Source organism: Caballeronia sordidicola (assembly GCF_002220365.1).
GTDB lineage: Bacteria > Pseudomonadota > Gammaproteobacteria > Burkholderiales > Burkholderiaceae > Caballeronia > Caballeronia sordidicola_C.
The window spans coordinates 1-56,564 of sequence record NZ_MTHB01000036.1 but is presented as its reverse complement, the minus strand read 5'-3'; the positions used below and the strand labels follow the sequence as shown (position 1 = coordinate 56,564).

Genomic DNA, 56,564 nt, shown 5'->3' with positions numbered 1-56,564 from the left:
GCGCTCACTGTTCTGCATCGCAGGCGCAGCGCAAAAATTCATTGCGGCGAACGCGTTCTGTGTAGTCAATGCCGTTGCTGCAAGGGCCGCGATCATCGCCGGAATACGCCACGTTTTACTCACCACTCGCACCTGTCGCGCCATGCAAAACTCCCTGATTGGCTTGGTTCGGGTGAGATGGTATCTGGTGTTGCGTGACTCCGGCAAAACTGTCCGGCTCTCGGGAAAGCCGGACAGTTGAAACGCGTGCTTATTCGCCCCTTATTCGCCCCTCATTCGCCGTACTCCGACAACGGAATGCACGAGCAGAACAGGTTGCGGTCGCCGTAAGCGTTGTCGGCGCGGCCGACCGGCGGCCAGTACTTGCGCGCGATCAACGAAGTCAGCGGATACGCCGCCGTTTCACGCGAGTAGGCGTGGCTCCAGTCATCGGCTACAACGACCGCTGCCGTATGCGGCGCGTTCTTCAGCGGGTTGTCCTCGCGATCCGATTTGCCTTCTTCCACCGCGCGAATTTCGTCGCGAATGGCGATCATTGCATCGATGAACCGATCCAGTTCCTCTTTCGATTCCGACTCCGTCGGCTCGACCATCAGCGTGCCCGGCACCGGGAAGCTCATGGTCGGCGCGTGAAAACCGTAATCGATCAGGCGTTTCGCGACGTCATCAACCGAAATGCCGCTGGTTTCTTTCAACGGCCGCAGATCGAGAATGCATTCGTGCGCGACCAGGCCGCCCGCGCCGCTGTACAGCACGGGGTAATGCGGCGCGAGCCGCTTCGCCACATAGTTCGCCGCGAGGATCGCGCTTTCGGTCGCATTCGTGAGGCCTTGCGCGCCCATCATCGCGATGTACATCCACGAGATCGGCAGGATGGCGGCCGAGCCATAAGGTGCGGACGATACCGCCCCAATCCCGGCTGCATCGCGCTGGTAGCCTGTCGAATGCTGGTTCGGCAGGAACTTGGCGAGGTGCGCGCCGACTGCAACCGGACCCACGCCCGGGCCGCCGCCGCCGTGCGGAATACAGAAAGTCTTATGCAGGTTCAAGTGCGAGACATCGCCGCCGAACTGGCCCGGCGCGGTGAGGCCGACCATCGCGTTCATGTTCGCGCCATCGACGTACACCTGAGCGCCATGCGCGTGCACGATCTCGCAGATCTCGCGCACGTTCACTTCGAACACGCCGTGCGTGGACGGATACGTGATCATGATCGCCGCGAGTTTGTCAGCGTGCTTTTCGGCCTTCGCCTTCAAGTCGGCGATATCGACGTTGCCCTGTTCATCGCAAGCAACCACCACGACCTGCATGCCGGCCATTTGCGCCGACGCCGGGTTCGTGCCATGTGCGGACGATGGAATCAGGCAGATGTTCCGATGCCCTTCGCCACGCGATTCGTGATACGCGTGGATGATCAGCAAGCCGGCGTATTCGCCTTGCGAGCCGGCATTCGGTTGCAGCGATACAGCCGCGTAACCGGTACACGCAACCAGCATTTGCTCGAGCTGGTCGATCATCGCGCGATAACCCACCGTTTGCTCAGCCGGCGCGAACGGATGAATCTGCGCGAATTCGGGCCACGTCACCGGCAACATTTCAGACGTAGCGTTCAGCTTCATCGTGCATGAACCGAGCGGGATCATCGTGCGGTCGAGCGCGAGATCCTTATCCGCCAGACTGCGCAGGTAGCGCAGCATTTCATGCTCGGAGTGATGACGGTTGAACACCGGATGCGTGAGGTATGCGCTCGTGCGTTCCAGTGCTTTCGGCAGGGAGACTTTTGCGTCAGCATCCAACGCGTCAATATCGAATGTCTCCGTCTTGCCAACCACTTCGGCGAACAACGCGAAGAGCTTGAGCAAATCGTCGCGCGTGGTGGTTTCATCGACGGAAACGCCTACGTGCGTTGCATCGATGTGGCGCAGGTTCACGTGCACGGCGGACGCCGCCTGATGCAGCGCCGTCGTATTCGCGCCGCTGACGATGGTGACGGTATCGAAGAAGGTCTCGTTTGCGAGCGTGTAGCCGAGTTTTTGCACGCCGGCGGCGAAGATCGACGCCACGCGATTCACACGCAACGCGATGGTCTTCAGGCCCTGCGGGCCGTGATACACGGCGTACATGCTGGCCATGATGGCGAGCAACGCCTGCGCCGTGCATACATTCGATGTCGCCTTTTCGCGGCGGATATGTTGTTCACGCGTTTGCAGCGCCAGACGCAATGCGTGCTTGCCTTGCGCATCGACAGTCACGCCGACCAGACGGCCCGGCATTTGCCGCTTGAAGTCATCGCGCACGGCCATGTACGCCGCGTGCGGACCGCCGAAACCGACCGGCACGCCAAAGCGCTGTGTATTACCGATAGCCACGTCCGCGCCCCACTCGCCCGGTGGCGTGAGCAGCGTGAGCGCGAGCAAGTCGGCTGCCGCGATCACAAAACCACCCGCCGCATGGACCGCTTCAGTCAACGCGCGATAGTCATGCACGTCGCCATTCGCGCCCGGGTATTGCAGCAGCACGCCGAAAGCATTGGCCGTGGCGGCATCGGCGGCAGGACCGACTTTCACTTCAATACCCGCTGGTTTTGCACGCGTGCGCACGACTTCGATGGTCTGCGGCAGCACGTCGTCGGCGATATAGAACAGGTTCGATTTCGGTTTGCCCGCGCGTTGCAGCAGCGTCATGGCTTCGGCGGCAGCGGTGGCTTCATCGAGCAATGATGCGTTCGAAATCGCGAGACCCGTCAGGTCGATGATCATCTGCTGGAAATTGAGCAATGCTTCCAGGCGGCCTTGCGAAATCTCCGGCTGATACGGCGTGTAAGCCGTGTACCACGCCGGGTTTTCAAGCACGTTACGCAGGATCACGGCGGGCGTGTGCGTGCCGTAATAACCCTGGCCAATATAGTTCCTGAACACCAGGTTCTGATCCGCGAGTTTCCTGAGCGACGCCAACGCTTCCGCTTCGCTTTTCGGTTGCGTAAACGCGCCGAGCGGCAGCGTTTCGTGGCGGCGGATGGCCTCGGGAATCACCGCGTCGATGAACGCCGCACGCGACGCGAAACCGAGCGCTTCGAGCATGGCGTGCTGGTCGGCCGCATCCGGGCCAATGTGCCGTTGGGCGAACGCATCGTGGCATTCGAGCGCGGCGAGGGACAAGGATGAGCGGTTCATCAGACGGTCCGGGTGTTCGAGCTTCATGATAATTCCTGCAGGTGCGGCGGCTTTTTATGGAAAGCGCGCCGCACGGTCGTTGATAGATTTACTCGCCTGCTTACTCGCCGATCGAGGTGCCGTATGCACCGGCATCGATCAACCGATCCGTGTTTGCGTCGGCGGCTGGCTTGATCTTGAAGAGCCAGCTTTCGTACGGCGTGCCGTTGATTTGATCCGGCGTGCCTGTCAGCGCATCGTTCGCGCCGACGATTTCACCGGACACGGGCGCGTAGATATCGGATGCTGCCTTCACCGATTCGATCACCGCGATGGCGTCGCCAGCGGCAACCGTCTTACCCACAGGAGGCAGTTCGATGAACACGACATCGCCCAGTGCTTCCTGCGCGTGATCCGTAATACCGATGGTCAGGGTGCCGTCGGATTCAGTGCGCACCCATTCGTGCGATTCGGTGTATTTGAGGTCGGCCGGGATGCTCATGCGGATGCTCCAGTTGTCTTGAAGGGTGGGACGTGCGAAGTTAGTCAGCAAAGAATTGAGCGCTGTTTAAAGCGCCGCCAACACCTTGCCGTTGCGCACGAAAGGCAGTTTTACCACGCTTGCCGGGAGTTTTTTGTCGCGGATCACGACATGCACTTTGTCGCCCGGTTTCACGCTCGCCGGCACCCGGGCGAACGCAATGGATTCCTGCATCGACGGCGAGAAAGTGCCGCTCGTGATTTCGCCCTCGCCGTCGGCTGTGACGACTTTTTGGTGAGCACGAAGCACGCCACCCGCGCGGCCGTTTTCCTTCTGCAGAATCAAGCCGACAAAGCGCGCCTTCGATCCATTCGCTTCCAGCGCGGAACGGCCGACGAATGCGCGATCCGGATTGGTGAGATCGACGGTCCAGGCGAGGCCGGCGTCGAGCGGCGAGACCGTGTCGTCCATGTCCTGGCCGTAGAGGTTCATGCCGGCTTCGAGACGCAGCGTGTCGCGTGCGCCGAGGCCGGCAGGCTTCACGCCTTGCGCGATCAGCGCGTTCCAGAACGCTGCCACTTGTGTAGCCGGCACCACGATTTCGAAACCGTCTTCGCCCGTGTAGCCGGTGCGCGCGAGCATGACTTCGCCGAACGAGCTGACCGGGAATTGCACGGCGTTGAAGGGTTTGAGTTCTGCGGTGGCGTCGCGCGTTTCCGGCAGCACTTGCCAGACTTTTTCGCGTGCGTTCGGTCCTTGCACGGCGACGATCGCGAAATCGCGGCGCGGTGTGATGGTCAGTCCAAAACCGCCTTCCGCGTTCAGATGACCGAACCACGCGATGTCTTTTTCAGCCGTGCCGGCGTTCACGACGACGCGATAGTTGTCATCGGCGAAGTAATAGACGATCAGGTCATCGATCACGCCACCTTCCGGGTTCAGCAGGCACGAATACAGCGCCTTGCCGGGAACGGTGAGTTTGTCGACGTTGTTGGCGATCGCATACTTGAAGAACTCGCGCGCCTTGTCGCCGGTGAAATCGACGACGCGCATGTGCGACACGTCGAACATGCCCGCGTCGGTGCGCACCGCGTGGTGTTCATCGATCTGCGAACCGTAGTTGACGGGCATGTCCCAGCCGCCGAAATCGACCATGCGTGCGTTGAGCGCAAGGTGAGTGGCGTGCAAGGGCGTGTGTTGAAGATCAGACATGGAGCGGGCCTCTGGCGTGCGCGAGAACAAAAAAAAGGCCATGCGTCGAACCCGCTCGGGGTTTCGGCTTTTTGAGCTGCGCCAGACGCGTGAAACCATCCGGTTGCAACATGCAAAGCCCAAACCGCGTAGCGATTCGGTACATGACCCCTCTGTCCTCGGTACCTGAGAGATTGCACGCTGTTCGCCGATGATCCGACGTTCAACGCGCGCCCCTTCGGTGGGCATCTGGCTGGTGCTTCCTGATCAGCCGATGCCGCTCTCCAGAGTTCGACTTTCCGTCCACCGGCGCCCGTTTAAAGGCGCACTGCATGAACGGAACTTCGACGCGGCCGGTCCTTTTGCCTGAGAGTTTGTGGGTGTGCCCCTTCGGCGGCGCTTGCTTTGTTTTGAGCCGTTCTCGATGCGAACGACCAAAGCCAGCGCGCTCTCCCGACGCGTGCGGCGAATTTACGCGACCGAATTCAGCTTGTCAAACGGCGGGGGCTGGCGTGACGACCCTTAATCCTTCCGGAGCCCGGGATCCACGCGCCTGCCGATGTCACGCAAGCGCGCCAATTGATCGACCATCGAAGGCGCTTCGTCGAGGCTGCTGACAAAGGTCCAGAGATACGTCATCACGGCATAGACATGCCCGGCCTTGACCGCCGGCGCCAACGCCAACTGGCTGATGGCGATGACAAACAGCACCGCCGCCACGGACCCGACGAAGAGAAACGCCGCGGCTTCACGGTTCGAGAGGTGAATCCGGAGCTTGGAAAGGACGCGATAGTGCCGTTTCAGGGTGACCGTGCCCACCTTCGCAACCAGGCCGATTTCCTTCTCCAGCCGGTCATTCAGACGCTGATGCAAGCCCTGGTTGCGCCGTGCAAAGCGCGGCAACAAGGCCATGCACAGCAGCAACCCGCCCAGGCTGGCGACGCCGATCCACGGCTCGATCGCCAGCAGCATCGCCACGGCTCCAACGATGGATACCAGCGCCGTGACCATGGTCGGCACGTGTTTCTCGAAGAAATCGACAAACTCCCGGGCCAACACCACGCGCGCCGCAGCCGTCGACGTACTTTGGTTCTGCAGCCGCTGATTGAGGATCACCGGCACCGCCAGATCAGCGTATATCCGCGTGAAGGTGCGTGTATCCACGGCCCGGCGCGCGGCGCCGACTGCCCAGAACGCCAATACGATCACGGCGTAGAACAACGCGCTGCGGGCGTCGCCCCGGATGATCGAGTCGACGGCGAATCCGGCGAATAGCGGATACGCGAGCAACAGCGCGTTCTCCAGCGCGACGAGCGACAGCGTAAAGAACAGCTTGCCCGGATAGGCCCGGGCAATGGCTTTCAGCGTGGATGCGGCAGACTGCTGAGCGAGCTTTTCGCTTCCAACCATCCGGATTTCTGGTGTGACGAATGACATGACCGTACCTTGGGTAAGAACATCGCTATAATTTGAGCGACTGCTCAAATTATAATTGAGCAGTCGCTCAAAATGCAAGCCCAACTCATCCGTTCACGCTTGAAAAGGAATCGAACATGTCGCGCTCGTCCCCCGAACGCAAAGGTCAGATCATTGCGGCCGCCCTTGAGTTGTTCCGTCAGAAAGGTTTCGCCGACGTGTCCACGCGCGATCTCGCCGAGCATGCGGGGTTGTCGCGCAGTCACATTTATCACTACTTCGGCGACTGGAACGAGTTGCGCCGCGAGGCGTTCGTGCAGTTTGCCGACGAGCAACTCGAAGAGGCCGGCGCGCATTTGGCCGATAAACCGCCGGTCGAAGCGTTGCTCGGTTTTATCCGCGACTGCTTGCCCGCCAGCAAGGATGATGGCTGGGGACTGTGGCTGGATGCCTGGGACGAAGCCATGCACGACGCAGAACTCGCGCAGGCTTATTTAAGCGAAATCAGCCGCTGGCAAGGTTTGCTTCGCGGAATTATCGAACAGGGGGTGGAGGCGAAGGTGTTCCGCTGTGCATCGCCGCAACGTGCTGCCCGGCAGATCTTCGCGCTGGCCATGGGTTACGCCGATGATCTGCTGCTGCAGCCCTCGGTCGAGGCTGGCGAAGCTGCGCTGGAGGAGGTCGTGGAAGTGGCGGAGATGGCGTTGGGGTTTCGGCTCAACGCGGGGCATCAATGAGAATGAGCAATTTTGAACCGAACGACAGCCGCAGAGCAGGCCAGCCGTTCGGCGCATAAAAGCTTACTGAATTGCGCGCTGCAAACCGTCCAGCTCGCCGTTCAGCGTGCGCTGTTCGTCACCCGACAAACCGCCGCCATGCTGGGAAGCCATGTCACGCGATTCCTGACGCACTACATCCAGCCGATGATGGAACGCATCGCCTTGTGGCGGCGGGTAGAAGCCCTGGCTCACGCGCTGATCGACGTGGTGCCACAGCGAGTTGATCCGCCCGTTGACCTGATCCATCCGATGCACCGCTTCCATATGCGGATCGGGACGAGCAGGCGCTTCCTGGACCACATTGACTTGCCGCGGCGGCTCGACGACACAGGCCGCCAGCGAACCCGCGAGCGCCACGCCAATCAACGCGCGGGTAAAACCTGCTTTAAGCGTCAGCATTGAAGTTCTCCTCGTTTGGTTTGTAAGGTTTTTAAGATAAGACGACTGGGGAAGAACGGCTCAAGCACCACCCCGGCTGACGCCGGAGCGGTGTTGAAATGTAACGCTGTGTGTTTGAAAGTCGTGCGTGGGCCGTTTGTTATCACAACGGCGTGAAATCCAGCCGGCGTCCTTCGGCATTGCTGCGAATGGCGATGTCGATGATGGTCATGACATCGACGGCATCTTGTGACGTGACGGGGAACGGCTTGCCCTCAAGCACCGACGCCGCCAGCGCTCGATAAAACTCCGCATACGCGCCATCGCGGGTGGCGAATTCCTGGCGCAAGTCGTGGTCGCCATCGACTTCGCGAAGCAGGCCGGGCGGATTGTGGCCGAAGCCGGGGCTCCCCGGGCGCAAACCGGCTTTGAGCTGGTCTTCCTGCACATCCAGCCCCGTTTTCACATAGCTGCCACGCGTGCCGTGAATGGCGAAGCGCGGCGGTTCCAGCGCGGCCAGCGCGGTGGCGTGCAGCACGATCTCCTTGTCTTCGTAGCCCAGCAGCAGATGAACGTAATCCGGCGCGCTCGCGTGATCGCGGTGCGCCTTGACGCTGGCGAAAATGGTTTGCGGCCGGCCAAACAGCGTCAGCGCCTGATCGATGAGATGCGGCCCGAGATCGAACAACAAGCCGCCGCCACGCGACGCTTCCTCGCGCCAGCGTTGCGGCACTTTCGGCCGAAAACGATCGAAATGCGATTCGTAGTGCGTCACGCGCCCAAGCCGGCCGCTTTCGATCAACGCGCGCACCGTCATGAAATCGCCATCCCAGCGACGGTTGTGGAACGGGGCGAACAGCAGTCCGCGCGTTTTGGCCAGTTCGGCGAGGACTTTTGCGTCAGCGCCGGACAAGGTGACCGGCTTGTCGACCACGACGTTCCGGCCCGCTTCCAGGGCTTTCCTGGCGAGATCGAAATGGGTGTCGTTGGGCGTGGCTATGACGATGCAATCGAGTTCATCGAGGGCGAGCAGCGCATCGAAATCTTCGACGATCGTCGCATCCGGATAATCAGCCTGCGCCCGCTCGGGTTTACCGGTGGCAATGGCGGATACCGTCGCGCGGCCGCAATGTTCTATTACTGGCGCATGAAAGGTTTCGCCGGCGAAGCCATAGCCCATCAGGCCTACTTTTAGAAGTGCTGTCATGCGGGCATCCTGTTGGTTGGCGATGCCAGTATTGTGGCATGGGCCGAGGGGGCGGTTTGAGGTTGAACCGTCGCGCGGGGTTTTGATCTGCACTCGCGAAAGGGCCAGAACCATCGCTTTCGAGTGACGGTTTCTTCCGTGTTAACATCGCGCTCTCGAAATTGCGCCTCCTTCGGGGTGGCGCAATTTCGCTCACCATCTTGCTCAATCACCACCGCGTACTTCCGGCAGCCGAAACGTCCGCCCGATTTACGCATCTCAAAGTGTCCGAACGATGTCCGCAGCAGGTATGAACGCCGCGCAATCCGAAGCGGTGCGCTATCTCGATGGCCCGTGTCTTGTGCTTGCCGGCGCCGGCAGCGGCAAGACACGCGTGATCACCCAGAAGATTGCCCATCTGATCGAAGGCAAAGGCTTCGAGCCGAAGCACATTGCCGCGCTGACCTTCACGAACAAGGCCGCGCTCGAAATGCGCGAGCGCACGGCAAAGCTGCTCGAGGGGAAGACGCTCACCACGCCCGGCAAGGAAGGCCGCCGGGTGCCGGTGAACCAGTTGACCATCTCCACGTTTCACTCGCTCGGCGTGCAGATCATGCGGCAGGAGGCCGAGCACGTCGGCCTGAAACCGCAGTTCTCGATCATGGATTCCAGCGATTGTTTCGGCCTCGTGCAGGAGCAGCTCGGAACCACCGACAAAGGCCTGATCCGCAAGGTCCAGTCCATTATCTCGCTGTGGAAAAACGGCATGATGTCGCCGGACCAGGCGTCGGCGAGCGCGTCGAACGAAGACGAGATGCAGGCGGCCATTGTGTTTCGCAGCTACGTGGCAACGCTGCACGCTTATCAGGCGCTCGATTTCGACGATCTGATCCTGAAGCCCGCGCAGCTTTTCGCGGAGAACGAACAGGTTCGCGAGAAGTGGCAGAACCGGCTGCGTTATCTGCTGATCGACGAATATCAGGACACGAACACCTGCCAGTACGAACTGCTGAAACTGCTGGCCGGTCCGCGCGCGGCGTTCACGGCGGTGGGCGATGACGACCAGGCCATCTACGGCTGGCGCGGCGCGACGCTGGAGAACCTTGCGCAGTTGGGCAAGGACTTTCCGAAGCTGCATGTGGTGAAGCTCGAGCAGAACTACCGGTCGACGGTGCGCATCCTGACGGCTGCCAATAACGTGATTGCGAACAACCCGAAGCTGTTCGAGAAGAAGCTGTGGTCGGAACACGGCATGGGCGACTCCATTACCGTGACCGCTTGCAACGACGAAGAGCACGAAGCGGAATCGGTGGTGTTCCGGTTGTCGGCGCATAAGTTCGAGCGACGCGCGGCGTTTCGCGACTACGCCATTTTGTATCGTGGAAATTTTCAGGCGCGGATCTTCGAACAGGTTTTGCGGCGGGAGCGGATTCCGTACGTGCTGTCGGGCGGTCAGTCATTCTTCGACAAAGCCGAGATCAAGGACATCGTCGCGTACTTGCGGCTGATCGCGAACCCCGACGACGACCCTGCGTTTATCCGTGCGATCACTACGCCGCGGCGGGGCGTTGGCAATACCACGCTCGAGGCGCTGGGGTCGTTCGCGGGGCAGGCGAAGGTGTCGCTGTTCGAAGCCGTGTTCATGGGCGGCATTGAAGCGCGGTTGTCTGCGCGGCAGGTCGAGCCGTTGCGCGCGTTTTGCGAATGGATGCAGCGCCTGGCCGATCGGGCGGGGCGCGATCCGGCCACCCAGGTGCTCGACGACATGATGGAGGCGATCCATTACGAGGCGTATCTCTACGATGCCCACGACGAACGTCAGGCGCAATCGAAGTGGCAGAACGTGCTTGAATTCTGCGAGTGGCTGAAGAAAAAGGGCACGAAGCCCGAGGCAGAGCCGTCCGAGGATTCGGAGGCCACGGGTTATGACAACGCCGATGGTTTCGGCGATGAAGGCAAGAACCTGCTTGGCCTGATCCAGACCGTCGCGCTGATGTCCATGCTGGAAGGCAAGGACGAGAACCCGGATGCCGTGCGGCTGACGACGGTGCATGCGTCGAAGGGGCTTGAGTATCCGCACGTGTTTTTGGTCGGCGTGGAGGAGGGGATCATGCCGCACCGGGGCAATCCCGATGCGGACGCGGACGCGCCGGTCGACACCGGCCGGATTGAGGAAGAGCGGCGGCTGATGTACGTCGCGATCACGCGGGCGCAGCGCAGCCTTCATGTGAACTGGTGCAAGAAGCGCAAGCGGGCGCGCGAGACGGTGGTGTGCGAGGCGTCGCGGTTTATCCCGGAAATGCTTCTCGACGACGCACCTCCGCCAACGGAGGAAGAAGCGCCCATGTCGCCGAAGGACCGGATGGCGCGGCTCAAAGAGTTGCTGCAGAAGCCGACTTGATTGTTTTGGTCGGCCTTGGCTGAATTAAAAAACCCTGCGTTTGCGCAGGGTTTTTTATTTGCGTCGCGTGATGGAGAGCGGCTATTTGACGGCTGCGACCATGTAATCGACGGCGGCTTTCACGTCGGCATCGGATGCAGTCGATCCGCCCTTCGCTGGCATCTGGCCCTTGCCGTGCAGTGCGTAGTTGTAGACGGTGTCCATCGGTTCTTTGAGGCGCGGGGCCCATGCTTCCTTGTCGCCATATTTCGGCGCATTGAGCACGCCGGCCGCGTGACAGGCCTGGCAGACCTGCGTGTAGAGCGTCTTGCCCGCCTGCGATGCGTCCGCGCTCTGTGTGCCGGCCGCTGCGCCTGAACTTGCTTGCGGCACGTTCGCCAGCGCAGCGACTGCGGCGGCGGCCTGGGCGTTGTCGGTCGAGGCCGCGCCTGCTGCTGCTCCGCTCGCCGGTGCTGCCGCCGATGCGCCCGCTGCCGCGCCTGGAGCCGGTTGCGCGGGTTCGGCGAATTTTGCGCCGGCGTCGTTAGCCATGTAGACGACTGCCCGGGAAATTTCGAAGTCGCTATAGTCGTCGGGGCTGGTGCCGCCGCGAGCGGGCATGCCGCCTTTGCCGTTGAGCGCGTTGTGGAGCAGGGTGTCGTAGCCTTCCGCGATCCGGGGCGCCCAGTCGCCGGCATTGCCGAACTTGGGTGCGCCCGCTACGCCGGCCGTGTGACAGGTTGTGCAGACCGCCTTGAAGACTTCTTCGCCGGTTTTGTACACGCGGGGGGCGTTGGCGTCGCGTATGTCAACCTGCGCAACCGGGGCGATGCGCGCGGCCACGGCTGTGTCGGAGAGGGAATCGGTGCCGGCGCCGGTGCGTGTCGTGTTATTGACGTAGACGGCCAGCAGGACGATCACGACGATAGGAACGGCGAACCCGGCGACTATTGCCGCAATGAGTTGGCCAGGCGTTTTGATCGGGACTCCGTGGGGTGCTTCACTCATGCTCGTCTCGTCTCCCTTTTATTTGTGAGTCGGTTCAGCAACAGCGTGACAGCAACAACGACTTTCTGGGGCGTTCGTGATCGTTTTCACCAGCACGGTCGATTATAGACGGAACGTTTACGTGGCGGCGCGCCCGCAAAGGCCTGTCGCAGCGCGTGTTAACCCGGATTTCGGTGCTGCGGGCGAAGGTGTTCGAGGGTTCGGTCATCGGTTGGCCTGGTCCTTGCGGTGGACGGATCGGCGGAAAACAGGTATTGTTTCGGACTCGCAGCGGCCCTGCCTCCATTATTTTGTATATGGAACGCGGTGCCCTCGGTCATACGCGCCCGTAGCTCAATGGATAGAGTACTGCCCTCCGAAGGCAGGGGTTGCTGGTTCGATCCCAGCCGGGCGCACCAAGAATTAGCAAGGGTTCTGGGGTTTTAGCCGGTTCCCGTACTTTCTCCGATTGCATCTAATTAGTTGCCGATTTTGGCTTCGACTGCCTTTCGTCGAGTTGTTCGAGTGCATGCTCGATTTGTGGCCCCCAATTCCGAAACGGTCATTTTGGCGATATCCGTGCGCAATAGGCGTATGGGCGCGTCGAGTTTCACAGGCAGGTTTGTCCGCCACCGGTAGCGGCGCTAGTCTCAGCCAAGCGCGCGAAAACTCCCAATCGCCAGATATCCTTTACGCCGGGATCACATTCAACTCCAAGCGCATGCCGAGCGCGGCCAGCGCCAATGCGATCGTGTCGATCTTCGTTGCATGCCCGAGGTCAATTACACGGTTCACTTCCTGTGGGCGCGTGCGCATCCGTCGGGCCAACTCGGCGGGTGTCACTTGCTGCGCAAGCATCGCATTAAGCAACAACACCTTCGCCGCAACGCTGGCGCGTAGCTCGATCAACGTCTCGCCGCGTTTTGCGTCGGACGGCAGCGGGACCGGGCGTTTATCTTCGAAACAAAAATCCATCGCGGTAGCCAGCGCATCGCTGCCCACCTCGATAGCTTCCTCGCGAGTCTCACCAGCAGTGATGGCTTCGGGAATATCGCGGAACGTAACCGTGAAGCCGACTTCGTCGGCCTTGAGTCGGGCAGGGTAGCGGAACATTGTGTTTTCCTGTTTTGTCGCAAGCTGCAAAGCCCTTGCGGGCTTGCGATCATTTGATGCCCAGCTGCCTAAGAATCGCCTTCCTGATCGGTTCCGATATTTCTTTCAGTATGCTGATCCGAGCCGTTGACGCAACGGAAATGTAGACTTGCAGGTGCTATGCACCAGATCGCTCGCGGTAGACGCGGCCGGACAGAAGATTCGGCGGCCGCTCGCGCTGTGGGCACCACCGTAAAAGCTCAGTTTCCGGTGGAAATTATTAGGCTGAGCAATGGGCGCGGATTCATCGGTGTTGATTCTCGTGCCCACGCCCACATGTGGTGATGTTGACAAATAAACGTAGGCAGGCCAATAAGCATGACCAACCCTGAACTAACCGAGCACGACAGTGCGCGTGCCGACTTGCTATGTTTTCTCGTCGCGATTGCGGCGGCGTCGTACGCGCTGAGTGAAGAGTGGCGCGTGGACCATATCGTTGAATGTTGCCGTCGATGGCTGAAGAAGAACCAGTTGAAGATGCACTGGCTCGAGCGGGTCCGAATGGGCCAGCTTGCGCTGAAGATCGCTAGTAAAGACTTGCTGGAGGCGGGAGTCGCGGTTCGGCTTTCAAGCGTGCAGGCACTCTTCACCGATGAAATGGAACTCAATGGTTCGAGCACAATGGTCCAGAGGATGAGAGTGCTTTGTAACGATGCGCTCTAACTACGTCGCTCCGTAGATTGCAGGACGTAATCACGGGCGATCGCCATTAGCAACATCAGCAGGCCAACGACACGCCCACGGTCCCGCCACCCGCTCACCGCATCTGAACGGTATCGAAAACGGCGCCCAGTCCACTGCGAGTTGCAGTTAGCCAGCAGCGCCGTCATCTCCGAACGCGGGCGAAGTCACGACCGAACAATAACCGCACTTCGCCCGGTCTTTCCCTCAAGCCGCCGTATTGACGAACATCCCGGTGGCGCCGGACACACCTTGTTGCTGCAAGTTGCTCGCAAGACTCTGCAGGAACGTCTGCAACTGGGTATTCGTGCTGCTCGATGAGGAGCCGGACGTTGAGCCGAGCGACGAAAGCAGATTCTGAAAATCCGATGTCAAACCACTGACGCTGCTCGAATCGGACGATGAACTTGTCGTGCCGGCGGTCGACGTGGAGCTGCTCGAACTGGAGGTCAACGAATCAGCCAGCTCGGCGATTTGGGATGCAAGATCGCCACCTCCGCCACCTCCGCCACCCCCATGCCGATGATGCCCGTGATGAGCCGGCGCTGTGCCAGAAGGCGTAGTGGGAGCGGTTGTCGCAGCCGTGCTGGTCGCCGCGGTTGCGGCGGAACCGGCAGTGGTTGCGGCGGTTGCCGAAATCGCACTGGTGGCAGTGTCACTGTCGCCGGTGCTCGTTGATGTCGGGCTTGTACTCCCCTGCCCACCAGCCGCCTGGAACAGCGCGCCGAGAAATTGCTGCAGGGCTGCGGCTACCGAGGTCGCCGACGGCGCTGAAGCGCTGGAGGTCGAATCGGTCGCGGCTGGCGAACTTGTGCTCGAACTGGTCGAAGACGTGTCGCTCGATGACGTCAGCCCAAGCTGCGACAACGCTGCGGAAATAGCTTGCAGCAGCGGGTTTGTGCCGCCGCTAGCGCTTGTCGATGTGGCCGACGAGGAATCCGCGCTAGCCGCGCTCTGTTGGTTTGCGCGCGTGCGGTTAACCGCCCACGGCTCGGCGCTAGCAGCCGATCCTGTCAGTGCTGAAATGGACATGCATTGCTCCGAGTGGTTAGCGTGAATTCTTGCTGGAACGACCAATGAGTGTAGTAGCCGCTACCGTCGTTAACGGCCTTGTATTAGAGATCTTTTGCGAATCTGCTCGGGCGCTTATTACGCGATATTTCTGACGCTTAGTAAGGCGAAATGGTGTCCATTCGCAAGCATCGACAAGCTGCACCTCGGCGATGTTATTCGTCACCAGCCTGACCGATACGTCAGTTGCTAAGCGTTCTACAAACTGAAATATTGGGCAGATTTTCGTGTTCACCTGTCTGGTAGAAAGAGTAGTGCAGCGGGCAGTGGGTTTGTACGACCGAGCGGGCTTGTCGCCAATCCACGCGTAACGACAGCACGAGCCCGATCGACAAAAAATGCCACAAAGCTTCGCCAAGTCGACGTCGCGCCTACCGGTAGAATGTGCGCATGGAACTCAATGGCATTGGCCTATACACCCTTCAGGAAGCAGAACGGCTCACCGGCGCTCAAGCGCGCGAAGTGAGCCGCTGGCTGTTCGGCTATACGTTCAAGGGGGGGTGTCGGCGCTCCGCTGTGGAAATCTCAACTTGCTGATCTCGATGAAAAGGTGATCGGATTTCGCGACCTGATGGAGCTGCGTATCGTCAAGGCTTTCCGCAATCACGACGTTCCGCTGCAGGTGATTCGTGCTGCGATCGAAGGCGCGAAAGCAATGTTTGGAATTGAATATCCTTTCACTGCACATCGGTTTTTGACCGATGGCAAATCGATTTTTTCCGAAGCGTTGCAAGAACACGGCGATGCCGAAATCACCGATCTTGCCAAGCGTCAATTGGTGTTTGAACACGTCTTTCGCCCGGCGCTTTACGCCGGGATTGAATTTGCAGGCGACGGCCAGGCAACACGTTGGTTTCCAGTGCAGCGCAGCAAGGCTATCGTGCTCGATCCGCAAATCGCATTTGGGAAACCTGTGCTTACCGACTATGGCGTGAGAACGGAAATCGTCGCCGAGGGCTTCAAGGCTGAGAAAAACAAGAAGACGGTCGCTTCACTGTTCGACATCCCGGTTGCCGCAGTCGAATCTGCCCTCCGCTACGAGCGGATGGCAGCATGAAGTATTTCTTCGACAGCAATCTTTCCCCGCATCTGGCCCACGCCATCCAGGAACTGTGCCGGGTCGAAGAGACAGTTGCGCGCGTCATACATCTGCGTGACAGGTTTGCGCCGAACGCGAAAGACCACGATTGGATAAAAGAGCTAGGCGAGGAAGGTCGTTGGGTTGTTCTATCGCAGGATGCTTTTCGTAAAAACGACATCGAGCGCAAAGCCCTGCGTGATTCCGGCCTGATAACGTTCGTGTTTCATCGGCAGTGGACAGAACGCCAGCACTGGGATAAGGCACAAAACCTGGTCAAATGGTGGCCAGCAATACTCGATCAAAGCCGGAGAATAAAAGGTGGTGCGGCGTTTCGAGTGCCATGGCGATACAGCGGTGGAAAATTCGAACAGATTTCGCTGTAGCCATGTGCAAAGCGGGACGATGTTTAGCTCCCACCCGACTCCGTCCCATACCCCCATCCCCGTTCCCTCAAATATCTCCGATACCCCACCGACAACCGATCACAAACCTGATGCAACTCAGCTTGCGGATCGAGCGGTAGCCGCTTCGGCCATTGCGATTCCACAATCGGCGTGTCCTGCATCAGTATCTGCATATTGAAGTCATACAACGCCTGATCCGAGTGCGTGAGTTCATCCTCGAACACCGACACCAGCCACGCCCGCGTCTCCGTTTCACTCACCGGCGACGCCACGAGCAACAGGTGCAGCGCGCCCGCACCGTGCTGCGCGACTTTCGATAAACTCGCCACCAACGGCCGTTTCACGCGATAAACATATTCAATATCCACGCCCTCCTGTCCAGGCAATCCCGCTGGTTGCCAGAACCGACACCGCCGCGCCTCAAGCCCGCCCTCCGTTTCAATCACTTCGTAATCCTGCACTTCCGCGTGCGATGCATCGCCGAGAATGCCGGCATGCACGAACGGAAAGTGCGCCATATCGAGGAAATTCTCGACTACGCGCGGCGCCGATGAACGCACCGTCTGCGCGGCGAGATTGATCCGGCCCACACCGGGCGCGTCGTACTCCACGTACTCCGGAAAGAAATCGAGCGGACGTGAAGGCTCGCCAAGACACGTCCACACCACACCATATTTCTCCTCCGTGCGATAAGTCCGCGCGCAAGCGCGCTTCGCGGGGCGTATGGAAGGATTGGCGGGAATGTGGATGCATTGGCCATCGGCGTCGTAGCGCCAGCCGTGATAAGGGCACGCAAGCACGCCGTTTGTCACCGAGCCCAACGACAACTGCGCCCCGCGATGCGGACAGAGATCGCGCCAGACGTGGACGTCGGTGGAAACATCGGGCTGCGCGGCCGAATCTCCGTCCTCCGACGCGTTGCGCCAGACCACCAGTCGTTCGCCCGCCACGACAAACCCACGCGATTCCCCGGCGGGGACATCGGCGCTATTGCATACCGGCAACCATTCGCCCAGCAACGCGGCATTGGGCGCGACGCGGGCGTCATCGGCAGCATTCGTGACGTTAGTGGAAGAAGCAGATTCGAAGGGTTGCATCGGGCGTCGAAAAACCTACGTAGTAGATAACAAATCAAACAACGATTCAAATTGAGCCTCACACAACGATTCGAAAGCAAGCCTGGTGGAAACGCAAGTCGCCAAAACACCCTGGCGCGCTGAATGCGTACTACCCCGTTCGAAATCGATCGCGCCAAGTCAGCACTAATCCGCCACAAATCTAGCCGGATCGCGCAATTTTCAGGCACTTTTCAACGACGCAGTACGATTGCAACTCTGCACTACCCAGTCTTTGCAGAAAACGCGGCATCGATCCGCACTTCAGGAATCGTCATCAGGAGACTCAGAATGGGGCAGGCGAATGACCCCTGGCATCGGCACCGCGGTTACGTGTGGTCGCCCCATCACGATCCGGAAAAAGAGCAGGCGACGCTGCGCGTCATACTGGGCGGCCTTGCAACGGCTGTGTACGGCGCGCTGGCGTGGTGCGCTCCAACGCCCGCCGCTATCGCCAGCTTCCATGCGCTCGCGCTCTATCTGACCTACGGCGTGGCGACACGGGTAATCATCGGCAGAATGCAACGGCAGTCGAATCTGCGACTTATCTCCACGACCGTCGCTGACCAGGCGCTGCTCGCCGTGGTTCTTGGCGTCGGCGGAGCGCTCACCTTACCCATGCTGTGGGCCGTCTTCTTGTTTCTGATCGGCGCGGGCGGGCGTTACGGCAAGCGCGCGCTGGCGTTGTCGTGTGCAACGGCGCTGTTCGGAATCGTCGCGTTGTCCGTCTTGCAGCCCTGGTGGATCATCAATCGGTCCGCTGCACTCGGCATTGGCTTAAGCGTGCTCGGGGCATCGGTCTATCTCGCGGTGCTGGTCGGCCGTCTCGGCAGCGCGAATCGCGACCTCGCGCTCAAGGCCGGCACCGACCCGCTCACGGGCCTGAGCAACCGATACATGCTGGAGCAGACGATCGGCCGGGCGGTGACGGCAATATCGACGGGACAGGAAGGCGCGACTGCGCTGCTGCTGATCGATCTCGACGGCTTCAAGGAAGTCAACGATACCTACGGCCACGAAGTCGGCGACGTCGTGCTGCAAACTTTCGCGGCGCTGCTGGCAAGAAGGGTACGAATCACCGACACAGTCGCACGGCTCGGCGGCGATGAATTCGTCGTACTGGCGCGGCACGTGACCGGCGATCACGCTGTGCAGACGGTGGCAAACGGCGTGCACGCGGTGCTGGCCGAAATGAAGTCGGTGCAGGACCGGGTGGTGAATGTATCGGCGAGTATTGGCGCTTGCCTGATTTCGCCGGATCTGAGCCCCGGTTACAGGGATATTGCTGTGCTGATGCGTGCAGCCGATCGCGCGATGTATCGCGCCAAGGGACTAGGCAAAGGCCAGACGGAGTTCGCGCAGGGAGCGGATTTCGAAACCTGATCTGCGTTCAAGAACCCTCGACCGCCAGAGCTCAAGCCTCCACGCCCGACCACGCCTGTTCCCGCAATTTCGCCCGCAAACGCGCGACGGCCTGGCTATGCAACTGGCACACGCGCGATTCGCTGACTTCCATCACGGCACCAATCTCACGCAGATTCAGCCCCTTCTCGTAATACAGGCTCATCAGCAGCTTTTCGCGCTCAGGCAATTTATCGATTGCATCAACCAGCGCCGAGCGCAAGCTGCCGTCGAGCAACGCGGAGAGCGGGTCGGCTTTATCGACGCAATAACGGTCGAGAAACGGCTCGTCATCGGAAGACCGGTCGAAGTCTTCGTAATAGATCAACTGGCTGCCATGCAGATCCTGCAGCATGGCCTGATATTCCTCGAGCGGCATGTTCAGGTGCTCAGCCACTTCCTGTTCGCTCGCCGACCGGCCGAGATGCTGCTCGACCTTGTGCACCGCCGACTCCACTTCGCGTGAAGTCTTGCGCATGCTGCGCGGCAGCCAGTCGTTGGCGCGCAGCTCATCGAGCATTGCGCCGCGAATCCGCTGGCTGGCGTAGGTCTCGAACTGAGCGCCCTGATCTTCCTTGTAGCGGCCGGCGGCATCGAGCAAGCCGATCATGCCGGCCTGAATCAGGTCGTCCAGATCGACACTGGCGGGCATTTTCGCCACGAGCTGCAGGCCGAGCCGGCGCACCAACGGTGCGTAGCGGGTCAGGACCTCGGCCTGTGACAGTTTTCCTTGGGCGTTATACATCGCATTCACCTTGTTCCTTCTCTTGCGGCATCACACGGACGCGGGGCTGCTCATCGCAAGCTGCATCAATGGCGTTTCGGTGCGGCGAGCCGCGCCGGAGTTGATCGAGCGCTCCAACCCATGCTGCGTTTCCGCTCGCGAGGGTTGCACGGGCCATTCAAACTGCGACGCCTTCGGCATCGGCCAGTACTGCAATTCAGCGGCAATCTGCCGATAATCCCGGGCGGCGGCCGTCGCCGGAAAAGCTTCCACCGCGCAACGCGACAACTCGTGCGCCCTCGCCACGCGCGGATCTTCAGCCACGCATCCCGCCGGCATGAGCTGCACCGAGAGGTAGCGGCTGGCGACGCCCGCGAGGTTGTCGAAGGCGACTTGTGCATCGGCGCCGTTCTTCACGTGATTCACGACAACCCGGAACCGCCCGATAGCGTGCGCGTAGTGCAGACGCTTGATGCAGGCGTACGCCTCGGTGATCGCGGCAGGCGCCACGCGCGTTACGATCACGAAGTCGTGCGCTTGCACGGCCAGGTTCGACAGCGCGCCGCTACGATCGAGCTGGGTATCGATCAGGACGATATCGGCGGGTCCGTCGAGTAGCACGCGGCAATGCGCGGCGTCCTGGCTGATGCGTTCATCGCGAGGCGCAGCTATCACCGAAAAGCCGAACGGCGTGCGCGTGACGGCGTCCTGCAAGAAACGCTTGCCGGACAAGACCGCGCCCAGTGCACCGTTGTCCGGCACCTTCGCCAGCCGGCTCACCGACAGCCCGTTCTGGCGCTCGTCGATCACCAGCACATCCTTGCCTTGCGCAGCGAGAGCGCAGGCGAGGTTGACGACCGTCGAGGTATTGCCGGCCCCCCCTGATCCACCTGCCGGGGCGCCGCACACCGCCACGACCCGGGAGCCGTTGCGCGTCAGCAGACGGCGCAAGCCTTCAGCCTGATCGGACACGAACTTATCCAAAGTGAACCTCATGCAGTTCAGTGGAAGCGCGCGCTGAGAGCGCGGACAGGAGCGGCGGCACGTCGTCGTCTTGCGGCACGAACGGCGAGCCGTCGCGCGGGATGCAGAAGGCGCTTTTAATCAGGAAGCGCTTGGTCGCGACATACAGGTTTTCCGGCACCTTCTGACCCGTCGATACGTAATGCACGGGCAGCTTGTAGCGGATCACGGTGTCGAGTACGCCACCCAGGTTCGTGGCTTCGTCGAGCTTGGTCAGGATGCAGCCCGCGAGCGGCGGCTGGTCCGGCGTGCTCTGGTAGGCCTGCACGACTTCGTTCAACGTATCGCCGTGGCTGGTTGCGTTCAGCAGCAGCAGGCGCTGCACCGGATGGCCGGCGCCGCACAACATGGCAATGTGATCGGCGACCGTCCGGTCGCGCTGGCTCATGCCGATCGTGTCGATCAGCACGATGTGCTTGTTACGCAGTTCGGAGAGCGCGAGTTGCAGGTCGTCGGCGTCTTTCACCGCATGCACCGATACCCCGAGGATCTTGCCGAAAATACGCAGCTGTTCGTGTGCGCCGATCCGGTAGCTGTCGGTGGTGAGCAGCGCGACCTTGCTGGCGCCGAAGCGCATTACGCAGCGCGCGGCGAGCTTCGCGGTAGTCGTGGTCTTGCCGACGCCCGTCGGGCCCATCAGCGCGAAAACGCCGCCGCGGTTCATCATTGATTCTTCGCTGTCCATGACGGGCAGGTTGTTTTCGAGCACTTGCTGAACCCATTGCATCGACGCTTCGGCTTGTTCGATCTCCGGCATGTTGTCGATCACCAGGCGCACGAGTTGAGCCGAGAAACCGGCGGCGAACAGGCGCTTGGTCAGCTCGGCGTGATTCGGGCTGCGACGTTGGCGATCGCCCCACAGCAAGCCGGCGAAGTGCTCTTCCATCATGCCGCGCATTGACGAAAGTTCATGCATGACGGTGTCGTTCATGACTTGCTCCACGCGGGTGCGGATGGCTTCGGTCACGGCAGCCGCCGCCGATGCCGGCAGGCCCGCGAAGGCGCCTTCCTGCATCGAACTGGCGCTTTGGGCCGCGGACGGTTGGGCTTGCGGATTGATCTGGGCGTTCAGTTGCGCTGTTTTCTGTTCAGCGCGGCGAGCGGCGAGTTGCGCCGCTTCGCGTGTCCATCCGGGGGCTTGGGCGGATTCCTGCGGCGTGACGGTCACAGGACTGCCCAATCCCTTCGCGATGGCTGCTGATGCGCTCAGCATGCGTTGCGGCGCACTTTCAGCCGTCGAATGCGCCAACTGCGCCGTTTGCGCGACCCGGCGCGCATGCTCGATCAGCCAGGGATTCGATTCGGCCATCGTGCGCGACGTGTCATCCGGCTGCGCTTCAGGCTCCATGTCGTCCAGCGGTTCCGGATTGGCACCGAACACTGACGAAAAGACATCGCCGCTTGCGTAGGGGTTCGAACCCGCATTTGCATTCGGGTGTGACTGCGAATGTGACTGCGTGTGTGAATGGTTTCCGGTCGACGCCTTCAGCTTCATCTCGCGATGTTCGGCGGCGGCTTTCGGAGAGATCTTCGCCAGATCGCCATCCGCAACCGCGACGATCTCGATGCTGCCGTCTTCGGTTACCCGGTTCGACAACACGACCGCATCGGGACCCAGTGCTTCACGGACGAGCCGAAACGCTTCGCGACTCGTGGCACCGATGAATTTGCGGATGTTCATTTACCCCCCGATGAGCTCGCGCTCACGCTGATTTGTTGCGGTTGACCGGTAGCGCCACGTTTTGGGCGACGTACCGTTTTCCAGTGAATGAATTATTGCAAGGGTGGCTGGCGGTTCATCGGCTGATAAGAGCCGGGAAAGCGGGGTAATTCGGGAGATCGATGGTGGGGGCGGCACACAGGTCGCATCCGGGAAACGCGTGCCGGATCAAACATCAGACAATTATCTTGATGTTTGTGGCGACGCAGGCGAAAGGCGTCATAAATCGCTTCACTACCCGTCGTGTTATTTCGCCGCAGGGCCGCGATGATTATTTCTCTTCCGCTTTTATTATTGCGCAACACAGTGCCGCGCAGTTCGTGATAATGATTTTATTAAGTTTATGAAACGACTTTAATCAAGCCTGAAAATCAATGAACAATGGTTAACTCGATGAAATATCTATCGTGCCTCAAGGCGAACCTACCTATAATAAATCGAAGGACAATTCAGATAAATTGCAATAGCAGAGCAAGCATTTCACGTCCTGACATCAATCAAGGAATATCCAAATGCCCCAAAAACTATTTCACGCGCAACCATTTCCGCTCTCATTCGAATCGCAAACAACTGCATTAGTCGTGATCGACATGCAGCGTGATTTTGTTGAACCGGGAGGCTTTGGCGAAGCATTGGGAAATGACGTCTCCCTGGTGCGCAGCGCGATTGTCCCGTGCGGGAAAGTGTTGAAGGCCGCGCGAGATGCGAAGCTGCTGGTGATCCATACGCGTGAAGGTCATCGGGCCGACCTGGCCGATTGCCCGCCCGCGAAACTGACGCGCGGCGGCAAGACGTTCATTGGCACCGACGGCCCCATGGGCCGCATCCTGGTTCGCGGCGAAGCAGGGCACGACATCATTCCCGAACTGTATCCAGCGTTCGGCGAACCCATCATCGACAAACCGGGTAAGGGCGCGTTCTATGAAACCGACCTGCAGCTGATCCTGCAAAACCACGGGATCAAGACGCTTATCGTGTGCGGCGTGACAACTGAGGTCTGCGTGACCACGACCGTTCGCGAAGCCAATGACCGTGGCTATGAGTGCATTATTCCGGCGGACTGCGTCGGGTCGTATTTCCCGGAATTCCAGAAGTCGGCGCTGGAGATGATCAAGGCGCAGGGCGCAATCTTCGGCTGGGTCAGCGACGCCGCGGCCATTGTCGACGGCTTGCGCGCTTGAGGCCGGCCGGGCAGCCATGGCACGCCTCCTCACGTTCCCTGTGTGCTCGGTGGGCTATATGGCGGAGCACGGGCCGCGCGAGACGCTGCGGTTCTGGGTGCATAGCTGCTTTCAACACGCGATGAACTTGTCGTCGGCGAGTGGCGAGTTGCTGACCTTGCTGAGCCCGCGTTATCAGAATTTGCCCACGGCTATCAGGCTTTCGACGCCGCCTGGCTGGGATTGGCGCCATCAAGCGCATTCCCGGGAGCCCGTCACACTCGAGAACAACGAGTTGCGCGGCACACTCTGGCGCGCAAACCTGAGCCGGGCACCGTGCTGGCGGCCTGGAATGGACCGGGCGCCAGGCGGCCATTCGCTGGACGCGATGCTGGCCGCTTATCCGTTGCTGGCGAGCCAGTTGTTGGAGTACTGCATGGAGCGCGAGGTGCGCAGCAGCCTGCGATTGCTGCCGGGCTGGCCGTCCGGAGGACGCAATCCTCGCTTGAACCTCGGCGACGCAAAGGCGGAGTTGGAAAGTGGGGTGTCGGAACTGATTGGGTATGGCGCAGGGCTGACACCGGACGGCGACGATTTCCTGTTGGGTTATCTGGCGTCGTTATGGCCGTGGCAACGTCTCGGTGCCATATCCGCCCATTTGAAACTATTGCGTCCGGCAATAAAGAGTCAGCTTCACCAGACGACCAGTATCAGCCGGCATTATCTGGAGCTTGCGTTGCAGGGACACTATTCTGAGTCAATTGATAATTTGACGACCGTCCTGATTCACGGAAGTCCACCGGCAGACGTGAAACGTTCGGCAATCAATGTCATGAAATTCGGTTCGTCGTCTGGCGCAGACTGTCTCGGAGGTTTCCTGCACGGAATAAGAGTGCTTGGAAAGGTGGAGCAAAAAGAAATGAACTGATCCGTTAAACGGGTTAGCTGAAAACCATTATTGAGTTAATCAGATTGATGGCACCCGGCGCATGCAACGCCGGGTTCGCCAGGCGGACACTCGGCCGAATCTGGATCAGGCAAGCGTAACGATTACCGGAAGCTGAAATGAGCATAAGAACCAAGGTCTTCAAGAACATGTATCAGGACTCCGTCTCCCTGATGCAGATATCCGCGCACATCTCCAAGCTCGCCGGCATCGAGCAGGCCTCGGTGGTGATGGGAACGAGCACCAACCTGGCGCAACTGCGGGACGCGGCTCTTGACGACGGCTGTACAGCCGGCCCGAACGATCTCGTGATCGCGGTGCGTGGAGAGATCTCGGCGTGCGACGGCGCGCTCGTTATTGCGCAGGAGCGCTTGAACAGCAAGCCGGAGGAGTCAAGCGGCGACGGTGTGCGTCCGCCACCGCTTGCCAGCCTCGAAATGGCCGTGGAACAGCAGACGGCACCCAATCTCGCCCTGATCTCGGTCCCCGGCGACTATGCCGCCGCCGAGGCGATCAAGGCGCTACGCCTTGGCATGTCTGTCATGCTTTTCAGCGATAACGTCAGCCTCGCCCACGAGCGCGCGATCAAGACACTCGCGGCTGAGAAAAAGCTCCTGGTGATGGGACCCGATTGCGGGACGGCCATCATCAATGGATTGCCGTTGGGGTTCGCCAATGTGGTGAGGCGCGGGGCGATTGGTGTAGTGGCGGCATCGGGCACCGGCTTGCAGGAAGTGACATGCCGCATCGACCAGCTGGGCGCCGGGATTTCGCAGGCCCTCGGCACGGGCGGCCATGACCTGCACGAATCGATCGGCGGGATCTCCATGTTGTACGGGCTCGATGCGCTGAGCGCGGATCCCGACACCCACGTGATCGTGCTGATCTCCAAACCGCCCGCTCCGGCTGTCGCGGAGAAAATCCTGGCGCGGGCGCGCGCGGCGGGCAAGCCGGTCGTAGTCAACTTCCTGGGTGCGCGGGCCGAAGACATGAACGTGCCGGGAATCACCCCGGCTTACACCCTGGCCGATGCGGCCAGCTTCGCCGTCGCGTTGCTCTCAGGCAGCGAACTCCCGGCTTCGGTGGCCGAGGTCAGCACGCCGGACGCCGGTCGTCTCCACGACTACAGCCGTACCTTGCGGCCCATGCGGCGCTTCATCCGCGGTGTGTTCGCGGGTGGCACCTTTTGCTACGAAAGCCAGTTGTTATGCCGGCAACGCGGCTTCGCCGCGTCGTCGAATACGCCGGTTGCGTCCAACAGCAAGCTCGAGGATATCTGGCACAGCACCGGTCACACGCTCGTCGACATGGGCGATGACGATTTCACCCGCGGCCGTCCGCATCCCATGATCGATCCCACGCTGCGCAACCAGCGCATCCACGCGGAACTGAACGACCCGCAGACCGCCGTCGTGTTGTTCGACCTCGTGCTGGGTTATGGCGCATCGACAGAACCTGCCCGCGAGCTGTTGGAGCTGATCGAACACGCCCGCCTGCAAGCGGCTGGCAAAGACTTGCCGGTCCTGATCTCCCACGTTTGCGGCACGGAAGCCGATCCACAAGTCAGAAGCCGTCAGGTCGATACCTTGCGCGAAGCCGGCGTTCTCGTCGCCGGTTGCAACGCGCAGGCGGCGCTCTGGGCGAGCCACGTTGCCCATCTTCAGGCGCAAAAATAACGGGACCATGATGAACACGCTATTTAACCAGCCACTGACCGTGGTGAACGCAGGCTTGAGCAGTTTTGCCGATAACCTCGCCCTCGCCGGCGGCGACGTCACCGATCTACGCTGGCAGCCACCCGCTCTCGGCGATGTAGACGCGGGACTGGCGCTGGCAACGCTGATTCGCCATCCGCTGGTCGAGCACGCCAACGACCAGGCGTTCCAGCAGTATCTTGCGGCCCAGCCCGTACTCGTCGATGTCATGAGCGCAGCGCACGCAATCAGCGCAATGGCGCATCGCAAGCTGATCCTCCACGCGGGCCCGCCCATCGAATGGGCCGATATGTGCGGACCGGTGAAGGGCGCGATTATCGGCGCGATCCTGTTTGAGGGATGGGCGACGACCCACGAAGCCGCCGAGCGGCTCGCGGCGGACGGCGCGATCGACTTCGAGCCGTGTCACCACTATCAGGCGGTCGGCCCCATGGCGGGCATCATCAGCCCGTCCATGCCGCTGTGGGTGATCGAGAACAAAACAAACGGTCGGCGGGCTTTCAGCAACTTCAACGAAGGACTAGGAAAGGTGCTGCGTTTCGGCGCCAATAACCATGAGGTGCTGGAACGCCTGCACTGGATGAGCCAGGAACTCGCGCCGGCATTGAAGGCCGCGTTGAACGTGCTGGGCGAAGTGGAGTTGAAGCCGCTGATGGCGCAGGCGTTGCACATGGGCGACGAAGTCCATAACCGCAACGCAGCCGCCACCGGCCTCCTGATCAAGCGCCTGATTCCCGCGTTGCTATCGGCCGGATTGCCGATCGAGCGGATTCAGCGCGTGACGGAATTCATTGTTGGCAACGATCACTTCTTCCTCAATCTCTCGATGGCCGCGTGCAAGGCGATGACCGATGCGGCCCACAACGTGCCCTTCAGTTCGATGATCACGGTCATGGCGCGCAACGGCGTGAATTTCGGCATCCGCATGTCCGGCACGGGCGACCGGTGGTTCCAGGCGCCCGCCAATCCGGTGGAAGGTTTGTTCTTTCCGGGCTATGGCGTGGAAGACGCCGCGGCCGATCTCGGCGACAGCGCGATCACCGAGACGGCGGGCGTGGGCGGCTTCGCCATGGCGTCGTCGCCGGCTATCGTCAAGTTCGTGGGCGGAACGCCTGCGGACGCCACGAGCAACAGCCGCCGCATGCAGGCGATCACGCTGGGCGGCAATCCCGCGTTCACGCTGCCTGCACTGAATTTCGCGCCGACTGCCGCGGGTATCGACGCACGCAAGGTCGTGGATCGCGGCATCCTGCCGATCATCAATACCGGGATTGCGCACAAGGAGGCTGGCGTCGGGCAGATCGGCGCGGGCATTACCACGGCGCCGATGCCGGGTTTCATCGAAGCGATTCGCGCGCTCGCCGAATACGTTTGAACCACAGGGACCACGCATCATGACCAAGCCTCTGGCAATTGTCGCGGTTGGCGGCAACGCGCTGATCCGCGACGATCAACACGATAGCATTCCCGATCAATATGACGCGGTCGTTGAAAGTGCGCGGCACATCGCCGACATGATCGAGGCCGGATGGGATCTGGTGCTGACGCACGGCAACGGACCGCAAGTGGGTTTTATCCTGCGCCGCTCAGAACTTGCCGCCGATGAAGTCCGGCCAGTGCCGCTCGACTATGCCGTCGGAGATACGCAGGGCGCGATTGGCTACATGTTTCAAAAGGCGTTGAGCAACGCGTTGCGGCGCCGCGGGATTCATCGGCCCGTGGTCACCGTTGTGACCCAGACGCGTGTCAGCCGCGACGATCCAGCGTTTCTCAAACCCGGCAAACCGATAGGCGCTTTCCTCGACGAAGCCACCGCGCGGCAGCGGCAAAAGGTGCTCGGCTGGACACTGATGGAAGACGCCGGACGGGGCTGGCGTCGGACAGTGGCGTCGCCCCAGCCGCTGGAAATCATGGAGCGCGAGGTCATCGCGACGTTGCTTGCACAGGGGTGCGTGGTGATCGCGTGCGGCGGCGGAGGTATCCCGGTTCTGGTCGATGAGCACCGGCAGATTTCGGGCGTGGAAGCGGTCATCGACAAGGACCTGGCTTCGGCGTTGCTCGCCGAACAATTGGGCGCCGATCTCCTGCTGATTCCGACAGGCGTCGACCAGGTGGCGATCAATTTCGGCAAGCCGGATCAGCGCTGGCTCGACACGCTAAGCCTGGCCGAAGCGCAGGAACTGATCTCGCAGAATCAGTTCGGCGCGGGAAGCATGCTGCCCAAAGTGGAAGCCATCATGCGATTCGTGACGCATAGCCGGTCGCACGGCGGACACGGTAAAGGCTTGATTACAAGTCCGGAATCGATCAAGCGCGCGCTCGACCGCCAGACCGGGACATGGATCACGCAATAGTGGTTCGAGTCGTGGACATTTTATTTAGCAATACCCATTTTATTGAAGAACGAAGGCAGACAGATGAACAACACTACGTTGCTGGCCGTCAACGGCACGCTCATGCGCGGGCTCGAACTGAACGGCAACATGACCGCGGCGGGCGGCGTGTTCCTGCGTGAAGATCACACCGACCCGCATTACAGGCTCTGGAGCATTGGCGATCGCCATCCGGGAATGATCCGCGTGGCGGCAGGCGGAACGTCGGTCGCGCTCGAGATCTGGGAATTGCCGCTCGCGTCGTTCGCTGCTTTGTTGTTGAGCGAACCGGCTGGTCTCGCGATCGGCAAGGTGACGCTTCGCGACGGCAATCAGGTGTTGGGCGTGCTGGCCGAACCCTGGCTGGTCGACAACCAGAAGGACATCACCGCGCACGGAAGCTGGCGTGCCTATACCGGCCATTTCTATTCCGCCTGACCGCTCGAAACCTCCGGGGAACATTTGTATGCGTAACACTGACGAAGGCCCGAATACGGCGCCGGGGTATCGCATCGCCATGATTTTATTGGGCATTGCCATTACGCCGGTTTTACTCTCCTCCTCCAGTCTGGGGAGTCAGCTCTCGAGTCTGGCGTTGATCAAAGTGGTGGTCATTGGCGGCATCATCCTGACCCTCCTTTCCGCAATCACCATTTGTGTCGGCGAGAAGGCGCGGCTGCCAACGTACGGCATCGTTAAATATCCGTTCGGCGAAAAAGGGGCGATCGCCATCAACGTCCTGCTCGCGATCAGTTTGTTCGGGTGGATTGCCGTGACTGCCAATATGTTCGGGCATTCGGTGCACGATCTGCTGGCGCAACAGGGCGTCGACATACCGGTGCCTGCGCTGGTTGCGGCGGGGTGCGTGATCTTTGTGGCCGCTACGGCTTTTGGTTTCGAACTGCTTGGGAAGGTCGCTCAGTTTGCGATACCCGTCATCGCGTTGATGCTGTGTTATTGCGTCTATGTCGCAGCTCACGGAATGGTCCCGGTGCCAGGCGGGTTCACCGATATGAATACGGGCGTGGCGGTTTCCACCGTGGTCGGGACCATCATTGTGCTGGTGGCCACGTTGCCTGATTTCGGCAGCTTCGTTCATAACCGCAAGCACGCGTTGATTGGCGCGGTGCTGACGTTCCTGATCGCTTATCCGTTGTTGTATTGGGCGGGAGCCACGCCGAGCGGGATATCCGGCAAAGGGTCCTTGCTCGGCGCCATGGCCGTGTTCGGGGCCGTGCTGCCGGCCGCTTTACTGCTCATTTTTGCGACCGTAACGGGGAATGCCGGGAACATGTTTCAAGGCACGCTAGTCGTTTCAACCTTGTTCACGCGGTTCCCGAAATGGCAGATTACCGTCGCGCTGGGCGTGCTCGCGGTGATTGTCGGCAGCATGGACATCATGGCGTGGTTCATCCCGTTTCTGCTCTTTCTGGGAATCGCGACGCCGCCGGTGGCCGGGATTTATATAGCCGACTTTCTGCTGTATCGGCGGGGCGGGTATGACGAGCGGCTGCTCGAGACCGATCCGCAGGTGAAGGTGCTGACCTTCGTTGCGTGGATCATCGGGTCGCTGGCCGGGTTCATGACGGTGAAGGGCGTGTTTTCCTTCACGAGCATCCCTTCGCTCGATTCGATTATTGTCGCGTGTGCGTGTTACACGATTTTCAGCCGGGTCACGCGTTTGCGTAGCGTAGCCTCGCGGTTCTAAAGCGGGGTCACTGAATTCTGGCTGCCACGCGGTGTGGCGGCTGTTTTTATCCCTGTGCCCCGATCAGGTTCGTCACTTTGACGTTCCGCGTATCCGGCACTTCTGCATACGACAGCACCTTCAACTGCGGCAAGCTCCTTCTCAGGAAACGAGCAAGCATGGCGCGCAGCGAATGCTGCACCAGAAGCACCGGCGGCAACCCCACGTTCTGCTGACGCAGGATCGCGTTTTGCGTCGAGTTCAACAGCGTCTGCGCCAAGCCCGGCTCCAGTCCGGGGTTCGCGCCCGTCGCCAGCGCCTGCGACAACACGCGCTCCAGCGCCGGATCCAGTCCCATCACCTGCAACTCGCCGCTGCCCGGATACCACTGCTGCGTGATCGCGCGGCCCAGCGCAAGCCGCACAGCGGCCGTCAGGTCGTATGCGTCGGATATCTTCGGCGCGTGTTCTTGCAATGCGTCGAGGATGGTACGCATATCGCGGATGGGAACGCCTTCGTCCAGCAAGTTCTGCAGCACCTTCTGCAAGGTGGTCAGCGCCAGTGTCTTCGGCACGAGGTCGTCGGTCAGCGAAGGCGTGTCCTTGCCAATGCGCTCCAGCAACGCCTGCACTTCCTGGCGGCCCAGCAATTCCGCGGCGTGTGTCACGACCAGATGGTTGAGGTGGGTGGCCACGACCGTGCTGGCATCGACCACGGTGTAGCCGTACACCTGTGCCTGTTCCCGCAGGTTCGTATCGATCCACACGGCCGGCAAACCGAACGCTGGATCCTGTGTCGGATTTCCCGGCAACGTTGCCGAGACCTGCCCCGGGTTGATCGCGAGCCATTGGCCCGGGAATGCTTCCCCTACGCCCACTTCCACCCCCTTCAGCGCAATCCGATAACCGTTCGGACGCAACTCCAGGTTGTCGCGAATGTGGATCACCGGCGGCAGGAAGCCGATTTCCTGCGCGAACTTCTTGCGGATACCCTTGATCCGTTTCAACAACTCGCCATCCGCGTTCCGGTCGACTAGCGGTATCAACCGGTACCCCACCTCGAGCCCGAGCGGATCGATCATCGCGACGTCGTCCCAGCTCGCTTCCGTATTTTCGAGCGGTGCGGCGGCGGCAGGCACGACATCCGTTACCAGGGACGCTTTCTTCTTCGCCTGGATGCGCAGGTTCATCGAGCGTGCGGCGTACACGAGGCCGCCGCCCAGCAGCAAGAATGCGAAATGCGGCATGCCGGGAATCAGGCCCATGATGCCGATGATCACGCCGGTAATCATCAACACGCGCGGGTTGTTGAACAGCTGCCCCGTCAACTGCGTGCCGATATCCTCTTCGGTCGCCACCCGCGACACGATCACACCCGCTGCCGTCGAAATGATCAGCGAGGGGATCTGTGCGACGAGGCCATCGCCAATGGTCAGCAGCGTGTAGTTCGTGGCCGCGTGCGCGAAGTCCATGTCGTGCTGGAGCATCCCGACAATCAAGCCGCCCACGATGTTGATGATCATGATCATCAAGCCCGCTATCGCGTCGCCGCGCACGAACTTGCTTGCACCGTCCATGGAGCCGTAGAACTCGGCTTCCTGCGCGACCTGCAAGCGGCGCTTGCGCGCCTGGTCTTCGTTGATGAGGCCGGCGTTCAAGTCGGCATCGATAGCCATCTGCTTGCCCGGCATGGCGTCGAGGGTGAAGCGAGCGCCCACTTCTGCAATCCGGCCCGCGCCCTTTGTAATCACCATGAAGTTGATGATCATCAGGATCACGAACACCACAATGCCGACCGCGAAATTCCCACCCACCAGGAAGTGGCCGAACGATTCGATCACCTGGCCGGCGGCGTCGGGACCGGTGTGGCCTTCGAGCAGGACGATTCGCGTGGACGCCACGTTCAGCGACAAGCGCAGCAGCGTGGAGAACAGCAGCACGCTGGGGAATGCGGCGAAGTCGAGCGGCTTCTGCGTGTACATGCTGACCAGCAGCACCATTACCGACAGCGCGATGTTGAACGTGAACAGCAAGTCGAGCAAAAAGGCCGGCAGCGGCAAGATCATCATGCCGAGGATCATGCAGATCAGCACCGGCCCGGCGAGGGCCCGCAAGTTCTGCGATCCCAATGCGTCAGGGCGCTTCGAGAAAAATCCGGCGCGCGCGTTCATGCTTTGCTTCCTTTCATCGGGTCATTTCCATCATTGCCGGCGGGGTCAGCAGCCAGCGCTTCGGCGGCTTCCTGGTCGGCTTCTGATTCGGGGACGCTGCCTTTATCGAGTTCGGGAGGAACCTCGAGATTCTCGGGTTCGTCCGGCCGGCTACCGCCGTCTTTCTTGAACTTGCGCAACTGGTACACCCACGCCAGCACTTGCGCGACGGCGCCGTACAGCGCGCCTGGAATCTCGCGGTCGATCTCGACGTTGTGATACAGCGCCCGTGCAAGCGGCGGTGCTTCGAGCAGCGGCACGTTGTGTTCAAGCGCCAGTTCGCGAATGCGCGTGGCCACGAGGTTCACGCCCTTCGCGACGACCTTCGGCGCGCGCATTTCGCCATCGGCATATTTCAGCGCGACAGCGAAGTGGGTCGGGTTGGTGACGATCACGTCGGCGGTGGGCACCGCGGTCATCATGCGGCGGCGGGCAGCGGCGCGTTGCTGCGCACGAATACGTGCCTTGACCGCCGGATCGCCATCGCTTTCACGATGCTCACGCTTCACTTCCTCTTTACTCATGCGCAGCTTCTTCGCGTGCGTCCAGAGCTGGTAGGGGACATCGAGCGCGGCTACAAGGAACAGTCCGGCGATGGCCGAGCCGCAGCACACCACCAGCAGATGCATGGTGTCGGCGAGCGCGAGGTTCAGCGGTTTCGCGACGAGGCCGAGCACTTCGTCCTTGCGGGTCCACATCGCCCAGCCAGCCAGTCCGCCGACCACCAGGGTCTTCAGGATCGACATGCCGAGCGCAATCGGCCCCTGCACCGAGAAGATCTTGCCGAGCCCGCTAATGGGGTTCAGGCGGCTGAACTTCGGCGCCATGACTTGGGTACTGAGCAGCCAGCCGCCGAGCGCCATGGGCGCGCCGACCGCGGCGAGACCCGTTAGCGCGAGCACGGGCAGCAAGGCCATGAACCCTTCCCGGCCGGCGGCGGATGCGCCAATCAGCATCTGGTTGGTATCGAGGACGGTGTTGTGATTGAACGTGAACGCGCCGCGCAAGATGGCCTGCATATGCTGGCTGACGGGACCTGCGAACCCCCAGACGCCGCCAAATCCCGCTGCCAGCAAAGCGAACGACGTCAGTTCCCGCGAGCGCGCGACCTGGCCTTCCTCCCGCGCCTTTTCAAGGCGCTTGGGAGTGGCTGATTCGGTCTTTTCGACGTCGCTCTCTTCTGCCACTTCGCTATGCTCCAGTCTTGCGCAGGCTTCGATGAAGCCGCTGACGCATTGGTCCAGTGAAGCGATTATTGCGAAAAGCAGCCAGCAGCCATTGCTTGATCAGGGCGGAGAAACGGGGGCAATTCGGGCGATGGAACGGGCGCGAAGCACGGGCGGGCAAGCACGGGTGGCCAAGCGAAATGAAAAGCGCGCCGGTCCCGGAGCGGGAAACGGCGCGCAGCGCTATGTTTTGAACCGGCCGGACAGAACCGTTTTTACACCCCGTAGATCCCGGGCACGCGGCCATCGGGACCGTAGAACGACGACTTGGGCGGAGCCATGGTCAACGCGGCAAGCGCATTGCGGTTGTATTCCATGCGCGATCGGATCAGCACGCCGATGCTGTTGTTGCCGCGCCGTGCACGTCCGGCCGCCGCGAGCAATTCCTGCCAATGCGAGGCCAGCGCTTCGTCGCCGGTAACGGCTTGTTCCATGCCCACAAAACCCTTCGGCAGACCAAGCGCGTCCAGTTGCTCGTCGCGCTGGCGTTCCAGTGCGGCAAGCTGCTCGGTCAACGCAGTTTTTTGTTCGATGATCGAAGGCAGCGTATCGAGCGGCGAGGCCGCAATGAGCGCTTTCTCTTCGTGGGCCAGCAGCGACTCGAACGCCTGGACGGCAGCGGTTTCGTCGATAACAGTGGCAAGCAGGGCGTCTTTCATGGGCGACTCGCTAAAAACTCCGGCCCGCATTCATAGCGGTGCCAAGGTCAAAAAAAGCCGCCCGGCGCTGCATCGTGGAAACGATGCGTTTATCTGAAACCTATCGTCCGTGTGCCGCGGGCTCGCTCTGGGCGTCGCCTGCAACACATAGCCGCTATGCTCAGCCGCCGGCCGGCGGGGTATTCGTTTGCATCAGTTCACGCGTGCTGCTGAGCATGCCGTCGGCGATCTTGCCCGAATCGACCTTGTAGCTGCCGTCGTTGAGCGCTGCCTTGATCGACGCGACTTTCGCCGTATCGATGTCGGAGCTACCCGACGTGCGCAAATCCGTCGACAACGCCGACAAGCTCACCGTCGAATTCGAACCGCCGGTGGTGCTGGTCGTGCCGCCGGTCGTGCTGGTGGCTTGCGCGTCGGCTTGCGCCGCACGTTGTTGTGCTGCTTCCTGCAAAGCTGCGATCTGGCTGGTGTTGCTGGAATCGATTTTCACGATGGTCTTCCCTGACGATGTGATCCCTTTATCGGCGGACCCACGTAAAAACTTTAACCTTCCCGCCGCCCAGACCACGCGCCAGTCAGCCCTATCTCCCGCTCAGCCTTGTCGGATAAGCCCGATAAGGAATTGCAACAAATTGAAACAAGTGAGGGATAACCCACATAAGGGGATTCCTGACCATTCTTCAAAGCTGGATCTCCACCGTCGAACCGTCCTTTACTACGCCGGAAATGATCTGTCCCCCGGCGGTTTTGACGCGAACTTGCTGACCGGGCGCGGCGTTATTCATCGCGCTGCCTTCCGCCGATATCGAAAAACCCGCACCGCTGGTCACCACGTGCACGGACTGGCCGATCACGACCGCGCCGGCGCCGCGCAGCAGGTCGGTGCGCAACGGCAGGCCTGCCGCGAGCCGCGACAACGTTACCGCGCCTACGGCTTGTGACGGGTCCGTGACGATGGCTTGCGGCATGGTGGTGAGGTCGCCGTCGCGGGGAATCAGGTCGGCGGCGGTGAGCACTTCACCGGGTGCGACCGCGCGGGCGGCAAGGTAATACGTGGCCATCACCGAGACGCGGGCTTGCAGATAGAGCGTCCAGGGCCGGTCGCCGGAGCAACGCACGCCGACGGTGGTGCGGCCCCAGAGGCGGGAACCCGCCGGCAAGAAAGGCTCAAGCGTCGAACAGGCCGCGAGGCCGCGGGGAAAGACAGGCGTAACCGTGATATCCGGCTTGCCGGGCAAACCCGCCGCCTGCTGCGTCAGGAAGACGAGCGCGGCGGCGCGTACCGAGTCGCCGTCCTGTGTGAGCTGGTTGGGCGCGCCGGCCATGGCGGGCGCGGGCTGCAGCGGAGCGCGGATGGTCGCCGGGGTGCGCATCGAAACGGGCATCATGCCGGCGACCGGCGTGGCGGGCGCAGCTGCGATCGGCCTCGCCTGGAAGCCTCGTGAGGCAAAGCGCGGAGTGCCCTGGACCGCTGCGCTGCCGTCCGTCGCGACGACCACGGGCATCACGTCGCGTGAGGAAAGGGTGACACGGGCAAGGGTATCGGCGGCAGGGGCCCGGGCGCTGGCGCCAGCGTTACTAATATTAGTAGGCGCTTTCGGTTCGCCATTACCGGGAATCTCGATCATTCCACCGGCATCGGGGGCATCGTTCGATGCAGCAGCCACCCGGCTCGGCGTCATCGCCAGCCTGGGCGCCGCGGTCACGGGCTTCGCCGTCTTTGCTTCGCCCGGTCCCGGGATCACGATCAAACCGCTGGTATCGGCGGAAGAGGATGCATCGGCGGCGTCGGCGTGGGCATCGAGTGCTTGCGCGGCGGCACGCATGGCGGCATCGGCCGCACGGGCCGCCGCGGCGTAACCCGCAGGGTGCGAGGTGCGCACAGGCTGAGCAGGGCTCGCCGATTGGCTCACGTTCCCGTCAACCGTCATCCCGGCGTCTTTCGCCATCGCCACGACGGCTGCCGGATTGGTTTCGGCGGGTCCGGCAATCATGATCGTGCCGCCGCTCCCGCCCGCTTCCTGCGCGCGCGCCGTCGTCACGCCGGCAGTCATGAGAGCCAATGCGAGCGCGCAGAGCGCAACCGGACCGCTCGGCGCAATACGGCGAGCCAAGCGAGCGCGGGCTTTCACCAGGCCGTTCGCGGCCAGGCGGTGAACCGCCGGCTTGCGAGCAGGCGCAGTGAAGCTGTGCATTGTGCTTCTCCCAAATAAATCCCAAACAAATCCAGCCAACCAAAAACGAGAACCCCCCATCCAAAGTCGGTGAATTCCTTAAAAGATCGACCCACGAGACGAATTCTAGATTTCGGCGGCTAAAGGCAAGCGTCGAATAGAGGCCGGCTTTCCCTGTTATTCGTCTGATTGCATCTTGCGTCTCGCTCCTAAGATTCGTCTCATGCAAAAGTCTTCGATAGCAATGGCACCCGGCGCCTGTTTGATTCCCCGGCGTCATTGATCGCAAAGACACACGAAACACCGCAGACCAGATCCGAAGTTGAAGGAGGACCGCCATGCTGGACAAGCTCGATAACGAATTTGCGTTTGGCCGCGAAGCGCTGGATGTGCGCGCATACCGGCAGGAGCTGCTGTCGTCGAATATTGCGAACGCCGATACCCCGGGCTACAAGGCGCGCGACGTCGATTTCTCCAGCGCCCTCGCAGGCGCGCTGAAAAAGACCGGCGCGGCATCGGACGCGACGGCTTCCGGTACCGCGACGCTGCAGATGGCGCAGCCGGTGAGCGTGTCGACCGGCGCGTCGCTCGCGACGACATCGGCGGGACATATGTCCGGCACCACGACGCTTACCGCCAGCGGTGGCAGCACCGACGACTACGGCAAGCTGGCTTACCGGATTCCGAGCCAGCCGGCGCTTGACGGCAACACGGTGGATATGGATTCGGAGCGCGTCCAGTTCGCGGACAACGCGCTGCATTTCGAGGCCGGCATGACGGTGGTGTCGTCGCAAATCAAGACGATGCTCTCGGCGATCACGTCGAACTGAACAGCGCCTTAAACAGATTAACGAGGAGAAGCAATGCCCTCTTTGATGAACATCTTCAACGTTGCCGGTTCGGCGATGTCCGCGCAGGCGCAGCGCCTGAACGTGACCGCCTCGAACCTGGCGAACGCGGACAGCACGACGGGCCCGGACGGCCAGCCGTACAAGGCGAAGCAGGTGGTATTTGCCGTCGATCCGCTCGGCGGCGCGCGCACGGCGTCCGGCCAGCAAGTGGGCGGCGTGCAGGTGACGGGCGTGATCGACGACCCGACGCCGATGAAAACCAGCTACGACCCGACCAATCCCGCAGCAAACCCGGACGGCTACGTGACTTTGCCGAACGTCGATCCCGTGCAGGAAATGGTCAACATGATTTCAGCGTCTCGTTCGTATCAGGCGAATGTGGAAACGCTCAATACCGCCAAGCAGCTGATGCTTAAGACCCTGACGATCGGAACCTGAGGACAATCCCGTGACAACCAACACCACGATCGGCAACACCGGCACGACGATGTCGCAGACGCTGCTGAACACCATGAACGGCACGAGCACATCCAGCACGTCGGGTACTTCGTCGGCCAGTTCGAGCGCAAGCACGACCGGCACGCAGTCGCCGGCGGACCTGCAGAACACCTTCCTGACGCTGCTCGTCACGCAGCTCCAGAACCAGGACCCGACGAACCCGACCGACAGCTCGCAGATGACCTCGCAACTCGCGCAGATCAGCACGGTGTCGGGCATCGGCCAGTTGAACACGTCGCTCAGCTCGCTTGCCACGCAGTTGTCGGCAGGGCAGTCGGCACAGGCTGCGTCGCTGATCGGCGCGACCGTGCTTGCCCCTGGAAGCACGATGACAGTGTCCGGCGGCAAGGCCAGCGCTTTCGGCGCGCAGACGGCGAACGCGCTCGGCGACATGACGGTGAGCGTGACGAACAGCGCCGGCCAGGTGGTGAACACGATCGACCTCGGGCCGCAGGCTGCAGGCACCGTGCCGATCACTGGCTGGACGCCGACGGACAAGACCGGCGCGACGTTGCCGGACGGTACGTACACCATCACGGCGGCAGGCACGATCAACGGCGCTGCCGCGACCGCGACCGCGCTGTCCTCCTCGCAAGTACAGAGCGTGGTGCAGCAGGCCGACGGAACGACGGGCGTCATGCTGACGACCGGCAAGACGGTGCCGTTGACCAGCATCGCGTCGATTCTCTAAGCCCTTATTCATTAGCGCATTCTTCTAGAAGCGGAGACCGTCATGGGTTACCAACAAGGTTTATCTGGTTTGTCGGGCGCGTCGAACGATCTCGATGTGATCGGCAACAACATTGCCAACGCGAACACCGTCGGCTTCAAGCAAGGCCAGGCGCAATTCGCCGATATGTACGCGAACTCGGTGGCCACCGCCGTGAACAACCAGATCGGCATCGGCTCGCAGATGTCGGAAGTGCAGCAGCAGTTCGGCCAGGGCACGATCACCACGACCAGCCAGGCACTGGATGTCGCGATCAACGGCAACGGCTTCTTCCAGATGTCGAGCAATGGCGCGAACGTGTACTCGCGCAACGGCGTGTTCAACCTCGCGGCCAACGGTACGATCGTCAACGCCGCCGGCCAGACGTTGATGGGCTATGCGGCCAATGCGCAGGGCGTGATCAACAGCTCGTCGACCGTGCCGCTCGTCGTGCCGAACTCGAACCTGCCGCCGTCGGCGACCAAGAATGTGAGTTTTCAGTTCAACCTGAATTCGCAGCAAGCGCTGCCGACCCAGACGCCATTCGATCCGACCAACGCGAACACCTATAGCGCCACCAGCCAGATCAACGTCAACGACTCGCTCGGCGGCACCCATGCGGTGAACGTGTTTTTCGTCAAGCAGTCGACGGGTTCGTGGGAAGCGTATGCGACCACCGGCACGGCCAACACGCCAGTCACGACGGGTTCGGCGACTGACACAACCGGCGATCTCGGCACGGTCACGTTCGACCAGTCGGGCAACATGATCCCGACGCCGCCCGCCACCGCCATCGCTCCGTTCTCCTTTTCGATTCCGAATGGTGCGTCCAACTCCACCACCGCCTTGCAAACCATGTCGATGTCCTTCACAGGCACGACCCAGTACGGCGCAACGACCGGCCTCGTGAGCAGCACCCAGGACGGCTATTCATCGAGCGAACTGGCGGGCTTTTCGGTCGGCACGGACGGGACGCTGACGGGCACGTACACGAACGGCAAGACGCAAGCGCTCGGTCAGATCGCGCTGGCAACGTTCGCCAACCAAAACGGCTTGCAGGACCTTGGCGGCAACAACTTCCAGCAGACCGCGGCATCGGGCCTCGCTCAGGTGTCGGTGCCGGGTTCGACCAACCACGGTTCGCTGCAAGGCGGTGCGGTGGAAAACTCGAACGTCGACCTGACCAGCTCGCTGGTGGACCTGATCACGGCGCAGCGCAATTACCAGGCGAACGCGCAGACGATCAAGACGCAGCAAACCGTCGACCAGACGCTCATCAACCTGTAAGCGTTGCCGCCAGGCCGGGCACGAGAGAGTCATAAATGGACCGTCTGATCTATACCGCGATGAGCGGCGCCGCGCAGGCGCTCGAGCAGCAGAGCGTCACGGCGAACAACCTCGCGAACGCGTCGACGACGGGGTTTCGTGCGCAGCTTTCCGCGTTTCGTCAGGTGCCGATGAACTTCGAGAACGGCGCGTCCGGCGACGCGACCACGCGCACTTTCGTGCTGTCGTCCACGCCGAGCGCCGACTACACACCGGGTCCGATCCAGCAGACCGGCAATCCACTCGATGTCGCGGTCCAGGGTCCGGGCTGGCTTTCCGTGCAGACGCAAGACGGCGGGGAGGCGTACACGCGCGCCGGCAATCTTCACGTCGATGCCAACGGCCAGTTGGTCACGGCAAACAACCTGCCGGTGCTCGGCAACAGCGGTCCGATGTCGATTCCGCCGGGCGCGGAGGTCACCATCGGCAAGGACGGAACGGTGACTGCGCTGATGCCGGGCGACCCGCCGACCTCGATTGCGACGGTCGACCAGTTGAAGCTCGTCAACCCCGACGCGGGAACCCTGACGCGCGGTGACGACGGCCTGTTCCGCACCGCCGACAACCAGCCCGCCGACGCCGACCCGACGGTGACGGTGGCGCCCGCGTCGCTGGAAGGCAGCAACGTGAATGCGGTGTCCGCGATGGTCGACATGATCACCAACGCCCGCCAGTTTCAGATGCAGACCAAGTTGCTCGATTCAGCCAACTCGAACGATCAGTCGGCTAACAAGCTGCTCGACTTCAGTTAATCCGCAGTACCAGGATAAAAACCATGAACCGCTCTCTCTACATCGCCGCAACCGGCATGAACGCTCAGCAGTCGCAGATGGACGTGATTTCGAACAATCTCGCCAACGTCAGCACGAACGGCTTCAAGGGCTCGCGCGCGGTGTTCGAGGACTTGCTGTACCAGACCGTCCGGCAGCCGGGCGCGAACTCGACGCAACAGACCGAACTGGCGTCGGGCAGCCAGATCGGCACCGGCGTGCAGCAAGTCGCGACCGAACGTCTCTATACGCAGGGCAACCTGTCGCAGACCGGCAACTCGAAGGATGTCGCCATCAACGGCAACGGCTTTTTCCAGGTGACGATGCCCGACGGCACGACCGCCTACACGCGGGACGGCTCGTTCCAGACCAACGCGCAGGGCCAGCTCGTCACGTCGAGCGGCTATCAGGTCACCCCGGCAATCACGATCCCCTCGACCGCGACCGGCATCACCATCGGCTCGGACGGCACGGTCACGATCACGCAGCAAGGCAACTCGGCCAACACGACGGTCGGGCAGTTGCAGCTCGCGACCTTTGTCAATCCGGCCGGCCTCGACGCACGCGGTGAAAACCTGTTTGCCGAGACGGCTTCGTCCGGTACCGCGAACGTCGTCACGCCGGGCCTGAACGGCGCGGGACAGTTGCAGCAGGGGTATGTGGAAGCGTCGAATGTGAACGTGGTCCAGGAACTGGTGAACATGATCCAGACCCAGCGCGCCTATGAAATCAACAGCAAGGCCGTGACCACGTCGGACCAGATGCTGCAGACGCTGAGCCAGATGCAGGTTTGAGTTGCACCAACCGGCATCAACCGCATCAGCAGCGTCATTCCGAAGGACCACGAAGATGTCATCACAATTTTCACGTTTCCGCAGCATATCGGTGCTGGCGCTGGTCGCCTTGGCGGCCTGCGCCCTCGTGCCCAAAGAGCCGATCACCCAGCAGCCGATGACCGCGCGGCCACCGGCGCCGCCGCTCAATTCAGCATCGCCCGGCGCGATCTACAACGCGGGCTACGCGGGACGGCCGCTGTTCGAAGACCAGCGCCCGCGCAATACCGGCGACATCATCACCATCGTGATCGCGGAAAACGTCAACGCGACGAAATCGTCGGCAGCGAACGCGGCGCGCAACGCCAGCGAGGCGTTCGCCGTGCCGGTCACGCCGGGTATCTTCGGCGGACTGTTCCACAACACCAACCTGTCCGCCAGCGGCTCGAACGGATTCAACGGCGCAGGTGGCGCGAGCGCGGCCAATACCTTCAACGGCACACTGACGGTCACCGTCACGGGCGTCCTGCCCAACGGCAACCTGGAAGTGAGCGGCGAGAAGCAGATGCTCATCAATCAGGGCAACGAATTCGTGCGCTTCTCCGGTGTCGTCAATCCGACGACCATCTCCGGCACCAACACGGTCTTTTCCACCCAGGTGGCGGACGCGAAGATCGAATATTCGGCGAAGGGTTATATCGATGAATCGCAGCAGATGGGCTGGCTCCAGCGCTTCTTTCTCAACGTGGCGCCCTTCTGACCATGAAACTCTTTCTTCGATTCGTTTTCATTGCGCTGGCGCTTGCTGCCGCACTCCCGCAGGCAGCTCAAGCGGAGCGCCTCAAGGACCTGGTTTCGTTCCAGGGCGTGCGTGACAATCCGCTGATCGGCTACGGCCTCGTGGTCGGGCTCGACGGCACCGGCGACCAGACTACCCAGACGCCGTTCACCACGCAAAGCCTGGTGAACATGCTCGGCAACCTCGGCATTACGCTGAATGCGGCGACCACGCAGAACATGCAGTTGAAGAACGTCGCCGCCGTGATGGTGACGGCCGTTCTGCCGCCGTTCTCGCGGCCGGGCGAAGCGATTGACGTGACGGTGTCGTCGCTCGGCAATGCCAAGAGCCTGCGCGGCGGCACGCTGCTGATGGCGCCGCTCAAAGGCGCCGACGGCCAGGTGTACGCGATGGCGCAGGGCAATCTCGCGGTCGGCGGCGCGGGCGCAAGCGCCAACGGCAGCAAGGTCCAGGTCAACCAGCTTGCGGTCGGCCGCATTCCGGGCGGAGCGCTGGTCGAACGCGCCGTGCCCGCCGCGGTGACGCAAGCCGGCGGCGTGATGACGATGGAACTGAACACGCTCGACTTCGACACCACGCAGAAGATCGTGGCGGCGGTGAACAACGACTTCGGCATGGGCACGGCGATCGCGCTCGACGGCCGCACGATCCAGTTGCGCGCGCCGAGCGACCCGTCGCAAGTAGTGTCGTTCATGGCGCAGCTGGAGAATATCGATGTCAGGCCGGCGCAGGCCGCGGCAAAGGTGATCGTCAATGCGCGCACCGGTTCTATCGTGATGAACCAGATGGTCACGCTGCAGAACTGCGCGGTCGCGCATGGCAATTTGTCGGTGGTGATCAACACGACGACCGCCGTCAGCCAGCCGGGCGCGTTCTCCAACGGTCAGACCGTGGCGTCGAAACAGTCAAGTATCCAGTTGAAGCAGGACACGGGCGCGCTGAAGCAGGTGGCAGCCAGCGCGACCCTTGCGGACGTGGTCAAGGCGTTGAATGCCCTCGGGGCGACGCCGGCGGATTTGATCTCGATTTTGCAATCGATGAAAGCGGCGGGTGCGTTGCGCGCCGATCTTGAAATTATTTAAAGGCGACAGGTCATGAACGCGAACGGGACCGGTACGACAAGCAACGCGCTCGCATCAATGAGTACAACGGACACGAGCAGCGGCCTGGGTTCGTTGTCGAACCGCTTTGCACTCGACGTGCAGGGCTTCGACGCCATGCGCGCCCAGGCCAACGCCAACCCGCAGCAGGGCTTGAAGGCGGCGGCCAAGCAATTCGACTCCGTTTTCACGCAGATGATGTTGAAGAGCATGCGGGACGCCACGCCGTCCGATAGCCCTTTCGATTCGAACGACAGCAAGACCTTTACGTCGATGCTCGACCAGCAGCTTTCGCAGAACATGGGCGCGAAGGGCATTGGCGTAGCCGACATGATGCTCAAGCAACTCATGCGCAACGCCGGCGCCAGCACGGGCACAGGCGCGCAGGCGGACGGCGCGGGTGCAAGCGGCGACAGCAGCGCGAACGCCGGCAACATGGCCGCCATGAATGCAATGGCGAAGGCGTATGCAAACGCCGCGGGGTCGTCGACGGCGTCTTCGAAAGCATCGCTCACCGGCAACGGCTATAGCGCCGACAGCGCACTGACGCCGCCCGCACGCGGCGTGGGCACGGACAAGGTCGCCGCGTTCGTCGACCGTCTCGCCGCGCCGGCGCAAGCCGCCAGCTCGGCGACCGGGATTCCGGCGCGGTTTATCATCGGTCAGGCGGCGCTCGAGTCCGGCTGGGGCAAGCGCGAGATCAAGAATACCGACGGCAGCTCGAGCCACAACGTGTTCGGCATCAAGGCGACCAGCGACTGGAGCGGCAAGACCACGAGCGCGGTGACGACGGAATACGTGAACGGCAAACCGCAGAAAGTGGTGGAGAAATTCCGCTCCTACGACTCGTACGAGGACGCACTCACCGACTACGCCAGCGTGCTCAAGAGCAACCCGCGCTATGCACCAGTCGTGGAAGCCTCGCGTGATGCCGCCGGTTTCGCGCACGGAATGCAGAAGGCGGGCTACGCAACCGACCCGCAATACGCTAAAAAGTTGATTTCGATCATGCGGCACATTGCTTGAACAAGTGCGGACTGGCGCACCTTTTGCTGCATCTAATATAGGTAGACAAAACGTATTACGAGTAATGTGTCAAAAGCGACGGGGCCAATGTCGCAATAAAAGACGATGCAGGCTGACGGCGAGGAACGGGTGCATGGTGCGCCCGGAAAGCAGCCGGCTGGCCGGGACGCATCGAAATGGAGAGAAAGTGCTGGTTCGTTTCGATTTGCGCGCTTTGCGAACGTTTTCGGCCGCCGGATACGGGATTATGGAAGTTTTTTTACAACCAACCCTAAATATTCGATCCCGGTTGCCGCTAAATGAAATATCGAAGTGCCGGATCCACAGGGTCCGGTTGGACGCTCCAACAGTCTCGGAAATCGGGACGCGAGCGAGCAAACGAACACGGCAAGCTCCATGAACATGAATCCGCCAAACGGTTCCGGCATCGCAGACGACGAGTCCGACCTTCCCGATTTCGGCCGGCGCAACCCGCTGGAAATCGGCGTCTCGCTACGCAACCTCGTTAATCGAGCCGATTTTCTGACCGTCGATCACGGCACGGGGCAGATCGTTACGCGGCTGCTCGACGTGAACCCGGGCGCACGTACGTTCATCTTCGACTGGGGTGGCATTCCCCAGCAGAACCAGGCCATGCTGCGCTCGGAAAACCTGATGTTCCACGCGAGTCCCGACGGAATCCGCGTCGAATTCGCCACCGGCACGCCGCGTGAAATCGTCTTCGAAGGGCACCCGGCGTTTGAAGCGGATTTTCCGCCCGTGTTGTTCTACATGCAGCGGCGCGAGTATTTCCGCGTGGAAGCGCCCGTGCTCGATCCGTACATCTGCAGCGGCGAACTGCCGAATGGCGAGCGTTTTCGCTTTGAAGTGAACGACCTCTCGCTGGGTGGCGTTGCACTGCGGACCATGGACGAGCGGGTTGCATCGATGGAAGTCGGCTTGATCCTGCGTTCCGTGGAATTGCACTTCAGCAATCCCGGCAAGGTAGTGCTAGACCTGCAATTGATGTCGAACCGGCAGACGGTGAATTCAAGGGGCGATCTGCGCTATACGCTCGGCTTCAAGTTCATGAGCTTGCCGGGGTCAGCGGAAAACACGCTGCAGCGCTTGATTACCCAACTCGAGATGAAGCGCCGGTCACTGGTGCGCTAACTTTGATGCGGCAGCGAGCCTCGTGCTCGCTTGGCCCATCTTCTTTCCCCGCAACGCCCCCTCCATTCGGCGAACTGACGCCCAATCCCCTCGCTGCTTCACCGATTGCTCCGATCAATGCCGGAGAATAATCCGTCATGGCGTAGTGCGCATGCGGATTTCATCGGAGCGGAGGCCGGACGGCGCTCAACCCGCGCGCGCCTCGATTCACCGCGCCGGGATTCAACTTTTTCTGCAATCGGCCGATATACACCAGTTGTCGTCAAACAGCTGAGGCCCGGCTACGTGCCCCGTGCTTCGTGCCTTTACCAGGATTCCTTGCATGTCCCTATTCGATATCGGCGTCAGCGGTCTCAATGCAGCCCAATGGGGTTTGACGACCACCGGACAGAACATCAGCAACGCCGCGACCCCGGGCTACACCCAGGAGAAGCCGGTGTACCAGGAGGCGTCGGGGCAATACACGACGTCGGGTTATCTGGGCTCGGGCGTCCAGACGGCGACCGTCGCGCGTTCATACAGCTCGTTCCTGACCACGCAGCTCAATGCCGCGCAGTCCAACAGCAGTTCGCTGAACACCTACTACTCGATGTTGTCGCAGCTGAACAACCTCGTGGGCGATCCGACCACAGGTATTGGCTCCGGCATGACGAGCTATTTCACGAGCTTGCAGTCGGTGGCGAACAGCCCCGCCACGACGTCGACGCGCCAGTCGCTGATGAGCAGCGGGCAATCGCTCGTCAACCAGATGAACGCCGCGGCCGCGAACTACAACCAGCTCCGCTCCGGCGTCAACCAGTCGCTCACCAGCGCGGTCACGCAGATCAACAGCTACACCACGCAGATCGCCACGCTGAACGGCCAGATCGCCGCCGCGAGCGCGCAGGGGCAGCCGCCGAATCAGTTGCTCGATGCGCGGGACACGGCGGTATCGAACCTGAGCCAGTTGACGAACGTTCAGGTCAACACCGTCAACGGCATGTACAACGTGTCGATAGGGACGGGCCAGCCGCTGGTCTCGGGTACAACGGCTTATCAACTGCAGGCAGTGACATCGACGTCGGACCCGAGCGAGTTGTCGATTGCGTATGCATCGCCGGACGGCTCGCCGCAGACGCCTGCGCAAACACAATACCTGCCCGACTCCACGTTCGGCGGCGGCACGGTCGGCGGATTGCTCGCATTCCGCAGCCAGTCGCTCGATCCAGCGCAGGCTCAGCTCGGCTCGCTCGCGACCAGTTTCGCCGCGCAACTGAACCAGCAAAATGCGCTGGGCGTGGACCTGAACGGCAATCCCGGCACCGCGCTGTTCTCGACCGGCAGCCCGACCATTTATGCGAATTCGCGCAATACGGGCACTGCTCCGCTGAGCGTATCGATCGCGAATCCGACCCAGCCGACCAGCGGCAACTACACGCTGTCCTACAACGGCACCAACTACACGCTTACCGACAGCGCGAGCGGCGCGGTGCTCGGTACCCTCGCGCCCACTTCGACAACAACCGGCGCGGCCAGCGGCACGATTGCAGGCCTGAATATCTCGGTGACGAGCGGCATCATGAAGGCCGGCGATTCGTTCAACATCCAGCCAACGAGCGGCGCGCTCGCTGCCTTCTCGCTGGTGACAACGAACCCGACCGCAATCGCGGCAGCGTCCCCGGCGGTAGCATCGGCGGGAGCGAGCAACGCGGGCACCGCGAACATCTCGGCGGCGACGGTCACCGCAGGTTATTCGATCTCGGCAACCAGCATGACGCTGACCTACAACGCGACCAACCAGCAATTTACGTCGAACGTGCCAGTCACGTTGCCGGACGGCACGACCGTTGGGGTGGGTGCGCCGATCCCCTACAACCCTGCCCAGGGTCTCACCGTATCCAACGGCTCGAAAGTCAGCGCAACGATCACCGGCACGCCGGCAAACGGCGATACCTTCAGCATCGCGGCGAACAAGGGCGGCAGCAGCGACGGCAGCAACGCGCTCGCGATGGCGAGTCTCGGAACAGCGAAGTCGCTGAACGGCGGCACGGACTCGTTGACGAGCGCGTACGCGAACTTCGTCAACCAGATCGGCAACGAGACCAACAATCTAGAGAGTTCAAGTACGTCGGCGACCGCGGTGCTCACGCAAGCGACGTCGGCGCAACAGTCGGTGTCGGGCGTGAACCTGAATGAAGAGGCCGCCAACCTGATTCAGTACCAGCAGTTGTACCAGGCCAACAGCAAGGTCATCCAGACCGCTTCCACGCTGTTCACAACGCTGCTCGGCATTTTCAACTGAGGCTTTCACGATGCGCATCTCCAGCTCGCAGTACTTCACGATGAACGTCGAGACGATGAACAATCAGCAGGCATCGCTCGCCAACATGTACGCGCAGATCTCATCGGGCAAAGCCTTGCAGACCGCCGCGGACAATCCACTCGGCGCCGCGCAAGCCGTGGCGCTGACCTCGCAGGCGGCCAACCTCGCGCAATACTCGACCAACCAGTCGTCGGCGCTGACCTCGCTGCAGCAGGAAGACTCCACGCTCTCCAGCGTGACGAACGTGATGCAGAGCATCCAGTCGCTGGTGGTGAACGCCGGCAACGGCACGCTCAACGACACCGACCGCAGCGCACTTGCCACCCAGCTCCAGGGTTATCGCAGTACGTTGATGACGCTCGCCAACACCACCGACGCCAACGGCAACTACATCTTTGCCGGTTTCCAGGGCGGCTCGAAGCCCTTCAGCGATAACGCCTCGGGCGTTGGCGCGACCTACGATGGCGGCCCCGGGCAGCGGCAGGTGCAGATTTCCGACACCCGCACGATCAACGTAGCTGATCCAGGTTCAGCGATATTCCAAAGCGTTTCGTCGAACGAAAGCTCGCCGGTTTCGTCGGGATCAGCCGCTAACACGGGGTCGGGCACGATTGGTCCGGTCAGCGTGAGCGACAGCAGCGATCCCGCCAACTCGTTGATCTACACCATCACGTTCGGGACCACGACCACCGGCACGCCGCCCGCGAGCGTCAGTTCGTACTCGATCACGTCCACGGATCCGTCGACGACGCCCCCTACCGTGACCGCGCCGACCACGCCGACGCCTTATACGGCCGGCAGCAACATCACGGTCGGTTCGCAGACTGTCGCTATTTCCGGCACGCCGGCATCGGGTGATAAGTTTTCGGTCTCCCCGGCAAACACCGGTAGTACCAGCGATACCGACATTTTCACGACGCTCGATTCGTTGGTGAATGCGCTGAAACAGCCCGCCGATTCGGCGAGCGCGCAGGCGACGTTGCAAAACGCGCTGACCACGGCGGGCTCGAAAATCAGCAACACGTACAACAACGTGCTGACGACACAGACGGCGGTGGGGGGCCGCGAACAGGAAGTGACGGCGACGCAGACCGCCATGCAGACGACCTCGACGCAAACTGCCAACAACCTGTCGGACCTGGTCAGCGTCAATCTGCCCAGCGCGATCAGCCAGTACGAGATGACGCAGAACTCGCTTCAGGCGGCGCAGCAGGCTTTTGCACAGATCCAGAAAATGTCGCTGTTCAACTATCTGAGTAGTTAAGCGCCGGGGGGCGTGTAGGGAATGAATTGATGTGGGTTGTAGGATGTGTTTTGGGCCGCCGGGTTGAAGGGCGGCCCTTTTTATTGTCTTGCCGATACGCCTGCGCGCCTTTGCGCTGAACGCATGCGGAGAATAAATCACCCTTTGCGGTGAATGCGCCTCATAATCACCGCATGAAACGCGGAGAATGGACTTTTATCTGGGAAGATCCTGACTGGCCGGCCTGGTGCTTCGATCTATCGGTGATCGCAGCGCCGCTGGCCGCGGTCAGTCGCGCCCAGGGTTTGCTGCACGGCCGGCTCGCCGATGTCGGTTTGACCCTGCGCAATCAGGCGAGTCTGGCCGCGCTCACTGAGGACGTGCTCAAAACCAGCGAAATCGAAGGGGAAAGACTGAATGCGGATTCGGTCCGATCGTCTATCGCGCGCCGGCTTGGAGTGGATATCGGGGCGCTTGCACCGGTCGACCGGCACGTGGAGGGCGTGGTTGAAATGGTGCTCGACGCTACCGCCCGCTGCGATGCCCCGCTGACCCGGGAGCGCTTGTTTGCGTGGCACGCGGCGTTGTTCCCGACTGGCTTCAGCGGTATGTCACGGATCCAGATCGGCGCATGGCGCAACGACGAAAACGGCGCCATGCAGGTGGTCTACGGTCCCATCGGCCGTCAGCGGGTTCGTTTCGAGGCGCCCCCGGCCGATCGCCTCAACGCCGAGACAACGCGTTTTCTCGACTGGCTCAATCGCGACTCAGCCGTGGCGCCGGTGATCAAGGCCGGGCTGGCGCACCTGTGGTTCGTCACCCTTCATCCTTTCGACGACGGCAACGGCCGTATCGCCCGGGCGATAGGGGACTTGCTGCTCGCCCGCGCCGACGGCAGTCCGCAGCGCTTCTACAGCCTGTCGGCGCAGATCCAGTCAGAGCGCAGCGGTTATTACGACATCCTCGAGCAGACGCAGCGCGGATCGCTCGATGTCACCGCGTGGCTTACGTGGTTCCTGAACGCGCTGCATCGCGCAGTGGACGACGCCCAGCACACGGTGGACGCGGTGCTGGTCAAGACGCGTTTCTGGCAGCGCTGGGCCGCCGCACCCTTCAACGAGCGGCAGATCAAGCTGCTGAACCGGCTGCTGGATGGTTTCGACGGCAAGCTGACCAGCAGCAAGTGGGCCGCCATCGCGAAGTGTTCGCCGGATACAGCGTTACGCGACATCGGCGAACTGGTGGCGTTGGGGGCGCTGCGAAGATCGGTGTCGGGCGGGCGCAGCACCGCGTACGAACTGGTCGATTGACTACCCGGCCGGTTGCTAAAGCGCAGCCGCCACGCGCCCCATCTGGTCAATACCGGTGTCGAAAATGCGTTGAAAGAACGGGATCATGTTGGGGATCATCAACTGGATCAGCAGGAATCCGACCAGCATGGTGACTGGAAAGCCCACCTGAAAAATCCCGATCTGCGGCGCTGCGCGATTCAGGATACCCAGCGCCAGGTTGGCGATAAGCAGCGCGGTGACCACCGGCAAGGACAGCAGCAAGCCCGTCGAAAACACGCTCACGCCATACGTGGCGAGCGTCTGCCAGCCGCGCGCGTGTACGGCCGAACCCAGCACGTTTGCGCTCACCGGCACGCTCTGGAATGTCTGCACGAGCGCGCTGATCATTTGCAGGTGGCCGTCGAACACAAGGAACGCGAGCATGGCGATGGTGTTCAGATACCGCGATATCACCACCGAATTTCCCCCGGCACGCGGGTCGTAAAGCATCGCAAACCCCAGCCCCATCTGCATGCCGATAAACTCGCCGGCAGCATCGATGGCAGCGAATGCAATCTGCATCGTCATGCCGAGCGCCGCCCCGACCAGGAACTGATTGATGATGATCATCACGCCATCGGCGGAAAACACGGTCACTTGGGGAACCGCGCCAATCGTGGGCGCGACGATCAGCGCGATGAAGGCCGCGACTGCGACCTTGACGCGAATCGGGATGGCCTGGTGACTGAGCAGCGGCGCGGTCGCGATCAGCGCAAGGATGCGCGTGAACGGCCAGAGGAACGACGTCAGCCAGACATTGAGCTGCGCGTAAGTGACGGAGAACATCGTTAGCCGGTGATCGCGGGCGTGATGGTGAAAACATGGCGCATGTAATCGAGCAGCGTTTCCAGCATCCACGGACCGGCGATCACGAGCGTGAGCGCTACGGCGAGCAATTTCGGAATGAACGAGAGCGTGCTTTCGTTGATCTGGGTCGCGGCCTGGAACAGGCTCACCACCAGCCCGACCACGAGCGCGACCAGCAACAACGGAGCCGCGAGCAACAGCGCCACATACATGGCCTGGTGCGCGATCGACATGACGGATTCGGGTGTCATCGTGAAATTCCTGACGCTGGATACTAAGGCTATGAAACGAACGCTATGAAACGGACGCTATGAAACGAAGCTCTGCGCGAGCGAGCCAATCAGCAACTGCCAGCCGTCCACCAGCACGAACAACATAAGCTTGAACGGCAGCGAAATGGTGGTGGGCGACACCATCATCATCCCCATCGACATCAGCACGCTTGCTACCACCATGTCGATGATCAGGAACGGGATGAAGATGGTGAAGCCGATCTGGAAGCCGGTCTTGAGCTCGCTCGTCACAAACGACGGCACCAGCAGCGAGAGCGGCACGTCTTCGGGACCGTTCATCGGCGGCGCTTTGGCGATCCGGGCGAACAGCGCGAGATCGGCCTCGCGGGTCTGGCGCAGCATGAATTGCTTGAACGGGGCGACGCCGCGCGTCATGGCCTGGTCCATCGTGATCGTGCCGTCGGAGAAAGGCTTGTACGCATCGACATAAGCCTTGTCGAGGACCGGCGACATCACGAACAGCGTGAGAAACAGCGCGAGTCCCACAAGCACCTGATTAGGCGGCGTGCTGGTCGTACCCAGCGCCTGCCGCAACAGCGACAACACAATGATGATGCGCGTGAAGCCCGTCATCATCAGCAGCATGGCTGGCAGGAACGACAGCATCGTGAGCAGCAGCATCGTCTGGACGCTGAGCGAATACGTCGTGCCGCCGTTCGGACCCGGGCTGGTGTTGAACGCGGGAAGTCCTGCTGTGCTTTGGGCGAAAGCGGTGTAGGGAAGGGCGGCGACCAGGACCGGCACCAACAGCTTCACCAGTCTTGCGCTCTGTGCAAAAAAACGAGCCTGCATTACTTGCTCCCGCCTGCGAATTTTTGCAGACGTCTGGTCGCTTCACCGGCGAGGGCATCGCGAAAACGTTGTCCGAAACTGCCGTGCAGTGCTTGGCCGTCGGGCGTGACGCCGGCTTCAGTGCTGTCGAGTTTGAGTTCCGTCGATCCCGCCGGCATGGTGTGCAGCAACCGCACATTGCCGGGTGCGGCGCCGAGCACGAGCCACGTGTCCCCGATTTCCACCACCGAGACGCGCTCCTTGTTGCCAAGCGACGCTCCGCCGATCACCTTCACCAGCCCCGTGCGCTTGGTGCCGGCCACGCCGAACTTGCGCGCAAGCCACGCGCAGCCGAACACGAATGCGATCACGATCGCGAGCCCGAGCAGCGTCTGCAGCACCGCGCCCACGCCGAGTGACGGCACGGCCGTGCCCGCGCCAACGCCCGATGCAATCTGCGCCGCGTGATTGACGGCGTTCATGTCGGCGGCGTGAGCTGTGTGGGCGGCAAGCGTCATGGCAAGCGCTGCCAATGCTGCGAGCGCGGCGGCAAAGCGTTTCATCGATTCAACTTCCTGATGCGTTCGGACGGCGTGATGATGTCGGTGAGACGGATACCGAACTTGTCGTTGACCACCACGACTTCGCCCTGCGCGATCAGGCAGCCGTTGACCAGCACGTCCATCGGTTCGCCCGCGAGGCCGTCGAGTTCCACCACCGACCCCTGCGCCAGTTGCAGCAGGTTGCGGATGGCGATCTTGGTGCGCCCGAGTTCCACCGTCATCTGCACGGGGATGTCGAGAATCATGTCGATGTCATTGCGCGTCGAGGGCGCCTCGACTTTCGACAAAGGCTGGAATAATCCCGCCGATGACGCCGCCGCCGGCGTTTCATTGCCGTTCTGCTCAGCCAGCGCGCTCGCCCAGTCGTCCATGCCGAAGTCCTCGCTCTTGAGCGGATCGGACGGCAGCGTGCCCGGTTCAGTTACATCACTCATATCCACCTTCCTTCATCGTGTCGGTTGCGCTGATCATCTTCTGGACGCGCAACGCGTATTGACCATTGAAAATTCCGTAGCCGCATTCCATCACTGGCACGCCGTCCACTTTTGCCGTGACGAGTTCCGGCACATTGATCGGCAGGACATCACCTGCTCGCATGTTGAGAATCTTTTCGAAGGTCGTGCCGATCTCCGCCAGATCCACCGTGAGTTCCACTTCGGCCGCTTGCACTTGTTGCGACAGCACGCGAATCCAGCGGCGATCGACTTCGAGCGCTTCGCCTTGAATGGGCGAGGAGAGGATGTCGCGAATCGGTTCGATCATTGAATACGGCATGCAGATATGCAGCGTGCCGCCGGTCGATCCGAATTCGATGGAAAACTGCGTGACGATCACGATCTCGTTCGGCGTGGCCACGTTGGCGAACTGCGTGTGCATTTCCGAGCGCACGTATTCGAAGTTAAGCGTTCGCACGCTTTTCCACGATGCCGCGTAGTGTTCGAACACGAGGTTCAGCAGCTTGCTGATGATGCGTTGTTCGGTCTGCGTGAACTCGCGGCCTTCAACGCGCGTGTGGAAACGGCCGTCGCCGCCGAAGAGGTTATCGACGACAAAGAACACCAGGTTCGGATCGAACACGAACAGCGAGGTGCCGCGCAATGGCTTCACGTGGACGAGGTTCAGGTTCGTCGGGATCGGCAGGTTGCGGGTGAATTCGCTGTACTTCTGCACCTTCACCGGACCGACGGAAATCTCCGCCGAACGCCGCATGAAGTTGAAGATGCCCACGCGCAAGAGGCGCGCAAAGCGGTCGTTGATGATTTCCAGGCCCGGCATCCGGCCCCGGACGATGCGTTCCTGCGTCGCGAGGTTGTAGGGGCGCACGCCATGAAAGCGTGTTTCGTCGGCGACTGCGTCGACTTCCCCGGTGACGCCCTTGAGCAGGGCATCCACCTCCTCCTGCGACATGAACTCTTCGTGGCCCATGAGTGTTCCTTGGTTCCTGTGCGCGGTTGCTTGGTGCTTACGGTCGTGCTTCTTGCAGTTAGCTTGAACGTTTGCTTCTGCGTTTGCTTCTGCGTTTGCTTTTGCGAAAGCGGCTGAAGGCGAGGGTTATCGCGCGGATTATTGAACGACGAATTCCGTGAATAACACTTCCTGGACACGCGCTGGACTATCAGGCGTGCCGCCGGTCTTTTGGACCGTCTCCAACAGTTCCTTCGCGAGCTCACGCTTGCCGTCGATGCCCGCCAGATCGTCCGGCCGCTTCGCCGATAACAACATCAGAATGTGGCTGCGTACTTCCGGCATGCGCTCGGTCAGCGCAGCTTGTGCCTTCTGGTCCGGCAGCTTCAGCGTCAGGCCAATGCGCAAGTAATGCATGGTGTCGTCGGACTGGAGATTGACGGTCATCGATTCCAGCGGGAAAAACACCGGCGGCGCGGCAGGGGCGGGCTTCGCTATCCCTCCCGAACTGGGCTTTTGCAGGAAGTAGTAATACGCACCCGCCCCGCCGGCGCCCAGCAAAACGATGAGTCCCAACACGATCAGCAAGATGCGCTTCATCTTGCCGCTCTTTACGGTGACGATGGGTTGTTGAGTTGCGGTGGTACTTGCCATGATTGCGGACCTCTTTCTGTAGCCTGAATTGTTGGCGAAAGTGAGGTTCTGTGATGGCCCGAACAGAAGGGGTTATTAGGGCTAACTCGTGAGTTTGGGTTTTGTTGGCACCGGTGGACGGGCGGGGTGCTGCTTGTGCGGAGGGATTTCGAGGACGGCAAGGGCGTGGCGTGGGTGCTGACCCGGCAGGCTGGATCTATGCTCGGTCACCGGGTTTTCGGCGTAACGGTCGGGGTCGATGCCGTGTTGCTGCTTTAAGGGTTAGTGGTCTGCCTGTAACGACGAACGCTTTACCACAAATCGTGCCCCGCGGTCTAACCACGCGCGACGGCTTGTGTAAATAGGATTTATCTCGTATCGCCTTTCAATTTCATTATTCAAAATCGTCCGCTTGACCGTTGCGATTTTTAATTAACTCGCAGGCGGTTTTCATCGGGCGGTCGCCGTTAGGAGCTAACTCAGCTGCCCGCAGATAACTAAACAGAAGAGAGCGGTTGAGCCATGTCCCAAAAGAATTCATCCAACACGGTTATTTCATCCGTTGTTACAGGTCACGCTGGATCGGAGATCAGGGGCACGAGTGCGCCCTTTTCGTTAGTCAAAATCTTTGAAGGCTTGCGGCTGATTGGCGAGGCAGTCGCCGCTGCGGATGGCGCGTGGTCCCTGCCATGGCTCGGATCACCGGGAATGGGAAAGCATGCGTTTCACGCAACCGGTTCGCACGGCCATCATCATCACCATCACGACATGCCCGTCAGCGCTGGAGCGCCTTCGATCGCGGGAATCAGTGACTCAATCCAAGGATTGGGCGGCAAGTTCGCCAAGCTGACGACAATCGAAAATCCGCTTCCCACGATGATCGGCTTCGGCCACGCCGGTGACGTCATTAGCGTGTTCGATGGCGATCACTCAATTGGCTCAACCACCGTGCATCCGGATGGCACGTGGGCGTTCAGCACGCCCTTGCTCGCCAAGGGCACGCATGAGTTCTTCGTCGGCACAGTGAGCGCGGTAAGCGGCGTCACGCTGATGTCGAATCACTTGGTTGTGCACATGGTTGGCGACGGCATTGTTGTGCCTTCGGCTGTGGCCACGATCACCAGCGCGCTCGATGAAGTCATCGATCCGGCTGGCAATCATCACGACAACGTCATTCAGAATGGCGGCAAGACAGTCGATACCTCTCCGCAGTTGCACGGCACGATCAGCACTGCCCTGCACGAAGGCGAAGTGCTCGCCATTTATCGCGACGGCCAGAAGATCGGCACGGCCTCAGTCACGGGGCTCGACTGGTCGTATCAGGACGAGGGCCTCACGAAGGGGCAGCACGTCTACACGGCGAGTGTTATTTCTGCGTCGGGCGAACAGGGCGTTCATTCCGAAGATTTTGTAATTACTGAGACGGCTGGAACCGGCAGCGGTTTTCAATTACTTGCGACGGAAGATTTCCTGATTTTCGACACGCGGTTCGAGGCTAGAGCCACGTCTGACGGCAAAGCCATTTCCGTCGATATGCTTGAGGGCGTAAGGATGCTCGAGAAAGCCGGAATGACCGTCAAAAGCTACACCGACAACGGCGGCGTGATTAGTATTGAAGTCGACTGGGTTGCATATATGAAAGCTCACCCGGAGGACCCATATCTCGATTTGGATATGCATCGTCATATCGATAACGATCAAGGCGGCCTTAACTACTACAATTTAATCGCCGTTCCAGACTAC

Annotated in this window: 55 protein-coding genes, 1 tRNA gene and 2 riboswitches (1 of these 58 running past the window's edge); of the genes, 30 read left to right on the top strand and 26 right to left on the bottom strand. The window is 61.3% G+C overall.

Features of this window, described 5'->3' with window-relative positions:
* The 5 genes from BSU04_RS05980 to BSU04_RS05960 form a co-directional block, all read right to left on the bottom strand.
* Positions 1–144 carry the start of an alginate lyase family protein gene (locus BSU04_RS05980; RefSeq protein ID WP_089159738.1) on the bottom strand. 960 nt of this gene lie to the left of the window's left edge, so the window shows 144 of its 1,104 coding nt (coding positions 1–144); the start codon lies at positions 142–144; its stop codon lies off the left edge, out of view.
* A gap of 128 nt (positions 145–272) precedes the next feature.
* On the bottom strand, positions 273–3,200 hold the full coding sequence (gene gcvP / locus BSU04_RS05975; RefSeq protein ID WP_089159737.1) for an aminomethyl-transferring glycine dehydrogenase: 2,928 nt from the start codon (positions 3,198–3,200) through the stop codon (positions 273–275).
* A gap of 73 nt (positions 3,201–3,273) precedes the next feature.
* Positions 3,274–3,654, bottom strand: a complete 381-nt coding sequence (gene gcvH, locus BSU04_RS05970) for a glycine cleavage system protein GcvH (protein ID WP_089159736.1) — start codon at positions 3,652–3,654, stop codon at positions 3,274–3,276.
* A 66-nt stretch (positions 3,655–3,720) separates the two neighbouring features.
* Positions 3,721–4,845, bottom strand: coding sequence for a glycine cleavage system aminomethyltransferase GcvT (gene gcvT / locus BSU04_RS05965; protein WP_089159781.1), 1,125 nt, complete (start codon positions 4,843–4,845; stop codon positions 3,721–3,723).
* A gap of 142 nt (positions 4,846–4,987) precedes the next feature.
* Positions 4,988–5,122, bottom strand: a riboswitch (glycine riboswitch).
* Between the two features lie 46 nt (positions 5,123–5,168).
* Positions 5,169–5,290, bottom strand: a riboswitch (glycine riboswitch).
* A gap of 56 nt (positions 5,291–5,346) precedes the next feature.
* A complete protein-coding gene (locus BSU04_RS05960; protein WP_089159735.1) occupies positions 5,347–6,261 on the bottom strand; it encodes an ABC transporter six-transmembrane domain-containing protein in 915 nt (304 codons plus the stop codon).
* A gap of 116 nt (positions 6,262–6,377) precedes the next feature.
* Here BSU04_RS05960 and BSU04_RS05955 point away from each other — a divergent pair, with 116 nt between their 5' ends.
* Positions 6,378–6,977, top strand: coding sequence for a TetR/AcrR family transcriptional regulator (locus BSU04_RS05955; RefSeq protein WP_089159734.1), 600 nt, complete (start codon positions 6,378–6,380; stop codon positions 6,975–6,977).
* Between the two features lie 63 nt (positions 6,978–7,040).
* Here BSU04_RS05955 and BSU04_RS05950 read toward each other — a convergent pair whose 3' ends face one another.
* Together BSU04_RS05950 and BSU04_RS05945 are read right to left on the bottom strand one after the other, a co-directional pair.
* The gene (locus BSU04_RS05950; RefSeq protein ID WP_089159733.1) at positions 7,041–7,418 is read right to left on the bottom strand and encodes a hypothetical protein; all 378 of its coding nucleotides are present in this window, start codon (positions 7,416–7,418) and stop codon (positions 7,041–7,043) included.
* A 142-nt stretch (positions 7,419–7,560) separates the two neighbouring features.
* Positions 7,561–8,604 carry an oxidoreductase gene (locus tag BSU04_RS05945; protein ID WP_089159732.1) on the bottom strand — a complete coding sequence of 348 codons (1,044 nt, stop codon included), beginning with the start codon at positions 8,602–8,604 and terminating at the stop codon, positions 7,561–7,563.
* Positions 8,605–8,878: 274 nt separating this feature from the next.
* Between BSU04_RS05945 and BSU04_RS05940 the strand changes: the two genes are divergently transcribed.
* A complete protein-coding gene (locus BSU04_RS05940) occupies positions 8,879–10,984 on the top strand; it encodes a UvrD-helicase domain-containing protein (protein WP_089159731.1) in 2,106 nt (701 codons plus the stop codon).
* Between the two features lie 81 nt (positions 10,985–11,065).
* Here the strand turns inward: BSU04_RS05940 and BSU04_RS05935 are convergent, their stop codons facing one another.
* On the bottom strand, positions 11,066–11,971 hold the full coding sequence (locus BSU04_RS05935) for a c-type cytochrome (protein WP_089159730.1): 906 nt from the start codon (positions 11,969–11,971) through the stop codon (positions 11,066–11,068).
* A gap of 322 nt (positions 11,972–12,293) precedes the next feature.
* Between BSU04_RS05935 and BSU04_RS05930 the strand changes: the two genes are divergently transcribed.
* Positions 12,294–12,369 (top strand) — tRNA-Arg (locus tag BSU04_RS05930).
* Positions 12,370–12,640: 271 nt separating this feature from the next.
* Here BSU04_RS05930 and BSU04_RS05925 read toward each other — a convergent pair.
* A complete protein-coding gene (locus BSU04_RS05925) occupies positions 12,641–13,063 on the bottom strand; it encodes a type II toxin-antitoxin system HicB family antitoxin (RefSeq protein ID WP_089159729.1) in 423 nt (140 codons plus the stop codon).
* A gap of 357 nt (positions 13,064–13,420) precedes the next feature.
* On the opposite strand from BSU04_RS05925, the gene BSU04_RS05920 reads away from it, so the two are divergent.
* On the top strand, positions 13,421–13,765 hold the full coding sequence (locus BSU04_RS05920; protein WP_089159728.1) for a hypothetical protein: 345 nt from the start codon (positions 13,421–13,423) through the stop codon (positions 13,763–13,765).
* Between the two features lie 225 nt (positions 13,766–13,990).
* Here the strand turns inward: BSU04_RS05920 and BSU04_RS05915 are convergent, their stop codons facing one another.
* On the bottom strand, positions 13,991–14,236 hold the full coding sequence (locus BSU04_RS05915; protein ID WP_089159727.1) for a hypothetical protein: 246 nt from the start codon (positions 14,234–14,236) through the stop codon (positions 13,991–13,993).
* A 94-nt stretch (positions 14,237–14,330) separates the two neighbouring features.
* On the opposite strand from BSU04_RS05915, the gene BSU04_RS05910 reads away from it, so the two are divergent.
* The 3 genes from BSU04_RS05910 (at position 14,331) to BSU04_RS05900 (ending at position 16,318) form a co-directional block, all read left to right on the top strand.
* Positions 14,331–14,840, top strand: a complete 510-nt coding sequence (locus BSU04_RS05910) for a hypothetical protein (protein WP_144021132.1) — start codon at positions 14,331–14,333, stop codon at positions 14,838–14,840.
* Between the two features lie 564 nt (positions 14,841–15,404).
* On the top strand, positions 15,405–15,911 hold the full coding sequence (locus BSU04_RS05905; protein WP_256982211.1) for a DUF433 domain-containing protein: 507 nt from the start codon (positions 15,405–15,407) through the stop codon (positions 15,909–15,911).
* Complete coding sequence (locus tag BSU04_RS05900) at positions 15,908–16,318, top strand: hypothetical protein (protein WP_089159725.1); 411 nt, start codon at positions 15,908–15,910, stop codon at positions 16,316–16,318. The genes BSU04_RS05905 and BSU04_RS05900 overlap by 4 nt, the downstream gene beginning before the upstream one ends.
* A 23-nt stretch (positions 16,319–16,341) precedes the next feature.
* On the opposite strand, the gene BSU04_RS05895 is transcribed toward BSU04_RS05900, so the two are convergent.
* The gene (locus BSU04_RS05895; RefSeq protein WP_089159724.1) at positions 16,342–17,436 is read right to left on the bottom strand and encodes an aromatic ring-hydroxylating oxygenase subunit alpha; all 1,095 of its coding nucleotides are present in this window, start codon (positions 17,434–17,436) and stop codon (positions 16,342–16,344) included.
* Positions 17,437–17,745: 309 nt separating this feature from the next.
* Between BSU04_RS05895 and BSU04_RS05890 the strand changes: the two genes are divergently transcribed.
* Positions 17,746–18,837, top strand: coding sequence for a GGDEF domain-containing protein (locus BSU04_RS05890; RefSeq protein WP_089159723.1), 1,092 nt, complete (start codon positions 17,746–17,748; stop codon positions 18,835–18,837).
* Positions 18,838–18,868: 31 nt separating this feature from the next.
* Here the strand turns inward: BSU04_RS05890 and BSU04_RS05885 are convergent, their stop codons facing one another.
* The 3 genes from BSU04_RS05885 to flhF are packed head-to-tail and all read right to left on the bottom strand — an operon-like array spanning position 18,869 to position 22,283.
* Complete coding sequence (locus BSU04_RS05885; RefSeq protein WP_089159722.1) at positions 18,869–19,600, bottom strand: RNA polymerase sigma factor FliA; 732 nt, start codon at positions 19,598–19,600, stop codon at positions 18,869–18,871.
* A gap of 30 nt (positions 19,601–19,630) precedes the next feature.
* On the bottom strand, positions 19,631–20,563 hold the full coding sequence (locus BSU04_RS05880) for a MinD/ParA family ATP-binding protein (RefSeq protein ID WP_089159721.1): 933 nt from the start codon (positions 20,561–20,563) through the stop codon (positions 19,631–19,633).
* A complete protein-coding gene (gene flhF, locus BSU04_RS05875) occupies positions 20,556–22,283 on the bottom strand; it encodes a flagellar biosynthesis protein FlhF (protein ID WP_089159720.1) in 1,728 nt (575 codons plus the stop codon). Before flhF ends, BSU04_RS05880 begins: the two co-directional genes overlap by 8 nt.
* A gap of 551 nt (positions 22,284–22,834) precedes the next feature.
* Between flhF and BSU04_RS05865 the strand changes: the two genes are divergently transcribed.
* The 7 genes from BSU04_RS05865 to BSU04_RS05835 all read left to right on the top strand — a co-directional run bounded on the left by BSU04_RS05865 (position 22,835) and on the right by BSU04_RS05835 (position 30,223).
* A complete protein-coding gene (locus BSU04_RS05865; RefSeq protein ID WP_089159718.1) occupies positions 22,835–23,503 on the top strand; it encodes a cysteine hydrolase family protein in 669 nt (222 codons plus the stop codon).
* A gap of 16 nt (positions 23,504–23,519) precedes the next feature.
* On the top strand, positions 23,520–24,410 hold the full coding sequence (locus BSU04_RS46250; RefSeq protein WP_179258219.1) for a DUF2877 domain-containing protein: 891 nt from the start codon (positions 23,520–23,522) through the stop codon (positions 24,408–24,410).
* Positions 24,411–24,547: 137 nt separating this feature from the next.
* Entirely contained in the window at positions 24,548–26,104 is a 1,557-nt protein-coding gene (gene fdrA / locus BSU04_RS05855) for an acyl-CoA synthetase FdrA (protein ID WP_089159717.1), read from the top strand.
* 10 nt (positions 26,105–26,114) lie between these two features.
* Positions 26,115–27,518, top strand: a complete 1,404-nt coding sequence (locus BSU04_RS05850) for a DUF1116 domain-containing protein (RefSeq protein WP_089159779.1) — start codon at positions 26,115–26,117, stop codon at positions 27,516–27,518.
* 19 nt (positions 27,519–27,537) lie between these two features.
* A complete protein-coding gene (arcC, locus tag BSU04_RS05845; RefSeq protein WP_089159716.1) occupies positions 27,538–28,497 on the top strand; it encodes a carbamate kinase in 960 nt (319 codons plus the stop codon).
* A gap of 63 nt (positions 28,498–28,560) precedes the next feature.
* Complete coding sequence (locus tag BSU04_RS05840; protein WP_089159715.1) at positions 28,561–28,953, top strand: allophanate hydrolase-related protein; 393 nt, start codon at positions 28,561–28,563, stop codon at positions 28,951–28,953.
* Positions 28,954–28,981: 28 nt separating this feature from the next.
* Entirely contained in the window at positions 28,982–30,223 is a 1,242-nt protein-coding gene (locus BSU04_RS05835) for a cytosine permease (RefSeq protein ID WP_089159714.1), read from the top strand.
* Between the two features lie 46 nt (positions 30,224–30,269).
* On the opposite strand, the gene flhA is transcribed toward BSU04_RS05835, so the two are convergent.
* From flhA to flgA, 5 genes are all read right to left on the bottom strand, one after another.
* Positions 30,270–32,372 (bottom strand): flagellar biosynthesis protein FlhA, encoded by a 2,103-nt coding sequence (gene flhA, locus BSU04_RS05830; protein ID WP_089159713.1) that lies wholly within the window; start codon positions 32,370–32,372, stop codon positions 30,270–30,272.
* Entirely contained in the window at positions 32,369–33,598 is a 1,230-nt protein-coding gene (flhB, locus tag BSU04_RS05825; protein WP_089159712.1) for a flagellar biosynthesis protein FlhB, read from the bottom strand. The genes flhA and flhB overlap by 4 nt, the downstream gene beginning before the upstream one ends.
* A 254-nt stretch (positions 33,599–33,852) precedes the next feature.
* Complete coding sequence (locus BSU04_RS05820) at positions 33,853–34,296, bottom strand: flagella synthesis protein FlgN (protein ID WP_089159711.1); 444 nt, start codon at positions 34,294–34,296, stop codon at positions 33,853–33,855.
* 160 nt (positions 34,297–34,456) lie between these two features.
* A complete protein-coding gene (gene flgM / locus BSU04_RS05815) occupies positions 34,457–34,786 on the bottom strand; it encodes a flagellar biosynthesis anti-sigma factor FlgM (protein WP_089159710.1) in 330 nt (109 codons plus the stop codon).
* A gap of 190 nt (positions 34,787–34,976) precedes the next feature.
* Positions 34,977–36,491 (bottom strand): flagellar basal body P-ring formation chaperone FlgA, encoded by a 1,515-nt coding sequence (gene flgA, locus BSU04_RS05810; protein WP_089159709.1) that lies wholly within the window; start codon positions 36,489–36,491, stop codon positions 34,977–34,979.
* A gap of 317 nt (positions 36,492–36,808) precedes the next feature.
* Here flgA and flgB point away from each other — a divergent pair, with 317 nt between their 5' ends.
* The 13 genes from flgB to BSU04_RS05745 all read left to right on the top strand — a co-directional run bounded on the left by flgB (position 36,809) and on the right by BSU04_RS05745 (position 50,329).
* Positions 36,809–37,300, top strand: coding sequence for a flagellar basal body rod protein FlgB (gene flgB, locus BSU04_RS05805; protein WP_089159708.1), 492 nt, complete (start codon positions 36,809–36,811; stop codon positions 37,298–37,300).
* Between the two features lie 33 nt (positions 37,301–37,333).
* On the top strand, positions 37,334–37,759 hold the full coding sequence (gene flgC / locus BSU04_RS05800) for a flagellar basal body rod protein FlgC (protein ID WP_087646941.1): 426 nt from the start codon (positions 37,334–37,336) through the stop codon (positions 37,757–37,759).
* A 10-nt stretch (positions 37,760–37,769) separates the two neighbouring features.
* On the top strand, positions 37,770–38,510 hold the full coding sequence (locus BSU04_RS05795; RefSeq protein ID WP_089159707.1) for a flagellar hook assembly protein FlgD: 741 nt from the start codon (positions 37,770–37,772) through the stop codon (positions 38,508–38,510).
* 42 nt (positions 38,511–38,552) lie between these two features.
* Complete coding sequence (flgE, locus tag BSU04_RS05790) at positions 38,553–39,815, top strand: flagellar hook protein FlgE (RefSeq protein ID WP_089159706.1); 1,263 nt, start codon at positions 38,553–38,555, stop codon at positions 39,813–39,815.
* Between the two features lie 35 nt (positions 39,816–39,850).
* The gene (gene flgF, locus BSU04_RS05785) at positions 39,851–40,606 is read left to right on the top strand and encodes a flagellar basal-body rod protein FlgF (protein WP_089159705.1); all 756 of its coding nucleotides are present in this window, start codon (positions 39,851–39,853) and stop codon (positions 40,604–40,606) included.
* Between the two features lie 23 nt (positions 40,607–40,629).
* The gene (flgG, locus tag BSU04_RS05780) at positions 40,630–41,418 is read left to right on the top strand and encodes a flagellar basal-body rod protein FlgG (RefSeq protein WP_089159704.1); all 789 of its coding nucleotides are present in this window, start codon (positions 40,630–40,632) and stop codon (positions 41,416–41,418) included.
* A 55-nt stretch (positions 41,419–41,473) separates the two neighbouring features.
* Positions 41,474–42,157 carry a flagellar basal body L-ring protein FlgH gene (locus BSU04_RS05775; RefSeq protein ID WP_089159703.1) on the top strand — a complete coding sequence of 228 codons (684 nt, stop codon included), beginning with the start codon at positions 41,474–41,476 and terminating at the stop codon, positions 42,155–42,157.
* A 2-nt stretch (positions 42,158–42,159) separates the two neighbouring features.
* Positions 42,160–43,278: a flagellar basal body P-ring protein FlgI gene (locus BSU04_RS05770; protein ID WP_089159702.1), complete on the top strand. Its 1,119-nt coding sequence runs from the start codon at positions 42,160–42,162 to the stop codon at positions 43,276–43,278.
* 57 nt (positions 43,279–43,335) lie between these two features.
* Positions 43,336–44,322 carry a flagellar assembly peptidoglycan hydrolase FlgJ gene (gene flgJ, locus BSU04_RS05765; RefSeq protein WP_256982228.1) on the top strand — a complete coding sequence of 329 codons (987 nt, stop codon included), beginning with the start codon at positions 43,336–43,338 and terminating at the stop codon, positions 44,320–44,322.
* A 402-nt stretch (positions 44,323–44,724) separates the two neighbouring features.
* Entirely contained in the window at positions 44,725–45,474 is a 750-nt protein-coding gene (locus BSU04_RS05760; protein ID WP_089159778.1) for a flagellar brake protein, read from the top strand.
* A 322-nt stretch (positions 45,475–45,796) separates the two neighbouring features.
* Entirely contained in the window at positions 45,797–47,755 is a 1,959-nt protein-coding gene (flgK, locus tag BSU04_RS05755; protein WP_089159700.1) for a flagellar hook-associated protein FlgK, read from the top strand.
* Between the two features lie 10 nt (positions 47,756–47,765).
* Complete coding sequence (gene flgL / locus BSU04_RS05750; RefSeq protein ID WP_089159699.1) at positions 47,766–49,040, top strand: flagellar hook-associated protein FlgL; 1,275 nt, start codon at positions 47,766–47,768, stop codon at positions 49,038–49,040.
* Positions 49,041–49,213: 173 nt separating this feature from the next.
* Entirely contained in the window at positions 49,214–50,329 is a 1,116-nt protein-coding gene (locus tag BSU04_RS05745) for a Fic family protein (protein ID WP_089159698.1), read from the top strand.
* A gap of 15 nt (positions 50,330–50,344) precedes the next feature.
* Here BSU04_RS05745 and fliR read toward each other — a convergent pair whose 3' ends face one another.
* The 7 genes from fliR to fliL form a co-directional block, all read right to left on the bottom strand.
* Complete coding sequence (gene fliR / locus BSU04_RS05740) at positions 50,345–51,136, bottom strand: flagellar biosynthetic protein FliR (protein WP_089159697.1); 792 nt, start codon at positions 51,134–51,136, stop codon at positions 50,345–50,347.
* A gap of 2 nt (positions 51,137–51,138) precedes the next feature.
* Positions 51,139–51,408, bottom strand: a complete 270-nt coding sequence (gene fliQ / locus BSU04_RS05735) for a flagellar biosynthesis protein FliQ (protein WP_062084878.1) — start codon at positions 51,406–51,408, stop codon at positions 51,139–51,141.
* Positions 51,409–51,465: 57 nt separating this feature from the next.
* Entirely contained in the window at positions 51,466–52,242 is a 777-nt protein-coding gene (fliP, locus tag BSU04_RS05730) for a flagellar type III secretion system pore protein FliP (RefSeq protein ID WP_089159696.1), read from the bottom strand.
* Entirely contained in the window at positions 52,242–52,784 is a 543-nt protein-coding gene (gene fliO, locus BSU04_RS05725; RefSeq protein WP_089159695.1) for a flagellar biosynthetic protein FliO, read from the bottom strand. Before fliO ends, fliP begins: the two co-directional genes overlap by 1 nt.
* Complete coding sequence (gene fliN / locus BSU04_RS05720; RefSeq protein WP_089159694.1) at positions 52,781–53,218, bottom strand: flagellar motor switch protein FliN; 438 nt, start codon at positions 53,216–53,218, stop codon at positions 52,781–52,783. The genes fliO and fliN overlap by 4 nt, the downstream gene beginning before the upstream one ends.
* Positions 53,211–54,209, bottom strand: a complete 999-nt coding sequence (fliM, locus tag BSU04_RS05715) for a flagellar motor switch protein FliM (RefSeq protein WP_089159693.1) — start codon at positions 54,207–54,209, stop codon at positions 53,211–53,213. Before fliM ends, fliN begins: the two co-directional genes overlap by 8 nt.
* Before the next feature lie 138 nt (positions 54,210–54,347).
* The gene (gene fliL / locus BSU04_RS05710) at positions 54,348–54,842 is read right to left on the bottom strand and encodes a flagellar basal body-associated protein FliL (RefSeq protein ID WP_089159692.1); all 495 of its coding nucleotides are present in this window, start codon (positions 54,840–54,842) and stop codon (positions 54,348–54,350) included.
* Positions 54,843–54,968: 126 nt separating this feature from the next.
* Here fliL and BSU04_RS47375 point away from each other — a divergent pair, with 126 nt between their 5' ends.
* Together BSU04_RS47375 and BSU04_RS05705 are read left to right on the top strand one after the other, a co-directional pair.
* The gene (locus tag BSU04_RS47375; RefSeq protein WP_256982204.1) at positions 54,969–55,100 is read left to right on the top strand and encodes a hypothetical protein; all 132 of its coding nucleotides are present in this window, start codon (positions 54,969–54,971) and stop codon (positions 55,098–55,100) included.
* Between the two features lie 243 nt (positions 55,101–55,343).
* On the top strand, positions 55,344–56,564 hold a 1,221-nt coding region (locus BSU04_RS05705; RefSeq protein ID WP_144021131.1), incomplete at its 3' end, for a hypothetical protein.

Excerpts from the sequence above, each read along its gene's own strand:
- BSU04_RS05925 (WP_089159729.1), bottom strand. The coding sequence starts at position 13,063 with ATGTTCCGCTACCCTGCCCGACTCAAGGCCGACGAAGTCGGCTTCACG.
- fliP (WP_089159696.1), bottom strand. The coding sequence starts at position 52,242 with ATGCAGGCTCGTTTTTTTGCACAGAGCGCAAGACTGGTGAAGCTGTTG.
- BSU04_RS05945 (WP_089159732.1), bottom strand. The coding sequence starts at position 8,604 with ATGACAGCACTTCTAAAAGTAGGCCTGATGGGCTATGGCTTCGCCGGC.
- flgG (WP_089159704.1), top strand. The coding sequence starts at position 40,630 with ATGAACCGCTCTCTCTACATCGCCGCAACCGGCATGAACGCTCAGCAG.
- BSU04_RS46250 (WP_179258219.1), top strand. The coding sequence starts at position 23,520 with ATGGCACGCCTCCTCACGTTCCCTGTGTGCTCGGTGGGCTATATGGCG.
- gcvT (WP_089159781.1), bottom strand. The coding sequence starts at position 4,845 with ATGTCTGATCTTCAACACACGCCCTTGCACGCCACTCACCTTGCGCTC.
- BSU04_RS05940 (WP_089159731.1), top strand. The coding sequence starts at position 8,879 with ATGTCCGCAGCAGGTATGAACGCCGCGCAATCCGAAGCGGTGCGCTAT.
- flgC (WP_087646941.1), top strand. The coding sequence starts at position 37,334 with ATGCCCTCTTTGATGAACATCTTCAACGTTGCCGGTTCGGCGATGTCC.
- fliM (WP_089159693.1), bottom strand. The coding sequence starts at position 54,209 with ATGGGCCACGAAGAGTTCATGTCGCAGGAGGAGGTGGATGCCCTGCTC.
- flhA (WP_089159713.1), bottom strand. The coding sequence starts at position 32,372 with ATGAACGCGCGCGCCGGATTTTTCTCGAAGCGCCCTGACGCATTGGGA.
- BSU04_RS05840 (WP_089159715.1), top strand. The coding sequence starts at position 28,561 with ATGAACAACACTACGTTGCTGGCCGTCAACGGCACGCTCATGCGCGGG.
- BSU04_RS05900 (WP_089159725.1), top strand. The coding sequence starts at position 15,908 with ATGAAGTATTTCTTCGACAGCAATCTTTCCCCGCATCTGGCCCACGCC.
- fliQ (WP_062084878.1), bottom strand. The coding sequence starts at position 51,408 with ATGACACCCGAATCCGTCATGTCGATCGCGCACCAGGCCATGTATGTG.
- fliL (WP_089159692.1), bottom strand. The coding sequence starts at position 54,842 with ATGGCAAGTACCACCGCAACTCAACAACCCATCGTCACCGTAAAGAGC.
- BSU04_RS05885 (WP_089159722.1), bottom strand. The coding sequence starts at position 19,600 with ATGTATAACGCCCAAGGAAAACTGTCACAGGCCGAGGTCCTGACCCGC.
- flgE (WP_089159706.1), top strand. The coding sequence starts at position 38,553 with ATGGGTTACCAACAAGGTTTATCTGGTTTGTCGGGCGCGTCGAACGAT.
- flgA (WP_089159709.1), bottom strand. The coding sequence starts at position 36,491 with ATGCACAGCTTCACTGCGCCTGCTCGCAAGCCGGCGGTTCACCGCCTG.
- fliN (WP_089159694.1), bottom strand. The coding sequence starts at position 53,218 with ATGAGTGATGTAACTGAACCGGGCACGCTGCCGTCCGATCCGCTCAAG.
- flgJ (WP_256982228.1), top strand. The coding sequence starts at position 43,336 with ATGAGTACAACGGACACGAGCAGCGGCCTGGGTTCGTTGTCGAACCGC.
- flgF (WP_089159705.1), top strand. The coding sequence starts at position 39,851 with ATGGACCGTCTGATCTATACCGCGATGAGCGGCGCCGCGCAGGCGCTC.
- gcvP (WP_089159737.1), bottom strand. The coding sequence starts at position 3,200 with ATGAAGCTCGAACACCCGGACCGTCTGATGAACCGCTCATCCTTGTCC.
- BSU04_RS05960 (WP_089159735.1), bottom strand. The coding sequence starts at position 6,261 with ATGTCATTCGTCACACCAGAAATCCGGATGGTTGGAAGCGAAAAGCTC.
- BSU04_RS05770 (WP_089159702.1), top strand. The coding sequence starts at position 42,160 with ATGAAACTCTTTCTTCGATTCGTTTTCATTGCGCTGGCGCTTGCTGCC.
- flgL (WP_089159699.1), top strand. The coding sequence starts at position 47,766 with ATGCGCATCTCCAGCTCGCAGTACTTCACGATGAACGTCGAGACGATG.
- BSU04_RS05955 (WP_089159734.1), top strand. The coding sequence starts at position 6,378 with ATGTCGCGCTCGTCCCCCGAACGCAAAGGTCAGATCATTGCGGCCGCC.
- fliR (WP_089159697.1), bottom strand. The coding sequence starts at position 51,136 with ATGTTCTCCGTCACTTACGCGCAGCTCAATGTCTGGCTGACGTCGTTC.
- BSU04_RS05850 (WP_089159779.1), top strand. The coding sequence starts at position 26,115 with ATGAACACGCTATTTAACCAGCCACTGACCGTGGTGAACGCAGGCTTG.
- BSU04_RS05775 (WP_089159703.1), top strand. The coding sequence starts at position 41,474 with ATGTCATCACAATTTTCACGTTTCCGCAGCATATCGGTGCTGGCGCTG.
- BSU04_RS05890 (WP_089159723.1), top strand. The coding sequence starts at position 17,746 with ATGGGGCAGGCGAATGACCCCTGGCATCGGCACCGCGGTTACGTGTGG.
- flgK (WP_089159700.1), top strand. The coding sequence starts at position 45,797 with ATGTCCCTATTCGATATCGGCGTCAGCGGTCTCAATGCAGCCCAATGG.
- fdrA (WP_089159717.1), top strand. The coding sequence starts at position 24,548 with ATGAGCATAAGAACCAAGGTCTTCAAGAACATGTATCAGGACTCCGTC.
- BSU04_RS05760 (WP_089159778.1), top strand. The coding sequence starts at position 44,725 with ATGAATCCGCCAAACGGTTCCGGCATCGCAGACGACGAGTCCGACCTT.
- BSU04_RS05745 (WP_089159698.1), top strand. The coding sequence starts at position 49,214 with ATGAAACGCGGAGAATGGACTTTTATCTGGGAAGATCCTGACTGGCCG.
- BSU04_RS05920 (WP_089159728.1), top strand. The coding sequence starts at position 13,421 with ATGACCAACCCTGAACTAACCGAGCACGACAGTGCGCGTGCCGACTTG.
- flhF (WP_089159720.1), bottom strand. The coding sequence starts at position 22,283 with ATGAACATCCGCAAATTCATCGGTGCCACGAGTCGCGAAGCGTTTCGG.
- BSU04_RS05935 (WP_089159730.1), bottom strand. The coding sequence starts at position 11,971 with ATGAGTGAAGCACCCCACGGAGTCCCGATCAAAACGCCTGGCCAACTC.
- BSU04_RS05820 (WP_089159711.1), bottom strand. The coding sequence starts at position 34,296 with ATGAAAGACGCCCTGCTTGCCACTGTTATCGACGAAACCGCTGCCGTC.
- arcC (WP_089159716.1), top strand. The coding sequence starts at position 27,538 with ATGACCAAGCCTCTGGCAATTGTCGCGGTTGGCGGCAACGCGCTGATC.
- BSU04_RS05950 (WP_089159733.1), bottom strand. The coding sequence starts at position 7,418 with ATGCTGACGCTTAAAGCAGGTTTTACCCGCGCGTTGATTGGCGTGGCG.
- BSU04_RS05835 (WP_089159714.1), top strand. The coding sequence starts at position 28,982 with ATGCGTAACACTGACGAAGGCCCGAATACGGCGCCGGGGTATCGCATC.
- gcvH (WP_089159736.1), bottom strand. The coding sequence starts at position 3,654 with ATGAGCATCCCGGCCGACCTCAAATACACCGAATCGCACGAATGGGTG.
- fliO (WP_089159695.1), bottom strand. The coding sequence starts at position 52,784 with ATGAAACGCTTTGCCGCCGCGCTCGCAGCATTGGCAGCGCTTGCCATG.
- flgB (WP_089159708.1), top strand. The coding sequence starts at position 36,809 with ATGCTGGACAAGCTCGATAACGAATTTGCGTTTGGCCGCGAAGCGCTG.
- BSU04_RS05895 (WP_089159724.1), bottom strand. The coding sequence starts at position 17,436 with ATGCAACCCTTCGAATCTGCTTCTTCCACTAACGTCACGAATGCTGCC.
- BSU04_RS05865 (WP_089159718.1), top strand. The coding sequence starts at position 22,835 with ATGCCCCAAAAACTATTTCACGCGCAACCATTTCCGCTCTCATTCGAA.